Raw genomic sequence first — 57,671 nt, forward strand, 5'->3', positions numbered from 1 at the left:
GCAGGCTGATCAACAATCTCTACAGATTCTTTATCCAGTGATGAATTACCCGCATTGTCATTTGTCAACACCTCAATGGTTACAGCTGTATTTGCTTTGGTCTCTCCCTTGTCATCTGCTGCAACAGGAGGAGTAGTTGCTTTGACTGTAACAGTGATATTAACAGTTACAGTAGTAGTACCACCTTTACCATCACTGATAATAATGGTGAAGTTATCCGCACCGCTATAACCCGCAGCAGGTGTATATGTATAAGTGCCATCAGCATTCACCACTACTGAACCATGAGCCGGATCTGTACCTTTCGTGAAGGTCAGCACATCACCATCAGGATCCGTACCGGATACCGCACCATTTACCGGTGTATCCTGTTCAGTGGTCTTCGCATCACCAGTACCGGTTGGAGGATTATTGGCAGGAACAACAGGGCTTACCGTGACGTTCACAGTCACTGTTGTAGTACCGCCCTTACCATCACTGATAGTGATAGTGAAGTTATCTGTACCGGTATAACCTGCAGCTGGTGTATAGGTATAAGTGCCATCTGTATTAACAACCACTGAACCATGAGCAGGATCTGTACCTTTCGTAAAGGTCAGCGCATCGCCATCAGCGTCTGTACCAGATACTGCACCACTTACCGGTGTATCCTGGTTAGTGGTCTTCGTATCGCCTGTACCGGTCGGAGGATTATTACCCGGAGCAACAACCGGAGTTACGGTGAGATTCACAGTAACTGTTACAACACCGCCTTTACCATCACTGATGTTCACAGTGAAGTTATCTGTACCGGTGTAGCCTGCAGCTGGTGTATAAGTATAAGTACCATCTGAATTTACTACTACTGAACCATGCAGCACATCTGCACCTTTCGTATAGGTCAGTGCATCTCCATCAGGATCCAGACCACTTACAATACCACTTACAGGTGTGTCCTGGGTAGTTGTCCTTGTATCGCCGGTACCAATAGGAGGATTATTTGGCGGTGCAACAGGATTTACTGTGATATCGACAGTGACAATCTTATTACCACCTCTGCCATCGCTGATAATGACTGTGAAGTTGTCCGGACCGATATAACCTGGATTAGGCGTATAGGTATACGTTCCATCCGAACTGAAAATGATTGAACCATTAGATGGATCTGTTCCTATTGAGTAGGTCAATGGATCGCCGTCAGGATCTGTACCAGATACCGCACCATCTACCGGGGTATCTACTGTGGTTACCCTGGTATCACCTGTGCCGGTTGGAGGATTATTTGGTGGAACAACCGGATTTACCGTGATATTCACAGTAACTGTTGTGGTGCCACCTTTACCATCACTGATAGTAATAGTGAAGTTATCCGTACCGGTATAACCCGCAGCCGGTGTATAAGTATAAGTGCCATTTGTGTTTACTACTACAGAACCGTGAGCTGGATCTGTGGCTTTCGTAAAGGTCAATGCATCTCCATCTGGATCTGTACCGGATACTGAACCATTTACAGGAGTATCCTGGTTAGTGGTCTTTGTATCACCCGTACCGGTTGGAGGATTATTTGCTGGAACTACAGGGTTTACTGTGATATTTACAGTAACTGTTGTCGTGCCACCTTTACCATCACTGATAGTGATAGTGAAGCTATCTGTACCGGTATAACCCGCAGCTGGTGTATAGGTATAAGTTCCATCAGCATTCACCACTACTGAACCATGAGTCGGATCTGTATCCTTTGTAAAGGTCAATGCATCTCCATCTGGATCTGTACCGGATACAGAACCATTTACAGGAGTATCCTGGTTAGTGGTCTTGGTATCACCGGTACCGGTTGGAGGATTATTCGGAGGAGGATTTACCGTGATGTTTACTGTAACCGTTGTTGTTCCACCTTTACCATCATTGATCGTGATAGTGAAGCTATCAGGACCAGTATAACCAGCGCCTGGTGTATAGGTATAAGTGCCATCTGCATTTACCACTACTGAGCCATGAGCCGGATCTGTATCTTTCGTAAAGGTCAATGCGTCTCCATCAGGATCAGTACCAGATACTGAACCATTTACAGGAGTATCCTGAGTAGTAGTCTTCGTATCACCTGTACCAGTTGGAGGAGTGTTTGGACGAGGATCTACTGTAATGTCTACAGTAACTGTTGTAGATCCGCCTCTGCCATCACTGATGGTGATATTGAAATTGTCCGTACCGATATAACCTACAGCAGGTGTATAAGTATACGTTCCATCTGTATTAACTAATACCGTACCATGAGCGGGATCAGTAGCCTTCGTGAAGGTCAATGCATCTCCGTCAGGATCTGTACCGGATACTGAACCATTTACCGGAGTGTCCTGGATCGTGGTCTTAGTATCGCCAGTACCAGTTGGAGGATTATTTGCCGGTACTACAGGATTTACTATGATGTTTACAGTAACCGTTGTGGTACCACCTCTACCATCATCGATAACGATAGTGAAGTTATCTGTACCGGTATATCCGGCATCAGGTGTGTAAGTATAAGTGCCATCAGCATTTACAATCACTGAGCCATGAGCAGGATCTGTATTCTTCGTAAATGTCAATGCATCTCCATCAGGATCTGTACCGGATACAGAACCATTCACAGGCGTATCCTGGTTAGTGGTCTTCGTATCGCCAGTACCAGTTGGAGGAGTATTTGGACGAGGATTTACTGTGATGTCTACCGTAACGGTTGTGGTACCGCCTTTACCATCACTGATAATGATAGCGAAATTGTCCGTACCAACGTATCCTGCGGCTGGTGTATAAGTATAAGTGCCATCAGCATTTACTACCACTGAGCCATGGGCAGGATCTGTATCCTTGGTGAACGTCAATGCATCGCCATCAGGATCTGTACCAGATACTGAACCACTTACCGGTGTATCCTGGATAGTGGTCTTAGTATCACCTGTACCAGTCGGAGGATTATTAGGAGGAACATTTACCGTGATATTCACAGTAACCGTTGTAGTTCCACCTCTGCCATCACTGATAATGATAGTGAAATTGTCAGTGCCAGTATAACCTGCAGCTGGTGTATATGTATAAGTACCGTCTGCATTAACAACTACCGAACCATGAGCCGGATCTGTATCCTTCGCGAATGTCAAAGCATCACCATCAGGATCTGTACCAGATACTGAACCACTTACCGGAGTATCTCTCGTAGTAGTCTTAGTATCACCAGTACCTGTTGGAGGATTATTCGGAGGAGGATTTACTGTGATGTTTACTGTAACCGTTGCTGTTCCGCCGTTACCATCACTGATGGTAATAGTGAAACTATCTGCACCGGTATAACCCGCAGCTGGTGTATAGGTATAAGTACCATCTGCATTAACTGTTACTGAACCATGAGCTGGATCTGTATCCTTTGTGAATGTCAAAGCATCACCGTCAGGATCTGTACCGGATACTGAACCACTTACCGGCGTATCCTGGGTAGTCGTCTTAGTATCACCTGTACCAGTAGGAGGATTATTTGGCGGAGCATTTACTGTGATGTCTACAGTAACGGTCGCAGTTCCGCCCTGCCCATCACTGATAATAATAGTGAATTGGTCCGTTCCGGTATAACCTGCGGCTGGTGTATAGGTATATGTTCCATCTGTATTTACCACTACTGAACCATGCGCCGGATCAGTGTCTTTCGCAAAAGTCAGCGCATCGCCATCGGGATCTGTGCCAGACACTGAACCACTTACAGGGGTATCGCGAATGGTGGTCTTAGTATCTCCTGTACCTGTTGGAGGAGTATTCACAGATGTAATCGTTATCGGGAAAGTCTTCGTATCCTGCAATGCACCACCTGTACCGGTGTTACCGTTATCAGAGATATTTACTGTCGCAGTAACCGAAGCCGGCGGATTGTGTACGGAGGTATAGTTGAGATTATTACCCGCAATAAATACATTGATATCTGATATTGTACCCGACAACACCAATGCATCCGGCGTACCACTCACTGTTACACCACCACCGGAGGTAGCGCTGAATCCACCTGAAGGCACACTGATAGTAACAGTCACAATGCCTGTACCTGCGTCAATATCAGTAGCAGATATACCCGGAATAGGTGTTGGCGTTTCTTCGCTAACAGTGGAGCCTGCCGGTACAGTCAGCACCGGCGCATCGTTCACCGGATTAATATCGATCGTCATTGTAGCCGGCGTAGCAGCATAGCCCATGCCATCGCTCGCTACCCAGTCAAAGCTGGTGCTGCCATTCCAGTCTGCATCCGGTACAAATGTAATGTTACCCAGATCAGCAGCTGGTATTTCCTGTCCAATAGTAACTGCGGAGCCATTCAGCATCAGCGTACCATGTTGTGGCAGAGAAACAACCTTTATCTTATCCAGCGGAGAAGCATCAGCATCTGTATAGTGACTGGTGAAATCTGTATTCGCGAAAGTCAGTGTGTTATCCTCATTACCAGTTACGCTACTATTAGTAACGGTTGGCAGTCGGTTTGTTCCGACTGAAACCACAAAAGTATAATCAGCTTTGTCTGCATCTGCATCACTATTCTTAATAGTGATAGTGGCATTATAGATACCCGCTGTGTGAGATGCCGGATCGAAAGTAATTTCAAAAGTAGTACTAGCACCACCATTTAATGAGCTGGTAGCTGGTTGTACCGTAACTGTAAAACCAGGGTCTCCGCTGATGCTTACCAGTGGCGTACCTGTCAGCGTCAGAGTACCCGTACCACTGTTCTGAATAGTGAAAGTGTGCGCGATAGTAGTACCGGTAGTCTGACCAAAATCAGTTCCGTCAGTAGTATTGGAGGTAGTACTGTTATCCGGGATAGTAACACTATTACCTGTTACATTAATACCCGGATTGGTCAGTATCTTGATAGTAGTTGTAGCTACAGGCCCGCTTTGAGCTCCATCTTTCAGGGTCGTAGTGATAATGCGGTCAGTAGTATTAGGAGTACTGTTCGTGTTTTTATATCCGAGCATCTTTATCGCTGCGATATAGTCAGCCTGTGATGCCTGCCCTGACAGGGTAATTACACCGGTACCTTCACCGGAAATGGTGATACCTGCAGGTAAGGTTCCTGTCAGATAAATACCTTCCTGTCCTGCGTCCAGGATATTGGTCAGGGTAATAGTAGCTCCATAAATATCACCGGTACCAGGAGATACAATGGTCAGGTCTGCATCTGCGATTTTTGCGGGCGTAGCACTACCTGCTGTAAAAGTGTTCAGGTAAGTGTAATTACCTGTGGCGCCTGAACTCTTATCCGGATCAGGGTCTATAACAGGACAACTATTTACGTTGACCGTTTTTGTGAAGATATTATTATCGTAATAACATTCTTTATAGTAAGGATTCCGGGTATCCAGCGCAGACAGTGCAAATGGCGTACCTACCGCATGTCCGACACTACCCGGTACAAAAGTACCGTCATCGTTAAGGATCATGACCAGGTCCATCGTCGGAGTACTGATGCTGCTGAGATCCACGTCAAAGCTGAAATTCTTGCATTCGCCGGCTTTTATCTGCTGGTCGAGCGTATCGAGGTGCAGGAGCACTGCAGCAGGATTCACAGTCGGGTCCCCATTGTAAAAGGCAATCGGCATGCCACCTGTAGCATTACCTGCACCGGGATTACATACCTGCACATTTACTTTAAGCTGGCTACAGGTAGCACCCTTTGCAAAGGTGATATTGGGTGTATTAAAGGCTAAATCCGGACGGGCGCCGAAAAAGTCAGCCGACAACAGGAACTGGTAAGTCTGATTCGCCAACCCGGTCTGGTTGGTAACGATCAGTTCACTCTTGTCTGCAGACAGGGTGAACCTCAGGTCATAAGGATATCCTGCGCGGAATCCGACCGTATTAACATGATCATGTGTACTTGTACTATCCAGTGGCACATCCTTAAAAGCATAGTTGTCCTCACGTCTTCCTGTACCCGTATTAGATCCTACTTGTTGATAGTAGTAACCAGTGACAGTTTCCGTCAACAGGTCTATATATCCATATGCGGCCAGTGAGTTCTCATTGCTCTCTACGCTCAGATTCACCGCATTAGCCGTCTGATTGAAGTAAATGAAGTTTGTACCGCTAGGTATTTTAAACGTCCTGGTCACACCTGCGGCAGGATATGAACTGGCGGCAATTGATCTGATATCATTGTCAATGAATTCAGCGCTCATTCCCTGCCCTACCCTTTTATAAAATTCAATGGTGTATGCGTCATCAAAATCGCGGGCATACGATGCATCTCTCTTGATAATGAGATTGGACCCGGAAATATAGATCTGCGGATTATACAATCCCACAGCGCCCGTACTGGTATTTTTAGCGGCGTAATCTCCCGTGATGGCACCTGAACTCACCAGATCACTGGCGGATGTATTACTACGATTACTGATCACATAGTTAGATCTTCTGTCAACTGTACCCCCATTTGCAAGGGTAACAAATCCATTTGTCAACCCCGCATCCAGGTCCATCGTAATATGCAGACTGGAATATCCTTCCTCCGTACCATTGGAGCTATTAAGATCCGCGTTACTGGAGTTGATACCCTTTCCTGAAATAGTGAGCAAACTGGCGCCTGCCGGTATTGGGATCACAAGATCAGTATTAAGAGAGGTTGCCCCGTGTAAAAGCGTCCGGATCTCCGTCGGTAACGGATCAAAGGAATTAGTATTAGGAGAAAGATATTCCACATAAAACGCAGAATGGATACCTGTTGCATTCTCCGCGATGGTCAGCGTTGAACCGGAAATGGTGAAATTCACGTTGTTGAGATCCGGCGTCTTGTCACCAATCTTACTACCATTAGGTATCTGCGCTCCCAGAATAACATCTCTCCAGCCATAAACGTTCGTTCCCGAACCATTGGTGAAGGTGTTCTTTGCATAGTTAATAAAACCGGAAGATGTGGAGGACGGTATATCAATAATAGCATTGATCGTGATAAAATCCTCGTCGCCTCTTTCCGGCTCAATACCCGTGGACAGATCCCCTGTTTCAGAAGATACAAATACCACTATTGATTTGGTACCCGCAGGAATCGTAAAAGTCGGGGCGGCACCGCCAGGCGCTCTGTACTTGGTTTCCACCCCCAATATATTTGCCTTTTTTCCTCCGGTCGGGCTACAGGGGCTGTAGGGTAACTGACTGAAAACAAGGAAGGGAAAGAGCACCATACTAATGCCTAACAGCACTCTGATGAGATGTGATTTCATAGGTACAACAAAATTTACAGCTGCAGCAAGCTGCATGTTCACAGATAGAAAGGGATTACGCAACTATTACTTAAATGAGTAAACAGGTACTATTATCATTTACTGAACAACGTCCCATTGAAATAAAAAAATGCCGAAAAGTGACCAACTCACACATTCGACAACACGAAATCCGCACGCAAATATAGTTATTATACTAATATATTACTAAAAAGAAAAGACAAGCCACTTTCGCGACTTGTCTTTTCCTCAGTCTGATTTTTATGCTAATCTAAATAATGCACTGGTTCTCTGCTTCGTCTCTGCTTATTCTCTGCTTATTCTCTGCTTATTCTCTGCTTATTCTCTGCTTATTCTCTGCTTGTTCTCTGCTTGTTCTCTGCTTGTTCTCTGCTTCGTCTCTCATTGTTCTCCCTGGGTTCAGGATGAGTTCTGATAGCCTAAGCAAGTGTCTTACAGCGACTCCTCGTATACATTACCGAATCTATCGGTGGCCCTTACTGTGATCTTCTTCGCATCCGGGGAAGGTTTGGCAAAGAACATGTGGTCAGTCAGCGTAGGCTCCACAAACTTATGCTTCTTAGGCAACTGCGGACCAAGATACAGTTCCACTGCCCAGGGATCATAAGCTACCCGACGTTCCATCTGTCCTTTCAGCACCCCGTCTTCGTACCATTCCACTTTCCATTTGTTGTCCCAGTTCCATACGTTGGCTGAAATCTCTTCCGGCGACTCCTGCACTTTTCCTTTCGGATAAACACGGAGCTGCTTTTCCTTCGGCATACCGGTGGATTTATAATGCCATTTGATATCAGTGCCATCCACATCGTACACACCATAACCACCGGGCGTACCGTCACCACAGATAGGGCCGGTCCACCAGGCGCCACAAACGGTACCATGGTTGTGCTCCATGATATCTCCTTCCTCCCAGTTGTCATTGAAGTGCGTATGGCCACTCATAATATGCACTTTATAAGGCGCCAGCATCTTATAGAGCTGTTTCCTGTTGGCTACAGTGCCTCCACCAATTTCCTCCGGTTTTCCCGCCCTTCTCTGCGCTCCTGTGAAAGTCGGAATATGCAGGCTTAACACAATAGTACTGCCGGGTTTTACCATCGCCAGATCCTGCTCCAGCCATTGCAGCTGATTTTCAGTGATGTAGCCGATATAACTTTTCGCAGCACCTACAAAGAATACATCATCCAGCACTATATAGTGGATTTCTCCCCTGTTATAGGAATAATAGGTAGGACCAAACTGTTTTTTGAATGTATTGGAAGATCCCTCATCTGCACGGGCCTCGATATCCATATCATGGTTACCGATCACGTTGAAGAACGGAATACCAGACAAGGCAACCGCCTGCCTATAGTCAGCGAATAATTCAAACTCGTCCCACACCAGGTCTCCACAGCCAATACCATGTATCAGCGCATCTTTAGGATAGGATTTCACAACTGCCTGCAGATCAGGTACAGACTGGCTCATTAACAACTCCACATCTTTCTTTGATTTCATCTGGGGATCCGCCCATACCACAAAACTATGCTTGCGGTCATCCACGGTCAGTTTCTCCAGGCTGAAATCATTTTTAAATGAGTTGCTGTCTTTGGTGATCGGTCTGAAAAAGGTAGCGATCCCTTTTTCTTCCGGGAAAGCATATCCCGCAGGCACACTGATATACACAAATTCAGCCGTGGCGTTACTCTGTAGTTCATACTGCCCGTTCTTGTCTGTCAGCACGATGTTGATACCATCTGTTACCTGCACACCCGGAATGCCTTTCCCTTTGTTGTGAACCTTTCCCTTCAGGGTAATATTTGAAAGATCAATATTTCCGCGTCTGAACAATGGCTTTGCACTCAGCATTGCTGAAGGCAGCGTCAGTAGCGATCCGGTAATACCAAAGTTCTTTAAGAATTTTCGTCTGTTAAGCGTCATAAACTGTTAATCTTTTGTTTTGAGTGTGGTAGAGCCCTCTCCTTCGATCTCGGTAATAGCAGAAGTTTTGGTCAGCAGTACATTTTTCTGTATTCTTACTTTAGACCATTTCCCAATGGAAGGATCATAAACACCTCCCAGCATATTAAAATAGCCCAGGTCAGCGGTGTTATAGCTAAATGCGCGAACATTGGTACCCTGTCTGTAGAATGGCTGAGATGCTTGTGAGATCGGGTGTTTGATTTTGTAAACGTCTGTGTTGGCAATACGATATCCTTTTCCGCTGGCGTATAAGCTACCACCTGTAGCAATGAAGATCACATCCACCGGCTTTGAATCTGCCGTAACGGTAGAATCTTTAAATACCGCGATACCGAATGCATTACCACTATTTGCCAGTAAACCACCTGTTTTCAGACCAAAACCATCGCCGTCGTTCTTGGTATAGTCGAAGGCCCTGATCCAGTTGCTGCTGCTCATGCTGGTAGAACCTGAACCATTGATCGTTTTACCGGAACCTCCCACATAAAAGAACGTGCCCTTTGCCGCTTTACCTTTACTCAGGCTGAACTTGTAGGTACGCATTTCACCGGTCGCCCAGCCTTTGGCCGGCGCCCCCGTAGGTGTTGAAGCATTCGCATTGTTGGTAACAACTACTGCATAGGGAGTGGCCGCGAAGTCAATGTCTGCGGTGGCCATCATCTGCACGTATTCATAGTTTCCATCTCCCCCCTTTACGTCACTCATAAAACCGGTAATGATCACAGGCTTTTCTTCAATCACGGAGCTAAGTACCTGCACATCTTTTCCTGTACGTATCCTGAACTGTGGATGTCCCTCACTGGTATTAAACAGAATACCATAGTAGTTAGCGTTAAACACGGCCTTTTGCTGCGCAAAAGCGGCATTAGCTTCTGTATGCAGGGTAATGCTCTCATAACTGTCATTCAGGACCTTGTCGCCGGACAATACAGCATTTGAATCGGGTAACGGATCAAAGGTTCCTTCTGCAATCACTGAAAATACACTTTCATAAGCATCGGGATCTGCGATCATTTTATCAGATGTAATAATTGTAATAGGAACAGCATTTCCGGAAGACACTTTTTTAATATCACTGTTTTTGATACCGGTAAGCTGCAGGATGCCGTCCACTTTTTTCAATACAGCACCTTCCACATGAATGATGACTGAATCGCCAGGTACATAGGTGGCGGCATCAGCTCCCAGCGGAATCGCAATACCACGGAACAGGGATAAACGGCGGGCATCCTGCACGATCAGCAATCCTGCAGGCAGGTTACCACCGGAATGGTCTGACACTACCATTGCTGCTATGCTGGTAGAACCCAGCATGTTTTCCACACTCAGTGTTACATCATGTCCTTTATAGATATTCCTGATATCATAGATCGCTATATAAGGGCTGATCTGACCACCAGGATAGGTATCTTTTTCACATCCCCATAAAGAGATCAGAGACGATAAAAAGAAGAAGTATATTAAGATCTTTTTCATGACAGTATTTTTCATAATTAACATCAATTATGGTTTTTGCCACCAAACCTGTGTATAGATCTGATCAGGTCCCTGATTGGCAACAGCTAGTTTATAATTTGTAGGATTGGTAGATTGTACATATACAGGGTATACCATCCTTGCCGGCATTACGCCGTTGTTCTTCAGGCCTGCACCTTTAGGTAATATCGGATGCCCCGTACGGCGATACTCAAACCACTGCTGGAAGTCTACCAGGAACAACGCATAATATTTCTGCAGGTGGATCCTTTCCATCTTTTCGTCAAAGGTTAAGCTATCCATCCACTGGATATCTGCCTCTACCAGGAAGTCAGTTATTTTCTTAGGCCAGGCAGGCAGCCAGAGTGTAATACTTGCCAGCGCGCCGTCATTATAATAGGTCTCCGGAGAACCACTTATCCAACCCTTTAATGCCGCTTCCGCCAGGATGAACTTCAGCTCAGCATAGTTCATTATCATACCTGTTAACGGCTCTGTCATCAGGGAAGAAGTGGATGTATTGGAATAGAAATAACATTTCTTCACAGGATTCTCTCCCGGTGCATAACCGCTTGGTATACCCTGATAGTTGCCGGAATAGGGAGCAATCCCCCATCTGTTAATACCACCAACACCATAGGTAGGGATGTCAATGCGGGGATCATTCCAGTCTGACAGGTGGTCTATGAAGAAACTGGCCAGTCCCGGCTGTCTGAAGTCCTGTTCCCTTACACTCAATAAAGGAGAAGAATACGGGCCAGTACCTGTCCATCTCAGGATAGCTGATTCATCATTGCTGGCCATGATAGGATAGGTTTCCACGATCTGTTTGATCTTAGCCTTACAGAACTCCGCCATTTCAACTTTAGCCGAAACTCTCATCAGCAGGCGCAGGTACAGTGTATTACCAAACTTGCGCCAGTTAGCTACGTTACCGCCATACACAGGATCGCTGGAAGGTAAAATAGCTGTAGCTGCTGATAACAGTACGTTTGCGGTATCGAGCTTGCTGAAGATATCTGTATAGATATCTTTCTGTTTATCAAACTTTGGCTCATAGATAGCACTGTCTTTTGCCAGGTTGGATTCAAAGTATGGGATATCGCCATAGGTATCTGTCAGTATGGAATAGATCCATGACTGGCAGATCAGCGAAATACCCATATAAGACTTATTGTAGTTCAGCTCCTGGCTGGCCACCTTATAGATATCCTTAAAGTTGGTCAGTTCAGAATATAAGCCGTTGTATAAACCATCTGATACACCAGGACGATAATCATATCTGAATACCCGTCCTTCTGCATCGCTGGGATCTACCGTTACCTGCATCAACTCATTATTAAAGCTGCGGTTGCGCAACATGGTAGTCGTCAGTGCCCCTACCAGCGCCGGCGCCAGCAGCTGCTGCGGCAGCGCCGTAGGCGTACCATTCGGATCTGTATTGATCTTCGTGAAATCTTTCGTACAGGATGAGAGCATCATGCTGCTCACCAATACAAGGCTTGTTATTGTGTATATGATCTTCTTCATTGTTTCAATAATTAGAGTGCAAGTACCAGGTTGAATCCAATTGTACGGGTAGATGGGAACTGACCTATTTCAAAACCCTGCATAATGTCAGAACCATTCAGTGTACCAAACTCAGGATCGAATATTGGCCAGTCTGTCCAGATGAACAGGTTACGGCCATATACGCCAAATGTTGCACGCTGGAAACCGATGCGCTTAGCCAGTTTCGGATTCAGTGTATAATCCAGGCGCGCCTCTCTGAATTTCACGAAGTCAGTACGGAAAGTGCTGCCCTCTGCGTTGTCTGTACCAAAATGAGAACGGTAATATTCATCGATGTCCGTAGCAATCACGTCGTTCTTTCTGAACTTACCATCTCCGTCTGCCACTACACCATTACCAATGATACCATTATATCGTCCAGGCAGTGTGTTGGTTGTTTTACCCTGTTCCGCCAGTTTGTAGTGCGTCAGTGAATGTGCTACGCCGCCATATTGTGCATCGAACAGAAGGTTCAGGTGGAATTGTTTGAAGTAGAAATCGTTGCTGAAACCCAGTTTCCATTTAGGATTGGTGTTACCCAGGTATTTCACACCTTCTGTGAGCAATGCTACACCCGTGGTACCGTCGTAGATGATCTGTCCGTCAGGGGCACGCTGATAACCTCTTCCATACAGATCGCCCATGCTGCCCCCCACCTTTGCTACCAGCTGACCACCGCCTACAGGGCCCGTTTGCAGTACCAGGGAGCTGTCCAGCAGCTTTTCGATCCTGTTACGGTTAGAAGAGAAAACAACGTTTGTATTCCATTTGAATCCGCTCTTGGTTGAAACAGGCGTACCATTTACCGCCAGCTCAATCCCCCTGTTGCTCACTTCGCCGGCATTGATCAGGATAGAAGTATAACCCGAAGCACGGTCAACGATACGTTTCAGGTGCTGGTCTTTACTCAGACCTCTGTATACCGCTATGTCAAAACCTAAACGGTTGTTGAACAATTTGGCATTAGCACCTGCTTCATAGGAAACTGTTCTCAGTGGTCTCAGATCAGGGTTGGCCAGCAGTGATGGGTTTTCCAGGCCACCACTATACAGGCTGCCCGCTGAAATATAGCTGTAGGCCGTCTGATAGGCAGTTGTACCACCGCTACCTACACCTGCTGCTGACAATCTCAGTTTTGCGAAATTCACGGCCTTAGGCAGGTGGAGTACTTCTGAAGCAATGAAACTCAGGTTAGCTGATGGATAAAAGAATCCGGCATTGGTAGTACGGCTGGGAGTAGCCAGGGTACTGGTCCAGTCGTTACGGCCTGTAAGGTCGAGGAAGAGGTATTCCTTATAACTCATTGCCAGCAATCCGTAAAAACTGTTGATAGTATAAGTGCTTTTCTGGGGAATGGTTACCAGCGGACCTGCTGCATTCGCCATGGTATAGATCCCCGGATATGTCAGAGAGTCGGCACGCACCTCGTCCTTGTTATAGTTGTTCTTCAGGTTACTGCCACCTGCAGTCACAGAGAACTCAAAATCTTTCGATACTCTTTTGGCATATTTCAGCAGGAAGTCGCTGCTCGCCTCCATTGCGAAGATGCTCTGTGTACGGTAACTACCTTTAGGCAGTTTCGCACCGGCGTCATAAGGACGCTCCTGTGCACGCTGCTCATAGGCAAAGTCTACGGAAGTTCTTACCTGGAGACTTAATTCTTTGGTGAAATTGTAAGTAGCCTGTACGTTACCTGTAATGCCATGCCGGTTAGTCTTGTTCAGGAACTCATAAGAAACCGCATATGGGTTTTCAGGGAAGGAGCTGAAAGGATATTTGATCACTTTATTCTCCTGACCATTTGCCCAATAGTTTCTCAACCAGTCCAGATTTGCATTCGGCTGCCAGAAAATATACCAGTACATCAGGGACTGGTTACCATAACCTGAACCTGGCAGGTTATCACTCCATTTGTTGGTGTAGTTTACCTTGGAAGCGATCTGCAGTTTGTCATTTACTTTGGAGTTAACAGACATGGATACAGTGTTACGTTTGTAACCGGTATTAGGCACGATCCAGTCGTTGTACACATTGGTAAAAGAGAAACGGGCAGTTGTTTTATCAGTGCCACCGTCCAGACTAATGGTATTGGTGACAGTGTTTCCTGCATTGAAGAACTTTTCCATCTGGTGAGGATAAGCTACCCATGGTGTTTTTTCTTTTCCCTGCGCCTGTGTTACAGGATCGTACTGGTAGAACATCTGTCCTTCGAAACGTGGACCATAAGCGGAACTCGTACCACTGGTGCTCGCAAGACCATCAGGAGAAGTGCCATAAGAATAATAAGTAGCACCGTCCAGGCCTTGCCCATACTCATACTGCAAAGAAGGCCAGCGGTTTACTGACTCTCTGGATGCATTGGAATTGAAGGTAACGCCCAAACCTTTCCTTCTGTTGCTACCGGATTTTGTCGTAATGATTAATGCACCGTTCGCACCACGACCACCATATAATGCGGCAGCACCGGGACCTTTTAATATAGTAATAGACTCAATGTCTTCAGGGTTGATATCATTCAGACCGCTACCATAGTCGGCCGGCATATTGTCGCTGCTGGTACCATAGGAAGATTCTCCTGTTACACCACTACGGCGACCGCTACTCTGGTTGATCACCACACCATCCACTACGATCAGCGCTTCGTTATCGCCGCTCAGGTTACTCTCGCCACGCAGGATGATCTTATTGGAGCCGGTAGGACCCGCATTGGACCTTACGAGGTTCAGACCAGCTACTTTACCGGACAATGCGTCTGTCCAGTTGCCTGATATCGCATCAGTAAGCTGTTCATTCTTTATTACAGATGCTGCATAACCAAGCGCTTTCTCATCACGCTTAATACCCAGCGCTGTCGTTACCACTACTTCGTTCAGCGCTTTGGCATCAGGTATCATCTGTACATTCAGTGTTTGTGTTTCTGATATAGCAATGGCACGGTTGGTATAACCCAGGAAGGAGAATACCAGTGTAGTGCCTGGAGAAGGTACCGCAATGGTATACTGACCATTACTGTTGGTGATAGTACCCCTGGCGCCATTTTTCGGACGCACGTTTACGCCGATCAGTGGCTCGCCTTTTTCGTCTGTCACTTTACCGCGGATAACAATATCCGGTTGTCTGCGCATGATCACAAAAGTGTTGCCATTGCGCACAAACTGATATTCAGTACTGTGCAGTGCGGTTCTTAATATTTCGGGAACAGTAGCACCTTTCATATTTACTGACACCTTCACACTGGTGTTCACTTCATCTTCGCTATGATTAACGAGAAAGGAAGTGTTCTTCTGAATAAACAGGAACACGTTGTTCAGTGGCTGGTTTTCAATGGCGATATCCAGCCTTGGTTCATTTGATTGTGCGTTGACAGTTGGCATGAATGCTGCTAAAAATAACAGTACTAACAGCCCCGCAGATCTGATAATTCCTTTCAGTTGCGGACAGCAATTCCCTAGCGGGGCTCCCCGCCTATTTGTACTTTTGTCCATTCATTAAAAAATTTAGCTTTTGTACCGAATTTTACACCCCTTTACGATAGGGTAGTTCTTTTATTGTATTAATATTAGGTTGTCTGTAATAGTGTAGTTGATGTTGCCCATCAGTTTCAACTGCTGCATGATATTCTGGATACTGTTGTTCCTGAAAGTAGCGGTGAACCTGCGCTTCAGTAATGCCGAATCCTTCACTTCAAAGTGCATAGCATACTTATGTTGCAGTACCTGCAATACCTGCTGCAGAGCGGCATCCTGGAAAGCGAGCTCTCCTCTCATCCAAGCAGTTGTAGTTGTAGTATCGATGTCCTGTTTTGTAATTGTCCCTTTATATTTATCTATTACCGAGCCATTGCCTGCTGCCAGTTCAAGCCAGGGGCCTGCTTTAAAAAGATGCTCCAATGCGATCTTACCACTGTTAACGGATACAGATGCATGCCTTTCGTCCCTGTAATCTCTTATGGAAAATGATGTACCTAATACCCTTACTCTTACCTGCGGGGTCTTAACAATAAATGGATGTGTCACATCCTGTGCTATATCAAAATAAGCTTCCCCTTCTTTGAGATATACGAGGCGTTCTGCTCCTTCAAAACTTTCAGGGTAGAGTAATTCACTTCCCCCGTTGATAGTAATGTGGGTACCGTCTTTTAATATCAGTGTACCCTGATTGCCATCCGGCACTCTCATTACACGGAAAGTTTGTCCGGCTTTCCTGTTAAAAAGACCCGTCGTCTTTCTCAAAAGAAATGTGCTGCCTACAACCAACATAAGGATAGCTGCATACCGGCTGATCTTTCTCCAGTTAGTCAGCCACATCACCCGGCCTGCAGGTTTTACTGTCTGCTTTAAGCGGTTCAGCGCAGCATTTACTTCTTCCTCCGGCAACTGGAATTTTCCTTCCTGTAAATAGTCCTCCACAGGAAACAACGATGCATGCTCCTCTTCAGAAAGTGCAGATAATGCCTGGTGTAACTCCTCTTTTTGAGCGGAGGTCAATTTACCTGATCTGAAATCTTCCAATCTTTTCCGGATGTCCTGTAGGTCCATTTAGCTGGCTTTGTTTAGTGTTTATTATAAGAACCACAAAACAATCGTGTTACCGTCAGCTAATCAGGTTAAGGAATTGTTACCAAAGAAAAAAGAAGCTGGCAAGGCGGGTGCGGAGGGTACGGAGCACTCTGCCGATATAGCGCTCCACGGTTTTTTCAGAGACGCCTTCCTGCAATGCGATCTCTTTATAGGTAAGGCCTTCTTCCCTGTTCAGCAAGTAGAAACGGCGGGCGGCTTCCTCCTGGGTATTGATAGTATGGTCGATAATCTGCTGTTGTTCTTTCACTTCCATATGGTTGACAACAGCGCTGGTTTCAATATAGACGGTGGCGTATGCGTCCTGCTGTTTCTTTTCTTTCAGTACTGTTTTAAGATGGTCCAGGAAACAATTCCTTGATATGATCAATATATAACGCAGCTTTTCCTCCTCCCCTTCGGGCAGCAGATCGAGTTTCTGCCAGACCTTCAGATATGCTTCCTGTGCAAGGTCCTGGGCTAGTTCTTTATTATTGCTGATTTTCTCCAGGTATGCGACGATATTAGGATAGGTATCTTTGAATAACCTGTCAAAATACATCTCAGGGTCCGATGAAGCACTATGTGAGGTATTGGATCGCATCTTATTTAACCTGGTATTTACGAACAAAAGTACACTGCCATTGTAAAGACAATGTTAAGACTATTGAAACAAGAGACCCTGTCGCCGGCATGATAGAAACTCAATAGATTGACAATCTTGGCAATACACTAATACCCTGACTGGTATTACTTTCAGGGCGCTAAAATATATGTGCAATGTTAAGTTTGCATTAAGTCATTGTTAACTTTAGGGGATATTTTCATACTTCTTCGTGCCCTGGGAACTGCTGCAGATTTCTGCGGAAAGTTGAGCCATGTTCTACACTGTCTTCCACCGCCCATACGGCCATGGCATATAATACGGGTTTTAATCCCATTCCTGCTTTGGTAAGGCTATACGTAACATATGGGGGTACAACAGGTTTAGCTTCCCTGACCAACAGGTTTTGCGCCTCCAGCTGTTTCAACTGCTGGATCAATACTTTCTCTGTAATATCAGGAATGCCCTTTTTAAGTTCGCTGTATCGCTTGGGACCGGATAATAACTGGAATAAGATGATAGGCTTCCAATAGCCGCCGATCTTTTCCATTACATATGTTACAGGACATTCTTCAAAGGCAGATCGCTTATTGGCCTGTATCGTCGAGTTTTCTTTTATCGTTGCCATAGTTACATACTCCTGGGTAAGTACTTGTACAAAAGTAAGTACAAATCTACTTTTGTCAAACAAAATATGAATGACATGAAAATCACTATCACGGGCTCTCTGGGCAACATAGGACGAAGACTCACCAGCCAGCTGACCGCCAAAGGACATGAAGTAACCGTTATCAGTCATACCCCTGAAAGGGTGGCCGCAATTACCGCCTTAGGGGCCATCCCGGCTATCGGCAACGTAAACGATCCTGCCTTCCTGCAGCATGCATTTGCAGGTGCAGACGCAGTATTCACCATGATCCCCCCTCACTATACGGATGTGGTCAACTATATGAAGACAGTAGGCGATCATTATGCTGCTGCCATTGCTGCCACAGGTGTAAAGTATGTGGTGAACCTGAGTGCTATAGGCGCCCATCTGCCAGATGGTCCCGGCCCTACCAAAGGGAACTATTATGTTGAACAACAGCTGAATGCGTTGCCCGGTGTACACGTGCTGCACCTGCGCCCCGGTATGTTCTACACCAACTTCTATGGCGCTATTCCCATGATTATGCACCAGCATATCATTGGTAATAATTTCGGGGCAGACGTTAAAATGGTGCTCTCCCATCCACGGGATATTGCGGATATTGCCGCTGAAGCATTGGATACACTTTCGTTCAGTGGAAAGAGTGTCCGTTATGTTGCAGGCGATGAGAAAAACGGCGCAGAGATCGTAGACATACTGGGCCGGGCTATTGACAAGCCGGCATTATCATGGATAGCGTTTCCGGATGAAGCGCTGCTGCAAGGCATGATACAAAGTGGGATGAGTGAGGAAATGGCCAGGGTATATATGATCGAGATAGGGGTTGCTTTAAGGGAAGGCAAACTATTCGACGATTACCGCCTTCATGAAAAGGATGCTTATGGCAATATCAGCCTGGAGGAGTTTGCCGTAGAGTTTGCGGCAGCTTATGCGTCACATTACTGATCATAAACAAAGAAGCCGCGTAGTGATTACGCGGCCTCTTTGTTTCAATTATTTCTGAGCGTTCTTGATACTATCCTGTCTGGCCTTTTCTTCGCGTTTGGCTTTTTTCTTAAAGTAACCGCGCAGCAGGAAATTATGTTGTGCTGCCTCCAGGTCTTCATTCAGCTTACCGGTGCTGACGTTCAGATTCTTCAACATCTGTTTCAGCTCTTCACCTGATTGTTTGTCATTCAGCAACACGCCTACCGGAGAGTTTGCACTGTTCAGGTTTTCATTCAGTCCCTGCGTAGTGCTTTTCAGATTGGCCACTACCTCATTGGCATTGTTGGCTACAGCATTCATCTGCGTTACTGCTGAACGGAGATTTTTGAATATAGTGGTATCTGTTACCAGGTCATTGGTGAGTGTACCTTCCTTACGCAAGCTGGCGGCATAAGCAGCCAGTCCCTGGGTCAGACGTTCGGTATTGCTGGCAGACTTCTGCAGGGAAGCAACAGCCAGCGACATGTTGCTGTACAAGGTTTCATCATTTACCAGCTTACCGATGGAGCCTTCACCGTTTATGATCTTTTTGCTGAGGGCATTCAGATTACCGGTAATTCCCAGTAAGTTCTTATTGTTCTCCTGCAGGGTTGCCAGGATCTCATCAGGACTGATATTTACCGCTACTTTCAGCTGATCGCCGTCCTGGATAGCAGGCACACCATCTGTACCGCCGGATAATGCAATGATCTTATTACCTACAAGACCATCTGAACCCACTTTTGCCACTACATCTTTATGTATGAATTTGGCTGAACTTTCTTCTATGTTCAGCGCTATTTCTATCTTATTATGTTCGAGAAAAGTGATTCTCTTTACGTTCCCCACTTTCACGCCGGAGTACCATACATTATTACCTGTCTGCACACCGCCGATGTCATTGAAGATGGCAGTGACATGCACCGCCTTTACAAATGCCTTCTTTTGTCCGCCAAGTGTAAGTACGCCTGCTATAACGATCAGCAAACCTATAACTATAAAAATGCCTACGATAACGGAGCGTCTGTTGCTTGATTCTTTCATATCTTACTGTATAAAATTATAATCATAAAATTCCTTGATGAGGTCATCCTGTGTGCTGAATACCTCTTCAAAATTACCCTGCTTTACAAATTTCCCTTCTTTCATTACCACGATCTTATCACCCGTCTGTTTGGCGCAGGCAAGATCATGCGTAATGATGATGGAACTGGTATGAAAGCGGCGTTGCACTTCATTGATCAGGTTATTTATTTCAGTGCAGGTAATCGGGTCCAGACCTGCAGTGGGTTCGTCATATAACATAATATCAGGACGCAGGATCAGCGTACGGGCAATGCCTATACGTTTACGCTGCCCGCCCGACAGCTCTGAAGGCATCTGGTCAATCGTCTTTGCCAGACCAACCGCCTCCAGTACCACACTCACCATTCTTTTCACCTGCTCATGCTTAATATTCGGCGTATTTCTCTTGAGAGGAAATGCCAGGTTCTCTCCCACTGTCATACTATCGTACAACGCACCATGCTGAAAGCAGAATCCTACTTTAAGACGCAACTCCCGCAGGGCCACACTATCCAGTTTGTCCACCTCCTGGCCCAGCACATTCACCGTACCGGAATCGGGTTGCAGCAAACCGGCAATGATCTTGATCAATACTGATTTCCCGGTACCTGAACGTCCCAGTACCACCACATTCTCTCCTTTGTGCACGTCGATGTCAATGCCGCGCAGCACGTGATTGCTTCCAAAAGACTTATACAGGTTATGGATGTCAATCACCTTTTCATTCATATTTATTTCCGGCGTAAATGACTTCATATTCTAACGGATAGAGTTGGCTATTTGAACAATAAATACCTCTTCAAGAAAGATCAGGAACATGGATACCACCACGGAAGTATTAGCGGCCTTCCCCACACCCTGTGTACCCTGACTGGCATTATAACCCTGATAACAGCTTACCACACCAATTGTAAAACCAAATACCACCGCTTTAATGCCCGTGGTAATGAAGTCGAGGAAGTAAATATTCTTAAAGGCTTCCTGGAAAAAGCTGGTAAAAGAGGTCTGCTCATTCAGATGAATATCCAGGAAAGAACCCAACATTCCAACGAGGCCTGTGTAAGCTACCAGAATGGGAATAGATATGGTGGTGGCCATCACCCTTGTTACTACCAGGAATTTGAATGGATTGATTGCAGAAACCTCCATAGCATCTATCTGTTCGGTTACCCGCATAGATGCCAGCTCAGCGCCTATACCCGATCCTACCTTACCGGCTGTGATCAGGGCCGTTACCAGTGGCGCCAATGCCCTGATCACAGCGATCGATATCAGGGAAGGCAGCCAGGAGGTAGCACCGAATTCTGAGAGAGATGGCCTGGACTGTTTGGTAAATACAAGACCGGTAATAAATCCCGTCATCGTGATCAGGGCGAGGGACTTGTATCCCACCTGATAACACTGACGGATCACCTCACGCACTTCTACAGGTCCTTTAAAAGCTTCCTTAAAGATCCTGATCAGGAATAAGAAAATGTTGTAAATGTCTTTGAAAAAGCCATCAATCCCCTTTGATATAACTGGTTTCTCCGGTTGTTCAATATTTGAGTCCATTCGCTGTTTTTAAGAAAATTGCTAATATAAGTAGCCCGGTATTTATTTACTAAATACAATTTTAGTTCTCGTTTGTTAAACCGGCAGCTAAGGTATCAACAATTCACGGTAAAATTCCAAGATACGGACTTATCTGCAATGGGATTGCATATATGACTATTTAATAATAAAAATTTAAATGCAGATGTCTTTCAATGACAGGTGAGGAGCTGGGATATGTAGTCAAAGTTGCACAATGAAAGTCGTTTTGGGCAACTTTGACTACGGCAGGAATATTGCTTTATCGTATTGACAATCAGGGACAATGTTACAGATCAGGCCAGCTGGTCGATCCCCCATTGCCTCAGGACATCATTACTGAAAATCTTTGCTACAGCGGGTTCAATGATCCTGGACCTGGCTAACAGGAACTTATCAAGACTGTTACCGTACATCCGGCGCAGCCGGTCAGGCGCTATGGTGCTCATTTTACCCCAATGGAACGTATAAGGGATGTTCAGCTGCTCCAGTTTATTCCATACTGCATCATAGAAACTCAGGGTCTGGGGAGAGAGTACCGCATCCAGCTCCAGCACACAGGTAACCGGTGCAAAACGGGTGAAAGCCATTGTGGCCGGAGACGATTTAACAAAACGGAAAGCGAATAGTCCTACAAACGGGCCTGCCGATTCATTCATCTCCATCAGTACATTCACTACCTGCTCTACGGCAGACAGCGGCAATCCGATAGCAGCACTGGCCAGTTTTCCGTGCAAAGTGGTGTTGTTAAAGATCTCACTCAACCGGCCGAACTGTTTTTCGTGGATGTTGAGGCTTCCTGCCAGCACCTTATTCACCATCAATGGCACCACTCCGGGCACTACCCCTGCCAGCTTTCCTATGAAACAGGGCGCATCATCTCCCGGCCCTATCCCGGCCGCATTCGCTTTTGGCGGCTCATAATCATTGCGGTACGGGCGTTTATACATGGCTGTCATATAGACCCCGTTTTTCATGTCGTAAGGATTGATCAGGACCTGCATATGAAAAGGCCTCACTCCCGGGTAGGGCAACCTGGGATTGCTGAAATCCAGTGTCTTCATCTGCCTGATCAGCGCATCATCATAGGGCGTACGGCGTTGATAAGATTCCAGCAGGAAATCGTCTTCCGCCTCTATCAGCGCCCCATGTATAAAGCCCATCGCGCCGATGCCTACCAGCGCCGCGTTGAATACCTCATCATCGCGCAACAATGTGGCGCCCAGCTTATCCGGAAAGGTATCCGCCATCACAGGATAAGACGAACGTTCCAGCCAGATATGTGTATCCGGGCCGGTAATAATATGCAGCGCTACCACGCTTTCCTGTATCGCGCCGAAGTCCAGCGCTGCACCATGGGTGCCTGTGGCAATGGCGCCCGCAATGGTTTGTCCGTTACTGGCCCCACTGGCAGAAAGGGACTGCCCACGGTCATGCAGGTGCTTGCTCAACTCCCATACCCGGTTGCCACACTGTGCCATACACAGGTATTTCGGATCACGAATATACTTCGGAGACACACTCTCCTTTGATACCGTAAAACGGATGTTCAGTGGCTTGGTATTAAGAATGATACCATTAGTGGCTGCTATCGGAGAGAATGACCAGCTGCCGCCCAATGCTCTCAGTGGAGTATTGGTCTGTATCGCATCCCTGATGATCTGCTGTATCCCTTTGGTGGTATCGTTATAGATATCAAGTCCCTTACCAGTTGTCTCATTGGCAAGATCATAGAGGTCTTTTATGGGCTGGGAAAACGTACTATGCTCGTTTTGCCAGTTGAAGGCGCCGTTTTTAATAATTTTCATAGTGGATGAGTGTTGGGGTAAAAGAAATCTTACAAATCACAGCGGGTCTGTCTGAGGCTGACAGGGAGTGGCACACTTCCATTCCAGCGACAGGGGACAGTAGATTCCCAGTGTGCAGACCGTTAAGAGGGCATTTCCGAAGTTGTTCTTCACGCGCACCTCAGCCATGCCATTTACGCCCAGTGAATCGCATATGGGTGTATGGATGATCTGCGGTTTGTTGAGTAATCCCCAGAAAAGGCTGTAAGTCCTGATCTTATTCATGGGAGTAACACCGGTGGAAGGAAGCGCATGAGTAGCAACGCGATAGGAATAACAGCTACTTGCGCATAATATCATGACGGTCAGTATACCAGTCATGGCAACATTGTGGAATTTGGGGCAACGCATAGCAATATTTTCTACTAAAATAAGAAATAAAAAGGGTGAAAAGCACTATCACCTGCCTTTCACCCGCCTAAAAACCTCCTATTTTCCGGCCTTACCTTCCATATCTTTCTATCTGTTCCTGATGCTCACGATCCCTGAAACATCCCCGCCCATCTCTGAATGCAAAACGCATGGCCATTATATTCGCTGCTATGAACAATACAATCACCAGTATTGCAGCAACCTTACTCCAACTTGTCAGTAACGGTTTCTTCGAAAAACCTCCGAAAATATACCCGATGATGAACACCATACAGGCTATAAACAGTATCCGTATGATGATAAAAAATGCGACTCCCATATGTCTACAGTTTTATCTGTAATGACTTAATAGTTCCAGATTTTCCGCCTTTCCCCAGTGAGGTGCAGTACCTGCAGTGACGTGCTGTAGGTTCGTAAGGCTCTCGTTGGCCAGCTGTTTAGCCAGGTTCTTATCACCGCCCCACATCCCCGGCGTGTAATACTTTATCAATGCTTCTACATACATTGCTCTTGGATTCTGTGGATTCAGTGCCTTTGCTTTCTGCAGATACTGTCCTGATAACATTCCAAACTTCCTCCCATATCTCATGGGACTGATGAATATACGGGTGCGGTACACCATGCTCATCACTGTATACAACTCCGAAAGCTCCTTTTGCTGAGTTGTGGAATCCAGCAGCGATCCGGCTTTTAAGGCTTGTTCCTCTCCCCGCTTACTGTACGGCTCAATTCTCTCTCCACTATCCCGGTAAAGGAACCCAATCTTTGCGTTACAGTAGGCGGCATAATAGTAAGGCAGCCAGTCTGCCTTTCGTGCAGCAATCCCGGAGAATTCCTTTTCCAGCTTTTCATAATCTGCCACGCTGGAGGCCTTATCCAGTCTGGCGATTGCGTTTTGCAGTTCGTTGCTGGCAGACTGTGCGAAGCTGATGCAATAGCATGATAGCAGCACCAGCATGGATAACATTATTTTCTTCATATTCTTTGCCTTTTTCATTAGCTATAGTATTTACAGGCAAAGCTAGGAACTGATACGGCGCAGCGTTTTACAGCGTAGATAACACGGGAAAGTGTTACGACAAGACGGGGAAATAAGTATAGTCAGTCTTTGGATAAATTAAGCATGCGGGTTACATTCTCCTTATAGAACTCACTGACAGGAACTTCCTTGTTGCCAATTACAACAAGATCTCTTTTAACTGCTGATATCTTCTTCGCGGCTACAAGGAAAGATTTATGCGTACGTATAAACGCGGGAGGTGGTAGTTTCTCTTCCATGGCTTTCATGGTCATGCGCGTGAGCACAGGCTTCGTGGAAGATGACAGATAGATCTTAATATAGTCTTTCAGTCCTTCTATATACTCGATATCTGCTACAACAATTTTCACCTGTACATACTCCACATATACAAAGAAGTCTCTGGGCGCTTCAGATGCTTTATGTTGCAAACGAAACAACTCATATGCATGATTACAGGCCTTCAGGAAACGCTCAAAACTAAAGGGTTTCAGCAAGTAATCTACCACACGCAGTTCAAACCCCTCCAAAGCGTATTGCTCATAAGCTGTCACCAGGATGACCATCGGCGGTTGTGGCAATGATCTTAAAAACTGTAGCCCGGTTAGTTTGGGCATCTGTATATCCAGGAAGATGAGATCTACCTGTTCCTGTTGCATTACCTCCATTGCTTCCATGGCATTCTTACATGTCTTCACCAACTGCAAAAAAGGTACCTGCCGGATGCTGTCTTCCAGCAACTCCCGCACCAGCAGTTCATCATCTATAGCAATACAACGCATCATGTAAGTACCAAAGTTAAAGTAATATGAAATACCCCGTTTTCATTCCTGATCAGTAAGGTATATTTATCCCTGTACAACATGTCCAGCCGCGTTCTTACATTAGATAACCCAATACCTGAATTTTCATCTTTTTCTGTAACATTCTCCTCATCAAACCGGTTCTTTACATCAAAAATAAGCTGACCATCCTTTACCGACAGCTCAATATCTATCTGCGGATGCGACAGGTAATTTACCCCATGTTTAAATGCATTTTCTACGAAGGGTATCAGCAACATGGGTTCTATTGTATAGCATTCCGTTTCTTCTTCTGTATTCATCACGGCATTCACCGCCACCTCACTGCCAAAACGTAGTTGCTGCAGTGCTATAAAACTCTTCAGGTATTCAATCTCTTTGATAACAGCCACCTTTTTTCCCTGTGTATCGTACAGCATATAACGCATCAGATCTGACAGCATGATAAGAGAAGACTCCAGCCTCTCCGATTTCTTCCTGGCCAGTGAAACCAGGTTGGTCAGGACGTTGAACAGGAAATGTGGACTTATCTGTGAACGGAGGAACTTCAGCTCTGTAGAGAGCTGTTCGGTCCGTTTCTTCTCCTGTTCTTTCTCAAACCGGATCTTGTTCACTCTCCTGCGATAAATGACGCTGATAAAGAAGATACCAACAGACGGACCGAAAATAAATTTATACGCCGTCATGTCTTTCAATACATCTGGAAACCAGAAAGCCAGTATATGATACTTCAGCTGGAATGATATGAACAGGAGTAACATGGCCACCGGGAGATACAGCCACCAGTATTTCCGGTTCATCAGCCTGGGATAGAAAAAGAAAGCATTGCTGTAAAAAATAGCCATATGTATGAACCCCGATATCGTGAAGAATAAACCGGGAATAGGCCCTACCTTATACTCGTTGGCAGCAGTGGAAACCATATAGGGCAAAAACAGCAACATAGCCCAGATAAGGGCATGAATTCCTCCTTCTGTAAGTGCATATTTATTACGTAGTACCTTCATTGCTAATAGTAACAAAAATAGCCATTTTAAGCCCGTTTTGGCGGGAGGCATAGACAAAACGGGAATATGTGTAGATTACCTGCTATCCCGTATCTTCGTGTCAAATCATCCATTAGCAATGAAGCACCTGCTTTATATATTCATCGCCGTTTGTCTTTACTCCTGCTCTCCCAAACTATCCCCCGGCACCGGGAATAACCATATTCCTCCACTTACGGACACGACCTTTGTATTGGTCCTTAGTCCGGGCGACCGCTACAACGGTAATGGTAAAATAGCTGTTATCAGCTCTTCAGACAGTAGCATTTCCCCTGCCTGTACCTACGATGAGATCATTGCCAGGTTTAAACAGGTAGCCAGGGCACAGGGCGCCAATCTTGTAAAAATAACCAGCTATAAAAAACCGGCATATAAAGGGGATTGTGATAAGATGACTGCCAGGCTTTACAGGGTCGATAATGTAAAAGCCTATGAGCAGAAATTTGACTGGAGCCCCGATCGTAAACTGAGCTGGGATGATTTTAAAGGAACTCCGGCACCCAACCGTGATACCAATGTCGCTGCCAGAACATCCTGCCGCTTCGGTATACGGGTCGATACAATGTATGCGTCGGGCATTCACGTAGTGGTGACCAATGAATTCATCTGCCAGCAGAGCAGTGTGAGGCCCGGACGAAAAACACCGGCATTACTGGCACACGAACAGTTGCACTTTGACCTCTGCGAAGTATATGCAAGGATACTGCGGAAACAACTGGCCAATACCGCATTGACGCCAGCTAATGTCAACAGGGTATCAACAGATGCCTTTCTCGAAACCTATAAAGTATACAAGGAAAGACAGTGGGCCTATGATGAAGAAACCCTGCATGGGCTGAAACCCGAAGCCCAGGCACACTGGAAAGAAAGTATAGAGAAAGAGCTGGCAGCACTGGACGGATATAAATATTAACCTTGTTTAACATTAAAGCAAGGCATATTAACCTGCTTTTGCAGGTGGTGGATCTACCTTCATGTTATTCACGAAGTACCTACCATCATGCGAAAACACTACTTACTATTATTGATTGCCTGCTGTTTTACACTCACCGTTTATGCCCAGCGAAATGGTAGTATTAAAGGCACTGTATCTGACACTATTTCCGGGCAGCCCGTGGCATCAGCTACCGTTACCCTGTTCAGAAAAGCAGACTCCTCCCTGGTCAGCTTTACCATGACTGACAATAAAGGGGCCTTTCAGCTAACGGGCATTGCCAACGGCAATTACCGCCTGCTGATCACGCATGTAAAATACCATAACGCTATCAGGCCTGTTAACCTTACTGCCAATAGCTCCAACATTGATCTATCTGCTATTCTATTGCATGACCTCAGCAGAACACTCAGTGAAGTCGAGGTCAGTGCCGAAGCGCCCCCCATTACACTGCTCGGCGATACCGTCCAGTATAATGCAGGATCGTTTAAAACACCGCCCAATGCGAGTGTGGAACAACTGCTGAAGAAAATGCCCGGTATACAGGTAGATAAAGACGGCACTGTTAAAGCCCAGGGACAGAAAGTGAATCGTGTACTGGTAGATGGAAAAGAGTTTTTCGGTACCGATCCAAAACTTGCTACCAAAAACCTGCCTGCAGATGCGATCGATAAAGTGCAGGTATATGACCGCCTGAGTGATGCCGCCCAGCTAACAGGCTTTGACGATGGCAACAGCGAAAAGACCATCAACCTTAAACTCAAACAGGATAAAAAGAAAGGCCTGTTTGGTAAAGTGACTGCTGGCGGTGGTACCGACGATAGATACGAAGGACGGTTTAATGTCAACTCCTTCAAAGGCGCCAGGCAATTGTCAGCTATTGGCCTTGGCAATAACACAAATGCGGAAGGTTTTTCCTTCATGGACCTCATGAACTTCAGCGGGGAACTGAACCGTATGCGGCAAAGTGGTAATGGGAATGCCAGCTTCGCCATCAGTGCAGATGATCCTGCCAGCGCCTTAGGTGGGGCAGGCAGCAACAACGGCATTAAAACCATCTGGGGTGGCGGGATCAATTACAATAACATCGTTGGCGACAAAACCAGCCTTAACGGCAGTTACTTTTACAACCGTTATAATCCCTACAAGGAAAGCAGTGTACAACGCCAGTATTTCCTGCCCGATTCATCCTATTTCTATAACCAGTATTCCACCAGTGATAACCTGAACAACAGTCACCGTGTGAACCTTGCGGCCGACATTGCCATAGACTCCTTTCACTCTCTCAAAATATCATCTTCCGCCGGCTACCAGGAAACCCGGAATAAAAACCATAGCACCTATGAAACGCTGTGGGAAGATAAACAGCCAGCCAACCAGGGATTCAGTGATAACTCGTCCACAGGACATGGCACCAATTTCCGTAATGACCTATTATTCCGGAAAAGGTTTCCGCTTCAGGGTCGGACCTTCTCACTGGGTCTGCAAACAAGCCTGAACAACAGCGAGAACAAAGGCAGGCTGCTTTCTGTCAATCAATTCTATCATCATGACGCCTCACAACCTGACTACGACTCTATCAACCAGAGCAACAATACACAGAGCGACCTTAAAAGCTATACGCTTCGTGCGGTATACACAGAACCACTGTTCAAACGCTCCCTGCTGGAATTAAGCCTCGGCCGCAGTAATACCAGCAGCAACTCCGACAAAACAACCTACGATTATAACAGTCAGACGGGTAAGTTTGACCAGCTGAATGAAGACCTCACCAATAATTTCGAAAACACCTACGGTTATACCAACGCTGGCATCCGTTTACGCACGAAACAGAATAAATTCAGCCTGGCCGCAGGACTTAACTGGCAGTATGCCGCACTGGAAGGAAACATCATTGCGGGTACAAAAGACTCCGTCATTCGTAAGACCTTCACCAACCTGCTGCCAGCACTCCGGTTTAAATACGATTTCTCCCGTTACCGGCACCTCAGCATCAACTATGCCGCCGTTACCAACCAGCCAGGTATATCACAGTTACAGCCCGTTCCTGACATTTCGGATCCTTTGAATATCCGCGACGGTAATCCTTACCTCAAGCAGGAATACACGCATGCAGTACAACTGGACTATGTATCCGTCGATCCCTTCAGGAACAAAAACCTCTTTGCCTTTTTTAACCTGCAGGAAACACAGAACAAGATCGTGGATGCACACACGGTGGATTCACTGGGTGTTAAACATACCATGCCGGTGAACGTAAACGGTGTATACAACATGACAGGCTCCATTAACTGGGGATTCCCCCTGCGGGCATTAAAAGGAAGCATCAATTTCAACAGCAATATGGGATACAGCAAGACAGAACAGTTCATTAATACTGTGTCCAACACCATCCGTACCTTTACCCTGGGACCATCCATGCGTATGGACCTGTCGCCGACAGAGCAACTAGATCTCTCATTCAATGCAGGATTCAATTACTACACTACCGGCTATTCCCTGCAATCTGCTCTCAATACCAACTATTTTTCACAGCAGTATGAAGGAGAAGTGAACTGGCAGTTACCAGCCCATTTTCAGCTGAATACCAATTTTTCATACACCGTCAACAGTCGCCGTGCAGATGGCTTTAACACCAGTATCCCATTATGGAACGCTTCCTTTAGTCGCCAGTTCCTGCGTTTTAACCGGGGAGAACTAAAACTGAGTGTCAATGACCTCCTGAACAGGAACATCGGCATCAACCGCAGCAGCAACCAGAACTATATTGAAGACAGCCGGACAAAAACCCTGCAGCGGTTCTTCCTGCTGAGCTTTACTTATAGCCTTAACAAGGCCCCTGCCTCCAGGGGAGAACGCGGTGGTCCCCGCATGATACGACGCTAGAGAACGCTTCATATATACCAAAAAGGGCTGACCCGAAGGTCAGCCCAGCCTGTTGAAAGTCCGCCAACTTTCAGGCCAATTCATTGCTCCTATCTATCTATCTATCTATCTATCTATCTGTATGTATGTCTGTATGTCTATCTGTATGTCTATATGTGTCTTCCTATCTGGTGAAGTTGTTCACTTCAATAATAGCATCAGCGAATGCCTGGGGCGCTTCCTGGGGAAGATTATGACCTACACCACCAGTAATGGTATGATGTGCATATTTGCCTTTAAATTTAGCCGCATATGCAGCAGGGTCAGGGTGAGGAGCGCCATTGGCGTCCCCTTCCAGGGTCACAGTTGGCACTGTAATAGCAGGACCGGCTGCCAGTTTCTTTTCCAGTTCATCATATTTGGATTCACCTTTGGTTAGCCCCAGTCTCCAGCGGTAATTGTCAATGACGATCTGTACGTGGTCAGGATTATCGAATGCGGTGGCTGACTGATTGTAAGTAGCATCACTGAAGTGCCACTGTGGAGATGCCAGCTGCCAGATCAGCTTATTAAAGTCGCGGGTATTTGCTGCGTATCCTGCACGACCACGTTCTGTTGCAAAGTAGTACTGGTACCACCACAACAGTTCAGCTTTTGGCGGCAGCGGAGCCTTGTTAGCCTGCTGACTGCCGATCAGGTAACCACTTACTGATACCAGGCCTTTTACGCGTTCAGGCCATTCAGCCGCCACAATATCTGCAGTGCGTGCACCCCAGTCGAATCCACCTACTACTGCCTGCTTAATTTTCAATGCATCCATAAAGGCGATGATATCTACCGCAAGGGCCGCCTGTTCTCCGTTACGGGGTGTTGCCGCAGAAAGGAAACGTGTAGTACCATGACCACGCAGATAAGGTATCAATACCCTGAAGCCTTTGTCTGCCAGTATGCCGGAAACTTCTTTATAACTGTAAATGTCATATGGCCAGCCATGAAGGAGAATAACAGGCTCACCATCAGCAGGACCAACTTCTACATAACCTACATCGAGTACACCAGCCTTAATTTGCTTGATATGATCGAATGCCGCATCGACAGTTGTAGCAGCAGTGTTACTCTCAGCGGCAGGCCCCTGTCGGTGCTGCGCTGTTGCTGTGTTTAAATTGCCCAGTCCTAATGCTGCGAAGATCAAAGTCGCTCCTAAAAAACGACGGCCAAAGTTTGTTCTGTTGTTCATAGTATTTTCAATTAACGTTGTCAAGTATTTACCATTCCACTCATTTGCTTGCCCTGCATAACAAAAGTAGATTGGCGACTGTTCAACGCAAATCACAGATACCGTAAACCGGACATAATCATCCGTGAATTAGACAATGCCGGGACCCAAAATTGGCGGAGAGCACAAAAAAGGGAGGTTGCATCAAGAGTAATTTGATACAACCTCCTTATCTCTGATAAACTACCTCCTAACCATTAAGAGCGACAGCGGAAGTAGCAGGCGGTTTCAGATGGGAATGTCGGGCCTTCGGCTCTCCGGCAATACGACCGATGCCGTCCAATCCATATTCAAATCTCTATTCGCTTGACAACGCCCGATAGCATTCCAGACAGGAGAGGCGCCGACCGACATCCCATACTGAAACCGAAGCTACTTAGCGTAAAATATTTAATGGTCCTCGCGTATCATTCTCATCCTGCCACTATTATTACGCTGCATCTCTGCGAATATCTTCTCCCGTTCCCTGTCAAATTCGGCTGCAGTTACCTTTTTCCCTTTAGATGGTGCTTTGATGGCCGCCAGATCAACATCTCCGGATATTTCCACGGCTTTATAGACGATGCGGCCATTATTGATGTCCAGGCCCAGTATAAGGCCCGGCAACTGTCCGGGGTATTCAGGACCAGCTGATACCGGAATAGACAGCGTAAACCAGGCAACAATCTCCGACGTATCTGCCACTTCTTTTGTTTTCATCTCCCCGTTTTCCATGCTCATCATGGTACGTTTTCCGATAAGCCGGGCCACCGCCTGCTGACAGGGATAATTGAGGATGGTACTTGTTTGTCCTGTCAGCTTCCAGTCCAGCTTGCGGATACTGTCTGCCACAATGTAATTCTTTGCCCCAAACTCGCGCTGTTCTACTACCTGACCAGTAGTGAGATGTACATAGCTCAGGTCATCAGCTCCCCCGACAACTGTAATCATCCGCATTCCGCCTTCCCCCCCCTCAAATCCCTCAGGCCTGTCCTCCTCCACAGTGCGGCGCAGGCTCTGATCATTGCCAAATAATACTTCCAGTTTGCTGGCATTCGTAGGTGGAAGCGGCAATGATTGGCCATCCTCCACAACAACGTCCAGCATCATCTGTACCGTACGTGTGTACAATACCTTACCCTGCTTTTGCTGACCATTGACTGTAATGATCGCCAGCCCCAGGGAAATCGTAAAAATTATCTTTTTCATCGGGTGTACTTTTAAGGAAATAAAGCTATCCAGATCTACCCGCAACAGAGGTTAACATGACTTGATTTAATGTTAATTTAGGTTAATGTTTATGATGCGACGGCAAAGGAAATGATACATTTGCAACATAGATTAGTAATCTGCCATCCCGTACAACAGCCATATTCATGCGATATAAACTTTCCATACCAGTCACTATCTTCCTGATCGTTCTGACGATACTGCTGATCACGGCCTTCCAGGTGTACTGGCTGAACAAGAACTACCGGGAAGAAGAAAAACTATTTACCACCCGCACCAATATACTTTTCCGGGAAACGATCTTCCACCTGCAGGCCGTCAAGCTAAAAATTGATACGGGCCTCGGTATCAAACTGCAAAAACGGCAGGGTGCAACTTATATATCCAATGTACTGAGAGACCGGTTGAAAGACTCCGTCCCTATGCATAGAACAAAAGAGGCCGTATTCATGACCGTAAATGATAGAGCTCCCTCTGAAGGTCATGATACAGTTAATATTCGTTATGGGAAGACCGAAGAAGGTAACCGCATAAGGGTCATTAATTTCCTGGCCGGTGTGGATTCCCTCCGTGATTCCATTAGCATAAAAGAGCTCACCAAAGCCTACAGTAAGGTGCTCAGCAGGGAAAAAATAAATACGCCGTTTACCATTCATAACGTTCCTGTAGATACTACCCGTGCAGAGCTGCTGCCTCCTGTACCGGAAGATTTTGACGGTAATGTAGTGACCATTGGTTTTACGAAACCAGTCAGTTATCAGGTGTCTTTCGACAACAACACCTGGTATCTGCTGCAGCGTATCAGCCAGCCTATCCTCATATCCATCGTCTTACTGGGCATAACAATATTCTCCTTCCTTCTGCTCTACAGGAACCTGAAGCAACAACGGAAGCTGGCACAATTAAAGAACGATTTCATCAGCAATATCACACATGAATTGAAAACGCCTATTGCCACTGTGAGCGTAGCGATAGAAGCGTTGAGGAGTTTTGATGTACTGGATGACAAGGTGACCACCCATGAATATCTTGAGATATCCGCTAATGAAATGCAGCGCCTGGGATTACTGGTAGATAAAGTACTGAAATTATCCATGTTCGAAAACCAGGAGATCACTTTAAGCAAAGAACAATTTGATCTCAGAACCCTGGCTAAAAGCGTCATGGAATCCATGCGACTGCAGTTTGAGAAACACCGTGCGCATACCAGCATCAAAACAAGCGGACATAATTTCATTATTACGGCAGATAAACTGCATATCACAAGTGTATTATACAACTTGCTCGACAATGCACTCAAATACAGTGTCAAGGATCCGGAGATACTTGTTCATATCCTTGACCATGGCCAATACCTGGAAATACGCGTAACAGACAACGGGATGGGTATTGCAAAGGAGTATAAAGGAAAAATTTTTGAGAAGTTCTTTCGCATTCCCAATGGCAACCGCCACAACATAAAAGGCTATGGCCTTGGCTTAAGTTATGTTTCACATATTGTGCAAAGACATATGGGCTTTATAGAAGTAGAGAGTGAACTGGACAAAGGCAGTACCTTCTCAGTAAAACTACCCTTTATTGAAGCCCCCGTTATTTATTACGATAAAAACCGCCAGATCAGGTCTAAAATATTTTGAAATGAAAACCAGGATTCTATATGTTGAAGATGAACCATCCCTGGGCAAGATTGTAAAAGAAAGCCTGCAGCGGAGAGGATTTGAAGTAGTCATGGAAACTGATGGGGCAAATGTATTGTCTGTATTCAAACAGAGCAATCCCACCGTATGTGTGCTCGATATCATGCTGCCCAATAAAGACGGCTTTGAAGTAGCAGAAGAGATCAGGGCTATTGACCCGGGCGTTCCTATCCTGTTCCTGACAGCGAAAACACAGACAGAAGATCTGGTAAAAGGCTTTACACTGGGCGGTAATGATTATATCCGTAAGCCTTTCAGTATGGAAGAACTGATCGTTCGTATTGACAATGTATTGCGGAAACCCGCGAATATATCTTCTTCTTCCACTGACCATATTACTATAGGAAAGTTTCGCTTCTATGCACACCGGCAGATACTGGCTAATGGCAGCGAAGAAAAAAAACTGTCGTATAAGGAAAGCGAGCTGCTGAAATTGTTGTATGAAAAGCGTAATGGCATCATTGACAGGAAAGATATACTGGATCTCCTCTGGGGGCATGATTCTTTCTTTAATAGCAGAAACCTGGATGTATATATCACACGGCTGCGCGTGCATCTGAAAGAGGATGAAAATCTGCAGATCCTGACAATAAAAGGTGTCGGATACAGGTTTGTACTTGCATGAAGAAGAGGTACCCTGGCATGCGGGAAACAAATCAGGGTTACCACCCGGCCAAAAAAAAAGGCTCCTCACGGAGCCTGTTACGTTTTGCTGAATCACTTCTGAGAAAGCTGGTAGATCTCTTTTACCTCTTCTCCTGATAATGCAGTGTAAAACACCTTCACCTTATCCATATACCCGTTAAATATCCTTTGAAAAGGAAACTCCTCATTCCTGCCCAGGGTCCACCTGTTCAACACAGATAAGTTCTCATGTCCCTCCGGTATTGCATACCCTTTCAGCTCCCCGTCAATATATACCTTCAGACTATCCCCATCACAAACACCCGCAATATGATGCCAATGGTCTTTCCAGTTATCTGGCAATGGCACGGTACAATCACCTCTGCCCCACCCACCGGCAAAGAAGGTTAGTGTTCTGCCATCAGCTACCTGCAGCACATGTGTATCTCCCTTGGTAAAGATATCTACCAGACCATTGTCTGTGCGCTGAGGATATACCCATGCCATCATCGTAATAGTCGTTCCCATCACATCCAGGCTGCGCGCATTGGACACCTCCACATAACAGTCTTTTCCCAGCAATAATTTACCGGGCTCTTTATGACCGCCTTCCCCGAAAATATGCCCATGATTTCCCAAACCAGAACTGTCTGATATAAGACTGTCAGACAGCTGAGCGGCTGCCGACAGGTCCAGTAGTATCGCGTCTTTATTGGCTGTATAAACTTTACATCTTTGTGTCGCATCCCCGATTGTTAAGGTATGCCACCCCTCTTTCGCCATCGGGAACTGCCTTGACAGCGTTTTCTCCTGTCCCGGTTCCAGGGTGATCTTTTCTGTCGCCAGCACCTGCATGTCAAGCTTTAGTGGAACCAGGAAGCTACGGGTAATCCAGCCGGTATTCTTTACAGTAAACACCACCTGCTGTTTGTCTCCTTTTCTGACAAGCGCCTGCAGCATCAGGCCTTTAATCTCCGGATGATCAGGCAAAGGATGATCAGGTTTATTCACCTGCACAGTCATTGCATGTTCTCCATTCAATGTGATATGTACGTTGCCTGGACGATACAGACGGCAGGGTATTGAATCAGTCATTGTTACACCCTGTTCCACCATACAGTTCTTATACCCATATACTTTTCCATCCACCAGCAGCTCGACACGTTTAGTACCCAAACGCCCTTTATTCTGTATAGAAAATCGCACATAGAAAGGCTCATCAGGCTTCACTGTATTCCGGGATACTGACTGATTAAATATGCTGAAATATGCCTGTCCGGCGGTATCCCTTACCAGCCACTTGTTGGCAGGAGATGCATCCATGTCAAATACCATCTCCCCTCCTTGCGCTATCAGTGCATGCAGTATGCTATTGTTACTGTAAGGGCGGTGATTGACAGTCAGCGATTTTATATATGGATACCGGGCATGTGTACGTTTTATCACGAAGTCCCTGCCATTCTGCAGGTGAATACGCAGGGTATCGAAAGCAGGAACGCCAACCGTATATTCCGGCAATCCCGGGCATATAGGATAGATTCCCATAGCGCTCAATACATACCAGCTGGATGTAGATCCCAGATCATCATTCCCCGGTAATCCGCCCGGTGTGGCTTTAAACCTTGTCTGCATGATATTCCTCACCCATTGCTGCGTTTTGTGTGGTGCATTGGCAGCATTAAAAAGATAAGGCACATGGAATACGGTCTCATTATCAAATGTAATATGTCCCCGGCTCAGGGCTGTATCCAGGCGTTCTGTGAACAGTTGATCGCCCCCCATCAGGTTCACCAGGTCTCTTGTATGCTGCGGTACGAAATAGGAATAAACCCATTTGTCGCCTTCCTTATAACCGGTATTACCCGGTTCTATTTTAAACTCATGCTCCTGTCGTGGTAACAGGAACATGTCCTGCGAATGAAAAAGATTCCGGTACTGGTAACTCCTGTTCATCAGCAGCTGCTGATCATGGTCATTACGCATGATCTGTCCGGCAAACTCCGCAAGCGCCCAGTCATCATAAGCATATTCCACCGTACGTGTAACAGATTCCGGATAAGAGAAAGGGATATATCCCTTCTGCTGAAATACAGAGAGATCGGCCTGTATAAACGGCGTATCCACAATACTCTTTTTCATAGCGGCATATGCCACCGCACTGTCAATACCCGGTACTCCTTTCAGGTAAGAATCCACGATGATAGGAACGGAATGGTTACCCGTCATACTCTCAATAGGCAGATAGCCCGTCTGATGATAAATGTCCAGCATAGACAACACCATATCCCGCTGCTTCTCCGGGAACAACAGGCTTAATAAAGGATGCAGGGAACGGAAAGTGTCCCAGGGAGAGAAACCACCATATTCAGCACGGCCGCTTACCTGATGCACCTTACCATCCCTTCCGCGGTAATTACCATCTACATCAGAGATGATCCATGGCATTAAACTGGCATGGTACAAAGCCGTATAAAAGATGGTCTTATTGGCTTCATTCTTATCGGATATATCTACTACAGACAGCACCTTCGCCCATTTCTGCCGGGTGTCCTGTCTTACCTGGTCGAAACTGCCGGCGCCTTCTACCGCAATGTTCCTCTCAGCACTTTCCTTACTTACACCTGAAACACTTATACGCAGGATGATCTGCTTAGTTTGTCCACCTGCCGCAAACTTCATCAGGTATCCACCTTTTACAGCTTGTTTCTCCACAATGGATTCACTAAACCGGATAGCGGCATTGAACTCTTCACCATCGTTAATAAATATCAGCGGTACGACATGAGCGGGAAATGTAAAACGGAACATACCCACGCGCTCACTGGCCGTAGCCTCCACAAGGGTATTGTTATCCCTGAACAGCACACTGTAATATCCCGGAGCCGCCTTTTCATCTGCATGTGAAAATGCCCTTTGATAGTCCGTCAGACTAAACGCAGTACCGCTGACCACCGGCATCACCTGTAGCGCTCCTGTAGAACCACTGGGAAAACCGCTGTTGTGCCCCAGGCAGGTGAAAAAGCCAATCGTCTTTTTACTGTAATCATAGCCTCTGCCACTTCCTCCCCCATTTTCAGGCGTGAGCTGAATATATCCCCAGGGCGCTACTGCACCGGGATAAGTTCCACCTTCGCTTCCCCATTTGGTAAATACACTACTTTTAGCTGTGCCGATAAAAGGATCTACATAATCAACAGAAGCCTTTTTCTGCGCTGACAGCTGACTGCCTGCAAAAAAGCATGATATGATTGTCCACCCGGTAAATACATTGATACGCCTGGCTTTGGCAGAGAAGATTACATTCACGGTTCTATAACTTACTTCTCTTAAAAGTAGACATATTTTCCTGTTAAAGAAATATATTTATCCGCAGTCCCTTACCATTTCAATTCCATCTGCCGCTCCAGGAAGCCATAACCGTAGCCTACAGCGATGCGGTCGCCACTACTAACAGGCACTACTCCGCTATCAAGCATTAAACCCTGCTGGCTTGTACCGATCTTCCCCGTGAAGGTCATATTGTTTTTTCCCGCTACCGCGGATGCTTTGCCTCTCTTTACCCCGTTCACATATACGGTTAGCGGCAAGGTACTACTGTTCGTCACCGGCGCCTGCCAGCTGATATACAGGCCGTCTTTTTTCTTTTCGAAGGACTGCGGACGGTTGTCGTACCAACTCAATACCGCAAGACTCATATTCCAGGCAGTATTATGATTGATCCACCCTTCCAGGTGCCTGTCTTTCCCCAGCGGATTAAAAGGATACATTTCTGTTCCCGGCAGACAACTGATAGAACCACGGGATAATTCCAGCCTGGCGCATACGTCCTCCTGGTAACCTTTGGGATACCCTTTCGATATGCCACTGAATCCTCTTTCGGGATGATGGGCAGCATGCACATTCAGGGGATTACGGCCATATAGATTGTCAAAATGAGCAAAACCGATCTGTTCCAGCCGCTGTTTCTTCGGCGTGTCTTTTATCACAGCCGCCGCCAGCAATGCAGATGCAGGAAAACCCGCCACATTACCTACTTCGTTAAATTCCGGCACCGTCCAGTTGCTGTCCAGATCATATCTCCTGAAATCCCAGGCATTGTTCGATCTGCTGATCACAATATCCGCCCATTCCGCAATTTTCTTCCTGAGTCCCGCAGGCGCCTGCTCTTCATATTGCAACTGGTACATGGCGATGCCCGACATCAGCATGTGCTCACTCATACGCTGTCCCTTTGTTACCATAGGATCTTGCAGCGAAAGAGAATCGATCATCCACGTGGTCTGCCTGGTCGCCGCCTTCATATAATCAGCAGCTTCCGGCCATTGCTCCCGTTTTGCTACCTCGTACATCAGCAGATTAGGTAATACAGAGAAGCCCGGTGCATGCCTGCCCTTGGAAGTGCCTATCTCCCGCTGAATATCCAGTAAGCCTACCCGGGTCCAATGCTGCCGTGTAAATTGTAACACGTTCTCATAAAAGCTGTGGGAGAACCATTTATCCAGGTAAGGATACGCATACAGGAAGAAGGCCAGCTGCGCTAGTGTCTGTGGATGTAACTGACGTGGCAATGGGTCCTTACTGGGATCCCTCGTCTCCGGATTTACCATGTAATAACCTACACCCCAGTGCAGGTCCATGATCACATCAGGTATATGATTGCCCGTCGGTTTTTCGATAGTGGTAAAATATTTCCTGGTTGCTTCCAGGGCTGTTTCATCGTTGGGCGATTTTACCAGTTTATAATCAGGACTCATTACTATCGCCTTCAGACTGTCGTAAGAAATGGTGGCGGGCATTGCATCATATACCGCCGGATTGGAGAGATACATCCAGATCAGGGAAGGGATCTCGTAAGAGTAGTAAGTTCCATCCCTCCACGGACAACCACCATACGCAGAATGATGTGTTCCCGTAGCACTCCTGGTATCGTTCATAAACCAAACCGAAGGATGCAGTCCTTCTTTCTCAATCAGGTAAGGCGCTACTTTGAATGGATAGGATACACCTTCCGGCAAGGTCCCGCCCTTTACATGCACAACATACGACTGGCTCACGTCCGCAGGTCTGAAACCGCTGAAATCCCCTACTCCTTTCACCGTTTTCCCCTTGTATAGCGGCATGTTACTCCCTGCAGCTGTAATATAAAAATCAGCCGTAGCCTCCATGGCCGTTGGAGCAGTGAATCTTTTGGGTGCGTCAATATTGTAACCGGTCTGGCTCACACATACCCAATGTTTGTCCGGATGAAAAATAGTATCCTGCGAATAAGCAGCTGCGGTGGTCAGCAGCTGTATGGTCATTACGCCAAAAATTGATTTGAATTGCTTAAGCATAAATATCGGTTAACATGATTTCGTTAATAACATCTTATTGCAAACATACCCACCGGCGTTCCGCCATGTGTGCCTTTTAAATGCACGGTCAGCTTAGCTGTTTCCAGTGGTTCTTTTAATACGATGCGCTGTAATGACTGATGATTGTCTGTCACTCTTATCACCGGTTCATTCCTGTCATTACAGATCACAAAAGTGTCTACACAGAAAGGCATTGCTCTTTCAGGATGATGGTAGATGACATTCTCCATGGGATGATCAAAGTCGGTATCAAACACCAGTTCTATCTCACGAATGGTCTTCTTTTCTTTCCAGCTCAATGTTAGTTTTGGATCTGCATCTTCTTTATCCGCCAGCCAGATATTAGGCTGATGCGTAGGACGATTAACCCCATTCCTAACATTCTCTGTGCCAAACAAGGACACTCCTGCAGGAATATCCATTGCGAGGTTCTTACCCGCGGGACGGCGTTCCGGACACCAGAATTCAAATGCTTCCACGCCAATATCTTCAGTTGGCGTCTGGGCTCCGTAGTTCGACACCGCAGGATTGGTTTTATTGAATACCGAAAGAATACCGCTGATCCGCTCACTGCTGCTACGCAAACTAACCGCTTCATTCTTCATAAAACAGAGGAAGATATAATTATCCTCCGGCAATACTGCATCAAAAGAAAGCGTCACGGCCTGCGCCCCCTTCTCCATGGGAATCACCAGTTCCTGTAAGATAAGATCTGGTGTATGATGCACAGGCCTGCTGCTGGTGCGGAGAGACACTTCCAACACAGTATCTTCAATTGCATCCGCATATACAGTCACAGGTGGTATATTCCCTGCTTTTAAAGGCAACATCTGTCCCATAGCAGCGTTCAGCTGAATACTGGTTCCATCAGGATGAAGATGACGTAATACATACTCACTGCTAACGGTAATAGCCGCTTCTCTTACCAGGTCCTGTTTATCTGTAGGAGCCACCAGGGGAATATGCTGTCCTGTTCTGATAAGCCTTGACTGCAATTCATGCAGCCATTCCCCCTTCAACAACTCTCGTGGCTGTACATCATACTGCCTGCACAACACGGCGGCCATTCCTACAGCCTGGGCTCCGCAGGCGCCGGTACCCATTACCCTGCTGGAGCCGAATGCCACATGCGACGCACTGATAATACGTCCTGCGAGGAACAGGTTACTGATATTATGACTGTAAAAGCAGCGGTAAGGTATCTGGTAAATACCCTTGCTATGCCACTGGTTGCAGGAAGGCTTTTCACTGAACACACCATCTGCAGGATGCAGGTCTATCGACCATCCCCCGTATGCAACCGCATCATCATGCGTGCGCTGTTCGATGATGTCCTGTTGCCGCAGCATATAATCTCCTTCAAAACGGCGGCTTTCCCGCTTGCCCGGTATCTGGCCTACCCACTCAAGCGTCATAGTCTCCGCTTCAGGAAATTGCCCTGAGTTCTTGATATAATTCCAGATGCCATACACTACCTTCCAGAGCTCCCATTTGATGGTCTCCGTTTCATGTACAGTATCAAGCCTTCCGCCATATTCTATCCACCACAGCTGACAACCATGGTCCTGGCTGTTGATGCGTTTATATTTAGGAATAGCCGTAATATCTTTCAGTGCATAGGCAGGAGGAACAAAGACGGTGGGACGTCCGGTATCTTTTGTATAAAAATACAGGGAATGCCCCAGCAGCTCTCCGTATTCGGCAGTAGGGGCAAATTTCTCACCGAATTCCTTTTCACTTTCTGCGCCCATACGAAAGGCAGCTCCTGCCAGAAATCCTATAATACCATCGCCGGAAGCATCACAGAAGAGCGGCGCTTTCAGTTCGTATAAAGTACTGTTCTGACTACAGAATGCTTTCACATGATCAATGATATCCGCGTTCTGCTTTGTCACTTCAAACACTGCGGTATTCAGCAATAACCTGATATTATGTTCACTGGTCACTTTCTCCAGCAGGATGGTATCATAGATCAATGGATTACCATCGGGATTCCGCCACATATTTTCTGTCATGATCTCATCTGCTACGCCTCCTTCTCTTGCCCAGCGATTATTGTTGCCCATATGTGAAGTAGCGCCGAGTACCCATAGTCTTACTTCGCTCGAAGAGTTGCCTCCCAGCACGGGCCTGTCCTGTACCAGTATTACACGAATGCCTTCCCGGGCTGCCGTAATAGCACAGCATACGCCGGCCAGTCCGCCACCCGTCACTATCAGATCTGCATCATACTGATCTGTCTTTAAATGCCTGCCTTCGCTGGCTTGTTCTTTCATCATACATTTCTTTTTTGATTCCCCTGTTTAGCAGGATGACGCCACATCATTGCGTTTCTATCGCGTGCGTCCTTTTGAGGATATGTTTTTCACGGTTATTGAGTCTTCTTATAGCCAACAGTGGAATGACAGATGTAATCAATACCACCGTTGCGATGCATCCTACGAGTATTTTCCCACTGGCTGCCAGTATACACAGGATGTATAATAACAGCGCGGTAAATGCCAGCGCGAAAGCAATCACCCGCAACCCAAATAAGTTCTGCTTATGGATAGCTGCCACTTCTTCTGCCGACTGTTGTGCGGCTTCCTTCTGCTGACGGCGGAAAGCACGATACTGTACATAGTCATCCGCAGGCGCTTTACCAGCCAATATAAATTCATAGATCACCAGCATGACAAAGGGCAGTACAACACCCAGCAGCATTTCCTGCGAGCGACTTAACTTCAATGTAGTCACGAAAGGCACTACAAACTTGAAAAGCAGGTTCACCACCAGGCAAACACCCGATATGATATATGCGGCTTTACCACTTAGTTTTTTAGAGATCAAAGCCCAGAGTGTCGGCAGTAATGTTGGTCCGCCGGTAATAGCGGCAATACTCAGCACCACTTCTATCATACCACCTGCTGCAGGCACCAGCAATGCAATGCCTATCATGCCGATACCGAGCAACAAGCCTGACATACGCGCCATCCGAATCAACTGTTTATCTGAAGCCTTCGGATTGATCACACCCTTATAGATGTCATTAGTGATTACGGCGGACGTAACATTCAGCGTAGTATTCGCGGTAGCAGAAGTAGAGAAATACATCCCCGTCAACATCAGTCCCATCAGGCCCGGAGGTAATACCAACCGGCATACTTCCAGGTAGGCATTCTCTGTATTCAAACCGCTCAATGCAGGATTAATACTTTTATAGATCATAGGCGGCAACATCCATATCACAGGACTCACCAGGTAAAGTGCCGCAAATAAGAATGCCACTTTCTTCGCTGCCGTAGGTGATTCCACACTGGTATACCGCTGTACAAAAGTCCAGTTCCCGCCGATATAACTGATATGATACAAAGCAAAAGCAGCAATGAACCCAACAGTATATTCCCCGTTGATGATGGAGAAGAAATCTGCGGGCACCTTATGTGTAAACCGCTCCCAACCGCCCGCTGCATCCAGCGACAAAGGTAGTACGATCAGTACAGCGGCCGTCAGTATCACAAACTGCAGAATGTCTGTTACCATTACCGCCCATAAGCCGCCAATAGCAGTATAAGCAATCATCATCAGCCCCAGTACAATCGTGCAGGCGGTTAAAGGAAAGCCCAGTGATACACTCACCAGCTTTGCCACCGGGTATAACACGGCTCCTTTATTGACCAGGGATACGATCAGGAAAGTATAGACATAGAATTGCTGTACCGGCGCACCTAATCGCTGGCGGATGAACTCCGCAGCAGTTAAAGCGCCCGTTCTCTTCCATCGCGGCGCCAGCAGGAAAGCCGTAATAAGCCCACCCAGGCACATCGTCCACTGGATGGTGACAGACACAAATCCGTATTTATAGGCAATACTTCCCCAGGCCACAAACGTACCGGCAGAAAAGAAACTCATAAAGAGTGACAGTCCCCCGATGAACCAGGGCACTGCTTCCCCTCCTGCAAAAAAGGACTTCATGTTCCTTCCTGTGCGGGCAAACAACAATCCGATGAACAGCACAAAGGCTGAAAACACGAATATGACGGTAGTATCTATGGTCGACTTCATAATAAACTGATCTCAAGTATTTTCAAGCCAAATGGCGGGAGCTGTACCTGCCATTCGGAGCCGTTAATAGCGCTCGTTTCCGTTTTACCTGCTTCATCCAGCACGCTGGCAGCAACCCTTTTTACTGCCTTCACCCTAGCGGCATCAAACTGCACTACTGTCTGCTGCTCCTCGTCATCATCATTCAGCAGCATGATATATATTTTGTCATTTGTTGTACCTAAAGCACTGATATAATCCACCTGCGGATTCTTTACTTTCAGCATGCCATCCGGCATATATAAGCGGGCTGTATTGCCGAAGATCTTCCCTGGTGCAAATCCGTAACAGGTATGCGGCCCCACCTTAGGCGTAATAAACCCTTTGGGAAAGCTAATTTCTCCTTTACTGCGGAGGCTTGCTTCCGATACCAGGTAATCCGTCAGCAGTCCTACCTGCCACCAGGCATGATGCGGATAAGGACCTGCTCCCGCGTTCATGGTTGTCCAATAGTAGGAAGCAACGCTGGTATTTTTATCTATAAACGCATCGCGTCCCCAGATGGCAGCACGGGCCATATTGATAAACAGGGAATCATGTGTAAGCGCGAACAGCCGTACAAACATACCTGCATGACTGGCCAGCATAATAGGTCCATGTACATTAGCGGAACCCAGGCTGCCACCATGTTCAAAACTCAGCCCCGCCTGACTGATCTGCCAGTCTTCCCATTCCTGTCCCTTTACCATCTTTTTTTCCCTTGAAGGAATCGGATGCGTATACACCGATGCTGTATATATCCGCGCAGCGGCAATAGCGGCGTTTTTATAGCGTTCTTCGCCGCAGAGGTCATACAGGTCCAGCAACGCCTGAACGGTCTGTCCTGTGGCAAAATCGGCCACAAAACGGGCGTCCCCGCATACGCCCAGGAATGCTCCTTTGTCAACACCCTCATGCACCAGCCAGTCGGCCCCTTTGCGGGCGGCTGACAGGTACTTTTCATCCTTCAGTATGCGGTATGCCACCAATAATCCATAGAAAGTAGGACGCAGATCAGGGATGTCTGTAAATACGGCCTTTGTTGTAGCATCATCATAGGCTACTTCCCAATGACCATCCTCATGCTGCCATTGCAGCAACTTATCTGCTCCCAGGCGAAGCCGTTCCCGCAACAGCTTATTTTCAGGCTCAAACAGCAGTATATTCCCCATGTCAAGCATGGTATAATAGGTCAGGGCGATAGGCTCTACATACGTGCCCCATTCCTCTGTAAAACGTTGTTTTTTCCAGAGGTAGTACTGCCCGACAGCAGCACCCTGGAAGAAGCCCGGTTCTGCCTGTTGCTGCGACAGTTTAAAATTCAATGCCGCAGGCAAGCGCTTTTTCAGCAATACACTATCACCTGTAATATTTGCCAGCATCCACATCGCGCCATAATCAGAGTTCTTCATGGCATCTCTGCCAGAGCCCACTACTCCGCCCAGGTAAGCCTGTGCGCCAATCTCCATTCCTTTATATTGAAACGTATGCCACATGGAAGTACTGTCATTATCCAGATAATGCAGCATAGCCATAATCCTGTCGGAAACAGACTGTCTCGTGGTTTTCAGCTTCAGCTGATCCGGGAAACGGTATATATCATTCACAGCGTGATTGTATACTGTATACCAGTCTGCCGGCTGCACCGTATATCGAAAGGAAAAACTGCGTTGCTCTCCCGCCTGCATATATGAATCCGTTTGCCCAAGTACAGGATGATAAGCCACCGGTGTATAGTTGCCGGCTCTATTCATCACAGATAATCCCAGCTTCCAGAGATGGTGTGTATTCCCATCTTTCTCCCATGGATCACGCCCTGTTCCCGGATCGGGTATCACCGCCAGGGTAATACCATCTTTCGTTACCAGCGGACTTAAAGTACTGGCGGTACGTTCCCGGAAAACAACCGGCTTGTCAGGAATGCCCTGCCCATAGCCATAGCTAAGCACAAGGTCATGTTGTATAGTATTACTTTGAAAATACCCGGGTATCATGGCAAAATCGGGGCGGTTGTCTTTCACTGTCGCCAGCGTAGGTGTAGCGATTGAATAATAGCCCGGACGCTTTGCCGCCAGTGTAATAGTCACCAGTATATCATGATGAAATTGTTCATCCAGCTGCCATCTGGCGCTCAGGTCCCAGTCATTCGACATCTCTGAAAACACCAGCGCATCAGTAGTCTTCTCCACCTTATCCGGATAAAATTGGATCGGTGTACCAGCAGTATTCATACTTACCGGTCTTAAATTACTTTCCCAGTTACGCACCAGGTAATTGTATTCCTTCAGCGAAAAACCACCGGGATGGGTATTTGCATAACGCAGATCCGGCGTACTGTCGGGCTTACCTGCGCTGTACAGCAACAGGTACTCGCCCGACAGGTTGCCTAATCCCCTGCCATCTATGCTAACCCCGGTAAGCCGGTATCCATCTTTTGCATGTGTCCATTCCAGCCGCAGCTTGTCATTCTGCAAACGCTGCGCATATGCATGCTGTCCGCAGAAAAATATGACCACACTATAAAACGTTACGATCCATCTCATGCCTGTTTCAATTTACTTCCATGCGGGATTCTGTTCCAGCAGATTATTTGCATTCACTTCCGTTTGTGGAATAGGAAAATACTGATTCCTTGCCTGCGGATTTCTCGTGCGGTATACATCATTTACAGCGCCGGGAATTACCTGCCGGAAGGTATTCGTCCTCGTAAGATCATACCAGCGATCGCCTTCTGCATACAGCTCCCAGCTACGTTCCTGTAATACTGCTGCTATGAAAGCATCTTTACCCAGTCCTTCTGTCAGTCCATCCAGTCCTGCACGGTTCCGTACCCTGTTGATGTACAGATAAGCATTCGCAGTAGCGCCATTCAATCTCGCTTCTGCTTCCGCAGCAATAAGGTATACATCTGCTACTCTTAAGATAGGAATATTAGTCGCATGACTACCGCCGACAGAATTACGATCTGCATATTTTTTCACCAGCACTCCATGTGTAGTAACAGGTGTGATAGACGCCTGGTGTACCACTACGCCCTGTTTGTTAACGTAATTGGTATCCATCAACTGCCTCCGTTTATCCTTCGGATCGAATGAATCAAAGAACGCCTGATAAGCAAATGCTGATCCATAGGAAGTAGCGCCATATGCAGGGGCGGCACTTCCCGGCGGACCGTACAGGCTCATGATCTGGGAGCTACGTCCATTCGTCATAGACTCAGCTTCAAATGCCCAGAGGTTTTCTTTCCTCGCCGCATCTTCTCGGGTAACATCATATACATCCATTACATTATCCATCAATCCTATCCCATTAGTACTATTCAGCACTTTCTGTGCTTCACGCAATGACACTGCCCAGTTCTCACTATAGAGCGCAGCCTTGGCATACAAGGCGGCTGCAGCTTCTTTACAGGGACGACCTTTTATTAGTGATCCGCTGTAGTCAGGCAGATTAGCCTCCGCAGAATCAAGGTCCTGGAAGATCTGTTTGTATACATCTTCCTTAGGGCTTTTACCAACATATGCATCGTTTATCGACTGACTAGCCTTAATACGGATCACCACATCACCAAAGTTCTTCGTCAGGAACCAGTGGAAGAATGCCCGCAAAAAGTAAGCCTCTCCAAGAATGGCTTTCTTGCGCGCTTCATTGCTCATCTTCGTATTGGGCACTTTCAGCAATACCCAGTTGGCATTTTCAATACCCGTGTAACAGTTGTTCCATATATCGATGGGCGATTCATTGGCACGGCTGTAACTAACCACTGCACTATACTGCGGATCAAAACTGAAAAGTGTATATGTATCCCTTCCCACCACCGGACGGGGATATACCTGATCTGCACTGAAGTCAGGCACCAGCAATGCAGAAGGGCCAACATATAGATCTGCCAGCTCATTATATACTGCGGCCAGCGCAGCTTCTGCATCTTCCGCAGTCTGGTAAAAATTCTCTGTATAGATAGATGAATAAGGCGTCTCTTCCAGCTTGCTGCAGGAGAAGCAGCATAAGGTGAACAGAGAAGCAACACTATATCTGAAAAATATGTTTCGCATGTTAAAGCTGTTTTAAATGGAGATATCAGAAAGCTACCTGCAATCCCAGCAGGAATGAACGGGCAGTAGGATACACAAGATTGTCTACTCCTATCTGTTTATTGGAATTGCCAAACGTATTCACTTCAGGATCGAAGCCGGTATAGTCAGTGATGGTAAAGAGGTTGTTGGCACTGACATATACCCTTGCAGAACTGATGTTCTTAATCTTTGGTAAACGGTAGCCTAAAGTGATATTCTTGCAACGCAGGAAGGAGCCATCTTCCATGAAACGATCTGTCAGCGGGATACGCCCTCCCTGGAAGCCGCTTACATATTCATTACTGGGATTGGTAGGCGACCAGCGGTTCACCAGCGCCTTGTACATATTCCTGCTGCCAAGCGGGTTCTCGAAGGTATACCGGATCAGGTTGTACACCTTGTTTCCCTGTGTACCGGCAAAGAAAGCACTGAGATCAAAACGTTTGAAGCTCAGGTTAGTGGAGAAGCCATAGATGAAGGAAGGATTGGCATTGCCAACAATTTCCTGGTCGCTGGCGCTGATAACATTATCCTTATTGAGATCTCTTACTTTCACGCCACCGATACGGCTGCCAGAACCTTCCAGTACAGTTTCCCCCGTCTGATAGATACCATCAAACACATAGGTCTTGAACAATCCCAGTGGCTCTCCTACCCTCATTACCTGGTAATTGCTCACAGCGTATTCTGTCAGTCCGCCGTCCAGTCGCGTCAGTTTATTACGGTTCAGGGAGATGTTACCAGCCACCGACCATCTCACTGTCTTGTCCAGGATAATCGCATCCGCCGACAGCTCTATCCCCCTGTTTTCCAGGCTGGCAAAGTTGCCGGTCACTTCAGTGTATCCTGATGAACCAGGCAATGTTTTCACAAAGAGCAGGTCGTCTGTTTTCTTATGGTAGATATCCGCCGTAACGTTTACACGGTCCTTCCATAATCCCAGGTCGAAACCAAAATCAGCCTGAAGAGAGCGTTCCCATTTCAGGTCTTCATTTGCGATACCTGTAGGCCTGATACCGGTGATGGGCGAATGATTAAAGTAGTACATGCCGGTAGTACCCTGTAAAGAGAGCGACTTATACGCGTCGATTGCACCGGCATTACCGGTCAGACCATAACTGAACCTGAACTTCAGGTTACTGATGGTGTTGCTGCTTTTCATAAAAGGTTCTTCTGAAGCACGCCATGCAATAGCAGCAGCGGGGAAGAAGCCGTATTTATTATTCTTGCCGAACTTCGTTGAACCATCCACACGGGCAATCAGATCCAGCAGATACTTATCGCGGAAACCATAGTTAATACGTCCCATGTAGGAGTCCAGCCTGTCCCTCGAACGACCGCTGCTGACAGTCCTTTCAGTAGCCAGTTGCAGCGCTTCGTTGACAGTAGCGTCATTAGGAAATTTGCTGGCATTGATCGTATTGGAATTGCTGCTGTTAGCCTGTGTTGCAAACAGACCGGTTACTTTCAGTGAATGCGCTTTGGCAATCCGTGTTTCGTATGTAATGATGCTTTCATGCAGTAATACTATGTTGTTTGAATTTGTCTTTGCCGCACTACCGCCACCGGCAGCGAGATCGCCGCTACTCATAATAGCGCGGGGAGAATAGAAATCGTTCAGTGATCCTGATAGCACTGGATTGAAGTTGGCGCGATAGGTCAATCCTTTCAGGGGACTGATCTCGGCATAGATATTTCCCAGTGTCCTGTTGATCTTATCCCTGTTGAGGATCATGGCCAGGCCAATCGGATTTGCTACTTCCCGGTAACGGCCATTCTCCTGATCGCCAAATGGCCATACCCTGCCGTCTTCTCTATAAGGCTTTAAGGTAGGCGGAGCACCCATAGCAGCCCCTAAAATGCTTTGCGTAACGGATCCCGCATCGATACTGGTAGAACCTGTAGGGATAGTGTTATTCACCACATAACTGGTCAGGATACTGGCCCCAACCCTCAGCAGATCATTGACCCGGTGGTCAAAGTTCAGACGGAAAGAATAACGGGTAAAGTCGGAATTGATCACTACACCTTCCTGTTTGAAATAGTCACCCGACAAGGCAAACTGCGTTTTCTCGGAACCGCCCGCCACCGTTACCTGGTGATTCTGCATAGGCGCATCGCGGAAGATAAGGTCCTGCCAGTCTATCCCTTCTCCCAGTGCAGCCGGATTATCGTAAATATTTGTTTTGAACACCTCATTTTCGAGTGCGGCAAATTCAGATGCATTCATCATCTCCATTCTTCGGGTGGTTTTCTGTACACCGTAGTAGCCATCATAGCTCACTACCGTTTTACCAGCCTTACCACGTTTAGTGGTGATCAACACGACACCATTTGCTGCTCTTGCGCCATAGATAGCTGTAGCGGAAGCGTCTTTCAGTACCGCGACAGATTCAATATCATTGGGATTAATAATGGAAAGGGAACTGATATCATTCACACCGCCAGAGTTAGACAACTGTACACCATCCACTACATAAAGCGGCTCGGAAGTACCATTAATGGAGTTGACACCCCTGATACGCATACTGATATTACCTCCCGGAGCAGCGGAGTTCTGCGTGATCTGCACGCCGGATACACGGCCTTGTAATCCCTGTACTACATTGGAGATAGGCGTTTGTTTCAGATCGGCTGTTTTGACAGAAGTAATAGCGCCCGCCACATTGGCCTTTTGTTGTGTACCATAGCCAACTACCACTACTTCATCCAGGTCTTTTTTACTGGCCTGCAGTACCACATCCAGCTGGCTCTTACCAGCAACAGTTACTTCCTGCGTGACAAAGCCTGTGAAAGTGAACACTAATGATACATCTGATTGTTTAAGCGACAGTGAGTAAGTGCCATCCGGACCGGAAACAGTTCCTGTAGTTGTCCCCTTTACCCTGACAGTAACTCCTGGCAGCGCCTCCCCGTTTTCGGCGCCCGTCACGCGCCCTTTCACAGTCAACTGCTGCGAAAAGGCCATTATTGGGAGCAGTAAGATTGGGAAAATTCCCATTAAGTGAATAACATGTTTTTTCATAACTGTGGTTCTAGGTTGTTAAGCCGGCATAAAATGAATAGTACCAGAATGCTGTATTTACCGGCATTTTCTACGTAACATGGAATTAAGATGGTTCAAATTTTCACAAACAATCTGATGGATCAAAATATTTTCAGCAGTTTTTTCTGTGGGAACGGTTCCAATTTTTTGGGATAGTTCCCAAAAGCTTACTTTTATATCCCGGTTCACCAAAATCGTCCACGTATGAAGTCGAAGTACACGACCATTATCGATATCGCGCGCCAGCTGAATATCTCTAAATCCACGGTTTCCCGTGCTCTTACAGGTCATCCCAACGTAAAGGAACATACCCGCAAGGCAGTGCTTGAACTGGCCAACTCCATGGAATACCAACGTAACTCTCTGGCCCTGGGCTTCAGCAAACACACGACCAATACCATCGGTATTATGGTGCCGGAGTTTATGTCTACCTATTTCCCATCTGTTATTGTAGGCGTGCAGGATGTCATGCAGGCGGCAGGTTACAACGTAGTGATCTGTCAGCAGAATGAATCCTACGAATCAGAGGTATCTAATATGAAGTTGCTGCTGTCTTATCGTGTGGATGGCATCATTGTGTCACATACCAAAGAGACCCGCAATTTTGACCACTTTACATTGGCGCAGCGAAGAGGTGTTCCATTGGTATTCTTTAACCGTGTACCGGATGATATGAATGTACCGAATGTAGTGGTCAACGATTATGAAGCAGCCTTCCAGGCAGTGGAACATCTCATTGCCATAGGGCGGAAGCGTATTGCTCATCTCGCAGGACCGGAATCTTTGGTGAATACACGCTTACGCAGGCAGGGTTATCTTGATGCGTTGAAGAAACATGACATCCCCTACAATCCAGATCTCGTGCTGTCATACGACCTGACTACGGAAAAGGTGAAGATCTATATGAAACACTTCCTCGATCTGGCTACTCCACCCGATGCGCTCTTTGCCATCAATGACCCTACTGCCATTGCAGCCATGGAAGTGGTAAAAGCAAAGGGACTGAGAATCCCGGAAGATATTGCCATTGTCGGCTTCAGTAATGATTTCTCAGCGCAGCTGGTATATCCGGGCCTCACCACAGTAGCGCAACCCACTGCTGATATAGGTCGTACAGCGGCAGAGATGCTGCTACAGGAATTAAAGGCGAAGGTTAAAAATGATTATAGTATCAAGAAAGCACCTACGGTGCAGTTACCGACGAAGCTAATCATCAGGGAGTCTACCATGGTGAAAGAGAAAACGAAGAAGCGGTAAGGACTACTTATCAATACCATACTTAATCCCCACCTGTCTGAATAGCGCTTTAAGCATACCCAGTTTCTGATCGCACATTTCACCCAATGATATTTCGTCACTGCTTTCTCTTGTCTTCTCGCATTCAAAACATATCTCAATGAATGCGATCGCCTTGCCATTACTGTCCCGAAACAATATCGCATTCCGGGGGATATAACATCCTGATGTACTCGTCGTCCAGATGTTTCCCGCATAGCCATAATTATATAAGACATCCGTCAATGTATCTATCTGGGCAAGTGTCATTGTCCTGATCTCCTTCATTCCCACAGGTATAGCCTGAATAGTATCAGGGTCATCCAAAAACAGGCTACGATCCAAAGCGGGATCAATAACCCTGGAGAAGCTAAATTCACCATAATCGGTAATCTTCACTGACCCATTAAAGGATATAAGCTGGATCTGGGCAGACAGGTTAAAAGGATAATGTTTTATTCTTGACGCAAATGAAAGACGGTTTTTTTTCACGCAGCCCTCTATATAGACCTTGTTGGGAGGTGGAGGTGGAGGTAGTGGTTTCTTTTGTGCCTGCAGCGATTGCGAAATGAATAGCAATACTGCATATGCAGATATTTTTAATAGTCTCAAACGCATGCCGGGATGATGGGTTACTTCTTTCATAGTAGGGGTGAGATTTAATAGTAATATACGAACATAATTAACAAAACCCAATAGACTCCAGGCGTCATGTGTTTGTAGCGCCAGGATGCTCCCCCGGTACAAAATGATGCCCTGGCCGTAAAAAAGTAAAAAATACCCAAATACCAGTATATTAATTCCCCCGGCATTAACTAACTTTGCCATATGTTTAAGAACGTGCGTTTTATTATCCCCTTGTTTATTATCTCCGTTTTGTTGTCATCATGTTTCGAGATCATAGAAGATGTAACAGTGAAAAAAGATGGTAGCGGCAATATGAAGTTGACCCTCAATTTCAGTCAGAGCAAAACAAAGATCGGGGCAATTATGCTGATGGACAGCATTAACGGTTATAAGGTACCCAGTCGCAATGAAATAGAAGACCAGATAGAACAGGCAGCAGCAAGGCTAAGAACAATGAAAGGTATCTCCAACGTAAGCCATACTGTCGATTTCACGAATTTTATTGCCAGTATCAACTTTTCATTCAGGAATGTAGCAGATGTGAACAATCTTGTTAAAGAACTATTGGCCGAAGTGGACGTAAAGACTAAAATCCCCCTTACCTACCGGTATAACCGGGAGGAAGCGCGGTTTTCAAAGGACTACACCTTCTCTCCGGATGTAAAGGAACAGTATAACAAATTGAAAGAAAGGGACAGGGAAGTTTTCCGTTCAGCATCCTATATCAGCATCTTACGCTTCGAAAATACTATCAGCAGCTTTAGTAACCAGGGGGCAAAAATGTCTAAAAATCAGCTGGCTATAATGCAACGCCTCCCGGTAGCAGACCTGGTGAGTGGCAAAGCCGATATCTCTAATCAAATACAATTATCAAAATAGAGCATGAAACGATTATTACAATTGGTAACCCTGGTAACCTGTGCCAGCTATACCGCCACAGCACAGGATCTTGCCTATAAGATCCCTGAAAAAGCATTCAGTGTACTTTCTGTAAAAAGCGATCAGCTGTTCAAGCTATACCCCGCCACCGAATTCAATAACAGCACGCTGGGAAAAAAGCTGCTTGCACATTTATCAAAGACCACCGAAAAAGATTACAAAAGCATAGAGGACCTGGGGATGAACCTATCATCCAGTGTTTACTACTATTACAATGTGACAGACAGTATCAACTGTCACAGCCTGTTGATACCGCTTGCTGACAGCAAAAAGATAAACGCGCTGTTTGCAAAACAAGCTGACAGCATCTGGAAAGTGAATGGCGTAAACATCCTGCCACGACGTGCACAGAAAACAGTGATTGCATGGAATGACCAGTTCCTGTATCTGACCTATGGATCTGTAAACACTTACTTCCTAAAGGATTCCGCTACTGCAGTAAGGTATGGTATGCCCAACTTCCCCAACGAGGGCTACTATTATTACGACGATGGAAACGAGGCACATACTGATGTTGTTACCCCATTGCCAATAGATACTTCTGCTACAGATATTATTCTCCAGGAGGGCGTTATGGACACAACAGTAGTAGAAGATCGTGTCGTTGAAAGTATGCCACCGGTAGCAGAAGAGCCTTCAGAAGATACATCTGCTGATGAAACAGCTGTCGAAGATGCACAGCCCTACGATTATGACGCCAGGAAAAGAATGATAGATAGCATTGGTATCACCTGGCTTACCAACTCCACACAACGGATATTCGAAAAGCGTAATACTGAGCCTTCCGTTCTGAACAATCCATCCTATCTGCGTAGTGCAGACAACAATGCGGTTGCTACCTACTGGATGGCTGACCTGGAAGGCCTTTATACTTCCTTCATTCCTTACAAGCTGTTGAAATATGGCAACATGATGCGTGGCTACGGCAACGTTAACGCCAGACTATACATGGGAAAAGAGAACATCCGCCTCACCAGTGAAATGGGACTGGATGCAGAGAAATCAGCCATGTATGAAAGGATCTGCGATCATAAGATCAACAAAGACTTCCTGAAATATATTAAAAGTGACAGCCTGATAGGTTTCATGAGCTACTCTTTTAACACAGAAGCATACATGAACGAAATGCCTAAACTGCTTATGCAGACGTATGGCGGTAGCAGGTATTCAGAAGAAATGGCAATTGCCGCTGATTTAATATCTGTTATGCTGGATGAAAAAGCGATCGCCCAGGTGGTGAAAGGTGATGCTTTGTTCCTGCTGACGAACCTCAGCGAAAAGCAGGTTACCTACCAGAGCTATAACTACAACGAGGAAACTTTCGAGTATAAGGATACTGTCATGACCAAAACAGAAACACTACCTGATTTTCTGTTTATGCTCTCTTCTGATGATACCCGCCTGTTTGAAAGGCTGTTGAACTACGGTATCAAAAAGGAACAGATCGCGCTCAATAACGGTATCTATTCCATCACCCAGTCGAAGAAGAACCCGTTCAGCATGCATGTGCTCATCAAAGACGGTATCGTGTTCCTCGGCACCTCTCTGGTGGATCTCACTCAGATCCGGAACGGTTCTTTCAAAGGCAGTCTCGACAAACAGCACAAAGAACTGCTGACAAAGAACAACCTCGCCATGTTCTTTAGTCCGAAGGGCCTCAGTGCCAGAATGCCAACACGCGAGCTGGAAAAAAATAACGAAAAGATCAGCAAACTGCTGGCAGGCGCAGGAAATGTATACCTCACTTCCGCAGGGATAAAAGATGGATATATCTCCGGGGATCTGACCATCGATGTTCCGAAAGGAGAAGAAAATGCACTGAAGTACTTCCTTAACCTCATTGAGGAAATGGATACACTCAAATAGTGCTACAATACCGCTTATATACCGCTAAGCCTGCGTTGATCTTACGTTCATGAACGTAGGATCAACGCAGGCTTAGCGGTATATAAGCGGTATCTAAGCGGTGTCAAAAGGCATTCAAGTCTCCCGGCTGAAATCCAAGCAGCTCTTCAAAATAAGCTTCATTTCCTTTGTAGTCTGGATGTTCAGTATAGTCGATCGTTTTTGTGTAACCCGTTTTGAGCAGAATCGGGCATTACGCTGAAGTTGGTAAATGAACAATCGTATTGCTCCTGTATAGCGTATAGGTTTAAAGAAATATTGAATCATATTTGTTGGTACGGTATCCTGGCTCATTACCTTTCATTGTCACTGCATTTTTAGGAGTTAACCGGAAACAATATATAAATTATTTACAATAACTCAGCAGCATTTTATGGTATGCCAGACATCATCTCTGCAAATGTTTAAGAACATACCGCTACGTTCTTCTCCTGAATTAAATCCAAAACTTTTGTATTTTCCCCTTCCAGGGGAACTACTTAGCATGCACGCTCACTCATACAGCGATAAAGAATTATTCCGGTTAATCTCGGAAGGCGACGAAAATGCCTTCCGGCAACTCTTCCATCAATACGTCCCCCAATTACAACCTTTGGCCCGGCATATCACAAAAACAGACGCTGTAGCGGAAGACATCATCCAGGAAACATTCCTTAAGTTATGGATCAGCCGGGATAAACTACCCGACATAGAAAATCCCCGCTCCTGGTTACTGAAGATCGTTTTTCATCAGTCATTCAGCTACCTGAGACGGCAGGCGGTGCATGATAAGGCACTAGACAAGCTGGGTACGGCAACAGAGCAGGAACTATTCACCCCGGAAACGAACCTCGCCTATACGACAATGGTGAAGCTGATCGGGGAAGCAGTGGCACAATTACCTCCGCAGGCTAAACGAATCTACGTCCTAAGTCGCGAAAAAGGGCTCAAAATACCCGAGATCGCGAAAGAGCTGTCACTATCACCAAATACGGTAAAAAACTCGCTTGTAAGGTCTCTACAGGCCATCAGAAATTACCTGCAACAGGCAGGGCACCTGCTGCCGTTGTTGTTATTG

Annotated in this window: 36 protein-coding genes (2 of these 36 only partly in view); 9 read left to right on the plus strand and 27 right to left on the minus strand. The window is 46.4% G+C overall.

Annotated elements, in window-relative coordinates:
- The 8 genes from BLR32_RS12160 to BLR32_RS12195 form a co-directional block, all read right to left on the minus strand.
- Positions 1-7,214, minus strand: the 5' portion of a protein-coding gene (locus BLR32_RS12160; protein ID WP_176842249.1) for an Ig-like domain-containing protein. Its footprint begins 427 nt before the window's first position; 7,214 of the gene's 7,641 nt are visible here — the first part of the coding sequence; it begins with the start codon at positions 7,212-7,214; the stop codon falls past the left edge of the window.
- Between the two features lie 453 nt (positions 7,215-7,667).
- Positions 7,668-9,158, minus strand: a complete 1,491-nt coding sequence (locus BLR32_RS12165; protein WP_089831974.1) for a calcineurin-like phosphoesterase C-terminal domain-containing protein — start codon at positions 9,156-9,158, stop codon at positions 7,668-7,670.
- A gap of 6 nt (positions 9,159-9,164) precedes the next feature.
- Positions 9,165-10,676 carry a DUF5689 domain-containing protein gene (locus BLR32_RS12170; RefSeq protein WP_089831975.1) on the minus strand — a complete coding sequence of 504 codons (1,512 nt, stop codon included), beginning with the start codon at positions 10,674-10,676 and terminating at the stop codon, positions 9,165-9,167.
- A gap of 27 nt (positions 10,677-10,703) precedes the next feature.
- The gene (locus tag BLR32_RS12175) at positions 10,704-12,206 is read right to left on the minus strand and encodes a SusD/RagB family nutrient-binding outer membrane lipoprotein (RefSeq protein ID WP_089831977.1); all 1,503 of its coding nucleotides are present in this window, start codon (positions 12,204-12,206) and stop codon (positions 10,704-10,706) included.
- Positions 12,207-12,217: 11 nt separating this feature from the next.
- Positions 12,218-15,601: a SusC/RagA family TonB-linked outer membrane protein gene (locus BLR32_RS12180; protein ID WP_245705407.1), complete on the minus strand. Its 3,384-nt coding sequence runs from the start codon at positions 15,599-15,601 to the stop codon at positions 12,218-12,220.
- A gap of 171 nt (positions 15,602-15,772) precedes the next feature.
- Positions 15,773-16,765 (minus strand): FecR family protein, encoded by a 993-nt coding sequence (locus BLR32_RS12185; RefSeq protein WP_089831979.1) that lies wholly within the window; start codon positions 16,763-16,765, stop codon positions 15,773-15,775.
- A gap of 79 nt (positions 16,766-16,844) precedes the next feature.
- On the minus strand, positions 16,845-17,387 hold the full coding sequence (locus BLR32_RS12190; protein ID WP_089831981.1) for a sigma-70 family RNA polymerase sigma factor: 543 nt from the start codon (positions 17,385-17,387) through the stop codon (positions 16,845-16,847).
- Between the two features lie 220 nt (positions 17,388-17,607).
- Entirely contained in the window at positions 17,608-18,015 is a 408-nt protein-coding gene (locus BLR32_RS12195; protein ID WP_089831983.1) for a winged helix-turn-helix transcriptional regulator, read from the minus strand.
- A 75-nt stretch (positions 18,016-18,090) separates the two neighbouring features.
- Here BLR32_RS12195 and BLR32_RS12200 point away from each other — a divergent pair, with 75 nt between their 5' ends.
- A complete protein-coding gene (locus BLR32_RS12200; protein ID WP_089832188.1) occupies positions 18,091-18,981 on the plus strand; it encodes an NmrA family NAD(P)-binding protein in 891 nt (296 codons plus the stop codon).
- Between the two features lie 48 nt (positions 18,982-19,029).
- Here the strand turns inward: BLR32_RS12200 and BLR32_RS12205 are convergent, their stop codons facing one another.
- The 9 genes from BLR32_RS12205 to BLR32_RS12245 form a co-directional block, all read right to left on the minus strand.
- Positions 19,030-20,046 carry an MlaD family protein gene (locus BLR32_RS12205; RefSeq protein WP_089831985.1) on the minus strand — a complete coding sequence of 339 codons (1,017 nt, stop codon included), beginning with the start codon at positions 20,044-20,046 and terminating at the stop codon, positions 19,030-19,032.
- Positions 20,047-20,049: 3 nt separating this feature from the next.
- Positions 20,050-20,823: an ABC transporter ATP-binding protein gene (locus BLR32_RS12210; RefSeq protein ID WP_245705408.1), complete on the minus strand. Its 774-nt coding sequence runs from the start codon at positions 20,821-20,823 to the stop codon at positions 20,050-20,052.
- A gap of 3 nt (positions 20,824-20,826) precedes the next feature.
- Positions 20,827-21,621, minus strand: coding sequence for an MlaE family ABC transporter permease (locus BLR32_RS12215; RefSeq protein ID WP_089831987.1), 795 nt, complete (start codon positions 21,619-21,621; stop codon positions 20,827-20,829).
- A 314-nt stretch (positions 21,622-21,935) separates the two neighbouring features.
- A complete protein-coding gene (locus BLR32_RS12220; protein ID WP_089831989.1) occupies positions 21,936-23,447 on the minus strand; it encodes an FAD-binding protein in 1,512 nt (503 codons plus the stop codon).
- A gap of 36 nt (positions 23,448-23,483) precedes the next feature.
- Positions 23,484-23,837 carry a Bor family protein gene (locus tag BLR32_RS12225; protein ID WP_143011450.1) on the minus strand — a complete coding sequence of 118 codons (354 nt, stop codon included), beginning with the start codon at positions 23,835-23,837 and terminating at the stop codon, positions 23,484-23,486.
- A gap of 91 nt (positions 23,838-23,928) precedes the next feature.
- Complete coding sequence (locus BLR32_RS12230) at positions 23,929-24,177, minus strand: hypothetical protein (protein ID WP_089831991.1); 249 nt, start codon at positions 24,175-24,177, stop codon at positions 23,929-23,931.
- 12 nt (positions 24,178-24,189) lie between these two features.
- Positions 24,190-24,837: a hypothetical protein gene (locus tag BLR32_RS12235; RefSeq protein ID WP_218124179.1), complete on the minus strand. Its 648-nt coding sequence runs from the start codon at positions 24,835-24,837 to the stop codon at positions 24,190-24,192.
- Between the two features lie 122 nt (positions 24,838-24,959).
- The gene (locus tag BLR32_RS12240; protein ID WP_089831995.1) at positions 24,960-25,661 is read right to left on the minus strand and encodes a LytR/AlgR family response regulator transcription factor; all 702 of its coding nucleotides are present in this window, start codon (positions 25,659-25,661) and stop codon (positions 24,960-24,962) included.
- The gene (locus BLR32_RS12245; RefSeq protein WP_245705409.1) at positions 25,658-26,701 is read right to left on the minus strand and encodes a sensor histidine kinase; all 1,044 of its coding nucleotides are present in this window, start codon (positions 26,699-26,701) and stop codon (positions 25,658-25,660) included. Before BLR32_RS12245 ends, BLR32_RS12240 begins: the two co-directional genes overlap by 4 nt.
- Positions 26,702-26,804: 103 nt before the next feature.
- Here BLR32_RS12245 and BLR32_RS12250 point away from each other — a divergent pair, with 103 nt between their 5' ends.
- The gene (locus tag BLR32_RS12250) at positions 26,805-27,638 is read left to right on the plus strand and encodes a DUF922 domain-containing protein (RefSeq protein ID WP_143011451.1); all 834 of its coding nucleotides are present in this window, start codon (positions 26,805-26,807) and stop codon (positions 27,636-27,638) included.
- Positions 27,639-27,725: 87 nt separating this feature from the next.
- Positions 27,726-30,545 carry an outer membrane beta-barrel family protein gene (locus BLR32_RS12255; protein WP_089832002.1) on the plus strand — a complete coding sequence of 940 codons (2,820 nt, stop codon included), beginning with the start codon at positions 27,726-27,728 and terminating at the stop codon, positions 30,543-30,545.
- Positions 30,546-30,708: 163 nt separating this feature from the next.
- Here BLR32_RS12255 and BLR32_RS12260 read toward each other — a convergent pair whose 3' ends face one another.
- Both BLR32_RS12260 and BLR32_RS12265 read right to left on the minus strand, forming a co-directional pair.
- The gene (locus BLR32_RS12260) at positions 30,709-31,761 is read right to left on the minus strand and encodes an alpha/beta fold hydrolase (RefSeq protein ID WP_089832005.1); all 1,053 of its coding nucleotides are present in this window, start codon (positions 31,759-31,761) and stop codon (positions 30,709-30,711) included.
- Positions 31,762-32,190: 429 nt separating this feature from the next.
- Complete coding sequence (locus BLR32_RS12265; RefSeq protein ID WP_089832007.1) at positions 32,191-32,988, minus strand: GLPGLI family protein; 798 nt, start codon at positions 32,986-32,988, stop codon at positions 32,191-32,193.
- Positions 32,989-33,155: 167 nt separating this feature from the next.
- On the opposite strand from BLR32_RS12265, the gene BLR32_RS12270 reads away from it, so the two are divergent.
- Together BLR32_RS12270 and BLR32_RS12275 are read left to right on the plus strand one after the other, a co-directional pair.
- Entirely contained in the window at positions 33,156-34,646 is a 1,491-nt protein-coding gene (locus BLR32_RS12270) for a sensor histidine kinase (protein ID WP_089832009.1), read from the plus strand.
- Position 34,647: 1 nt separating this feature from the next.
- A complete protein-coding gene (locus BLR32_RS12275; protein ID WP_089832011.1) occupies positions 34,648-35,331 on the plus strand; it encodes a response regulator transcription factor in 684 nt (227 codons plus the stop codon).
- Between the two features lie 92 nt (positions 35,332-35,423).
- On the opposite strand, the gene BLR32_RS12280 is transcribed toward BLR32_RS12275, so the two are convergent.
- From BLR32_RS12280 to BLR32_RS12310, 7 genes are all read right to left on the minus strand, one after another.
- The gene (locus BLR32_RS12280; protein ID WP_089832012.1) at positions 35,424-38,636 is read right to left on the minus strand and encodes a GH92 family glycosyl hydrolase; all 3,213 of its coding nucleotides are present in this window, start codon (positions 38,634-38,636) and stop codon (positions 35,424-35,426) included.
- A 71-nt stretch (positions 38,637-38,707) separates the two neighbouring features.
- Positions 38,708-40,663: an early set domain-containing protein gene (locus tag BLR32_RS12285; protein ID WP_143011452.1), complete on the minus strand. Its 1,956-nt coding sequence runs from the start codon at positions 40,661-40,663 to the stop codon at positions 38,708-38,710.
- Between the two features lie 23 nt (positions 40,664-40,686).
- Entirely contained in the window at positions 40,687-42,963 is a 2,277-nt protein-coding gene (locus tag BLR32_RS12290) for an FAD-dependent oxidoreductase (RefSeq protein ID WP_089832016.1), read from the minus strand.
- A 43-nt stretch (positions 42,964-43,006) separates the two neighbouring features.
- Positions 43,007-44,728: a sodium:solute symporter family protein gene (locus tag BLR32_RS12295; protein ID WP_089832018.1), complete on the minus strand. Its 1,722-nt coding sequence runs from the start codon at positions 44,726-44,728 to the stop codon at positions 43,007-43,009.
- The gene (locus tag BLR32_RS12300) at positions 44,725-47,289 is read right to left on the minus strand and encodes a glycerophosphoryl diester phosphodiesterase (protein WP_089832020.1); all 2,565 of its coding nucleotides are present in this window, start codon (positions 47,287-47,289) and stop codon (positions 44,725-44,727) included. Before BLR32_RS12300 ends, BLR32_RS12295 begins: the two co-directional genes overlap by 4 nt.
- A 12-nt stretch (positions 47,290-47,301) precedes the next feature.
- Complete coding sequence (locus BLR32_RS12305; RefSeq protein ID WP_089832022.1) at positions 47,302-48,801, minus strand: RagB/SusD family nutrient uptake outer membrane protein; 1,500 nt, start codon at positions 48,799-48,801, stop codon at positions 47,302-47,304.
- A 25-nt stretch (positions 48,802-48,826) separates the two neighbouring features.
- Positions 48,827-51,790: a SusC/RagA family TonB-linked outer membrane protein gene (locus BLR32_RS12310; RefSeq protein WP_245705410.1), complete on the minus strand. Its 2,964-nt coding sequence runs from the start codon at positions 51,788-51,790 to the stop codon at positions 48,827-48,829.
- Between the two features lie 282 nt (positions 51,791-52,072).
- On the opposite strand from BLR32_RS12310, the gene BLR32_RS12315 reads away from it, so the two are divergent.
- The gene (locus tag BLR32_RS12315) at positions 52,073-53,125 is read left to right on the plus strand and encodes a LacI family DNA-binding transcriptional regulator (protein WP_089832025.1); all 1,053 of its coding nucleotides are present in this window, start codon (positions 52,073-52,075) and stop codon (positions 53,123-53,125) included.
- A 3-nt stretch (positions 53,126-53,128) separates the two neighbouring features.
- Here the strand turns inward: BLR32_RS12315 and BLR32_RS12320 are convergent, their stop codons facing one another.
- The gene (locus tag BLR32_RS12320; protein WP_143011453.1) at positions 53,129-53,788 is read right to left on the minus strand and encodes a hypothetical protein; all 660 of its coding nucleotides are present in this window, start codon (positions 53,786-53,788) and stop codon (positions 53,129-53,131) included.
- A gap of 183 nt (positions 53,789-53,971) precedes the next feature.
- On the opposite strand from BLR32_RS12320, the gene BLR32_RS12325 reads away from it, so the two are divergent.
- The 3 genes from BLR32_RS12325 to BLR32_RS12335 form a co-directional block, all read left to right on the plus strand.
- On the plus strand, positions 53,972-54,649 hold the full coding sequence (locus BLR32_RS12325; protein ID WP_089832029.1) for a hypothetical protein: 678 nt from the start codon (positions 53,972-53,974) through the stop codon (positions 54,647-54,649).
- 3 nt (positions 54,650-54,652) lie between these two features.
- Positions 54,653-56,575, plus strand: a complete 1,923-nt coding sequence (locus BLR32_RS12330) for a hypothetical protein (protein ID WP_089832031.1) — start codon at positions 54,653-54,655, stop codon at positions 56,573-56,575.
- 523 nt (positions 56,576-57,098) lie between these two features.
- Positions 57,099-57,671: the 5' portion of an RNA polymerase sigma factor gene (locus BLR32_RS12335; protein WP_176842250.1), read on the plus strand. Its footprint extends 21 nt past the window's final position; only the first 573 of its 594 coding nucleotides appear in the window; its start codon is at positions 57,099-57,101; its stop codon lies beyond the right edge, outside the window.

The organism is Chitinophaga filiformis, assembly GCF_900102545.1.
GTDB lineage: Bacteria > Bacteroidota > Bacteroidia > Chitinophagales > Chitinophagaceae > Chitinophaga > Chitinophaga filiformis.

What these genes read in the sequence shown, in the direction of transcription:
- BLR32_RS12165 (WP_089831974.1), bottom strand. Translation starts at nt 9,158, where the DNA reads ATGACGCTTAACAGACGAAAATTCTTAAAGAACTTTGGTATTACCGGA.
- BLR32_RS12170 (WP_089831975.1), bottom strand. Translation starts at nt 10,676, where the DNA reads ATGAAAAAGATCTTAATATACTTCTTCTTTTTATCGTCTCTGATCTCT.
- BLR32_RS12175 (WP_089831977.1), bottom strand. Translation starts at nt 12,206, where the DNA reads ATGAAGAAGATCATATACACAATAACAAGCCTTGTATTGGTGAGCAGC.
- BLR32_RS12180 (WP_245705407.1), bottom strand. Translation starts at nt 15,601, where the DNA reads ATGCCAACTGTCAACGCACAATCAAATGAACCAAGGCTGGATATCGCC.
- BLR32_RS12185 (WP_089831979.1), bottom strand. Translation starts at nt 16,765, where the DNA reads ATGGACCTACAGGACATCCGGAAAAGATTGGAAGATTTCAGATCAGGT.
- BLR32_RS12190 (WP_089831981.1), bottom strand. Translation starts at nt 17,387, where the DNA reads ATGCGATCCAATACCTCACATAGTGCTTCATCGGACCCTGAGATGTAT.
- BLR32_RS12195 (WP_089831983.1), bottom strand. Translation starts at nt 18,015, where the DNA reads ATGGCAACGATAAAAGAAAACTCGACGATACAGGCCAATAAGCGATCT.
- BLR32_RS12200 (WP_089832188.1), top strand. Translation starts at nt 18,091, where the DNA reads ATGAAAATCACTATCACGGGCTCTCTGGGCAACATAGGACGAAGACTC.
- BLR32_RS12205 (WP_089831985.1), bottom strand. Translation starts at nt 20,046, where the DNA reads ATGAAAGAATCAAGCAACAGACGCTCCGTTATCGTAGGCATTTTTATA.
- BLR32_RS12210 (WP_245705408.1), bottom strand. Translation starts at nt 20,823, where the DNA reads ATGAAGTCATTTACGCCGGAAATAAATATGAATGAAAAGGTGATTGAC.
- BLR32_RS12215 (WP_089831987.1), bottom strand. Translation starts at nt 21,621, where the DNA reads ATGGACTCAAATATTGAACAACCGGAGAAACCAGTTATATCAAAGGGG.
- BLR32_RS12220 (WP_089831989.1), bottom strand. Translation starts at nt 23,447, where the DNA reads ATGAAAATTATTAAAAACGGCGCCTTCAACTGGCAAAACGAGCATAGT.
- BLR32_RS12225 (WP_143011450.1), bottom strand. Translation starts at nt 23,837, where the DNA reads ATGCGTTGCCCCAAATTCCACAATGTTGCCATGACTGGTATACTGACC.
- BLR32_RS12230 (WP_089831991.1), bottom strand. Translation starts at nt 24,177, where the DNA reads ATGGGAGTCGCATTTTTTATCATCATACGGATACTGTTTATAGCCTGT.
- BLR32_RS12235 (WP_218124179.1), bottom strand. Translation starts at nt 24,837, where the DNA reads ATGAAGAAAATAATGTTATCCATGCTGGTGCTGCTATCATGCTATTGC.
- BLR32_RS12240 (WP_089831995.1), bottom strand. Translation starts at nt 25,661, where the DNA reads ATGATGCGTTGTATTGCTATAGATGATGAACTGCTGGTGCGGGAGTTG.
- BLR32_RS12250 (WP_143011451.1), top strand. Translation starts at nt 26,805, where the DNA reads ATGAAGCACCTGCTTTATATATTCATCGCCGTTTGTCTTTACTCCTGC.
- BLR32_RS12255 (WP_089832002.1), top strand. Translation starts at nt 27,726, where the DNA reads ATGCGAAAACACTACTTACTATTATTGATTGCCTGCTGTTTTACACTC.
- BLR32_RS12260 (WP_089832005.1), bottom strand. Translation starts at nt 31,761, where the DNA reads ATGAACAACAGAACAAACTTTGGCCGTCGTTTTTTAGGAGCGACTTTG.
- BLR32_RS12265 (WP_089832007.1), bottom strand. Translation starts at nt 32,988, where the DNA reads ATGAAAAAGATAATTTTTACGATTTCCCTGGGGCTGGCGATCATTACA.
- BLR32_RS12270 (WP_089832009.1), top strand. Translation starts at nt 33,156, where the DNA reads ATGCGATATAAACTTTCCATACCAGTCACTATCTTCCTGATCGTTCTG.
- BLR32_RS12275 (WP_089832011.1), top strand. Translation starts at nt 34,648, where the DNA reads ATGAAAACCAGGATTCTATATGTTGAAGATGAACCATCCCTGGGCAAG.
- BLR32_RS12285 (WP_143011452.1), bottom strand. Translation starts at nt 40,663, where the DNA reads ATGCTTAAGCAATTCAAATCAATTTTTGGCGTAATGACCATACAGCTG.
- BLR32_RS12290 (WP_089832016.1), bottom strand. Translation starts at nt 42,963, where the DNA reads ATGATGAAAGAACAAGCCAGCGAAGGCAGGCATTTAAAGACAGATCAG.
- BLR32_RS12295 (WP_089832018.1), bottom strand. Translation starts at nt 44,728, where the DNA reads ATGAAGTCGACCATAGATACTACCGTCATATTCGTGTTTTCAGCCTTT.
- BLR32_RS12300 (WP_089832020.1), bottom strand. Translation starts at nt 47,289, where the DNA reads ATGAGATGGATCGTAACGTTTTATAGTGTGGTCATATTTTTCTGCGGA.
- BLR32_RS12305 (WP_089832022.1), bottom strand. Translation starts at nt 48,801, where the DNA reads ATGCGAAACATATTTTTCAGATATAGTGTTGCTTCTCTGTTCACCTTA.
- BLR32_RS12310 (WP_245705410.1), bottom strand. Translation starts at nt 51,790, where the DNA reads ATGGCCTTTTCGCAGCAGTTGACTGTGAAAGGGCGCGTGACGGGCGCC.
- BLR32_RS12315 (WP_089832025.1), top strand. Translation starts at nt 52,073, where the DNA reads ATGAAGTCGAAGTACACGACCATTATCGATATCGCGCGCCAGCTGAAT.
- BLR32_RS12320 (WP_143011453.1), bottom strand. Translation starts at nt 53,788, where the DNA reads ATGAAAGAAGTAACCCATCATCCCGGCATGCGTTTGAGACTATTAAAA.
- BLR32_RS12325 (WP_089832029.1), top strand. Translation starts at nt 53,972, where the DNA reads ATGTTTAAGAACGTGCGTTTTATTATCCCCTTGTTTATTATCTCCGTT.
- BLR32_RS12330 (WP_089832031.1), top strand. Translation starts at nt 54,653, where the DNA reads ATGAAACGATTATTACAATTGGTAACCCTGGTAACCTGTGCCAGCTAT.